46 protein-coding genes, 1 other RNA gene and 2 pseudogenes (2 of these 49 only partly in view) are annotated in these 57,671 nt (G+C 62.0%); 15 read left to right on the top strand and 34 right to left on the bottom strand.

Annotated elements, in window-relative coordinates:
- The 4 genes in view from IPP03_14130 to IPP03_14115 are tightly spaced (at most 50 nt apart) and all read right to left on the bottom strand, a layout consistent with a single transcriptional unit that may run on beyond the window.
- Nucleotides 1-474 carry the beginning of a multifunctional CCA addition/repair protein gene (locus IPP03_14130; GenBank protein ID MBL0353727.1) on the bottom strand. 765 nt of this gene lie to the left of the window's left edge, so only the first 474 of its 1,239 coding nucleotides appear in the window; its start codon is at nt 472-474; its stop codon lies off the left edge, out of view.
- A gap of 15 nt (nt 475-489) precedes the next feature.
- Nucleotides 490-1,452 carry a complex I NDUFA9 subunit family protein gene (locus IPP03_14125; protein ID MBL0353726.1) on the bottom strand — a complete coding sequence of 321 codons (963 nt, stop codon included), beginning with the start codon at nt 1,450-1,452 and terminating at the stop codon, nt 490-492.
- Between the two features lie 50 nt (nt 1,453-1,502).
- Nucleotides 1,503-3,593 carry a DUF1631 family protein gene (locus IPP03_14120; GenBank protein MBL0353725.1) on the bottom strand — a complete coding sequence of 697 codons (2,091 nt, stop codon included), beginning with the start codon at nt 3,591-3,593 and terminating at the stop codon, nt 1,503-1,505.
- Nucleotides 3,594-3,629: 36 nt separating this feature from the next.
- On the bottom strand, nt 3,630-5,564 hold the full coding sequence (locus IPP03_14115) for a lytic transglycosylase domain-containing protein (GenBank protein ID MBL0353724.1): 1,935 nt from the start codon (nt 5,562-5,564) through the stop codon (nt 3,630-3,632).
- Nucleotides 5,565-5,578: 14 nt separating this feature from the next.
- On the opposite strand from IPP03_14115, the gene IPP03_14110 reads away from it, so the two are divergent.
- Entirely contained in the window at nt 5,579-6,157 is a 579-nt protein-coding gene (locus tag IPP03_14110; GenBank protein MBL0353723.1) for a 5-formyltetrahydrofolate cyclo-ligase, read from the top strand.
- Here the strand turns inward: IPP03_14110 and IPP03_14105 are convergent.
- The 6 genes from IPP03_14105 to ilvA are packed head-to-tail and all read right to left on the bottom strand — an operon-like array spanning nt 6,141 to nt 13,327.
- Nucleotides 6,141-6,428: a hypothetical protein gene (locus tag IPP03_14105; GenBank protein ID MBL0353722.1), complete on the bottom strand. Its 288-nt coding sequence runs from the start codon at nt 6,426-6,428 to the stop codon at nt 6,141-6,143. The genes IPP03_14110 and IPP03_14105 overlap by 17 nt on opposite strands.
- Nucleotides 6,425-7,576, bottom strand: a complete 1,152-nt coding sequence (locus IPP03_14100) for a putative C-S lyase (protein ID MBL0353721.1) — start codon at nt 7,574-7,576, stop codon at nt 6,425-6,427. Before IPP03_14100 ends, IPP03_14105 begins: the two co-directional genes overlap by 4 nt.
- Nucleotides 7,573-8,505 (bottom strand): cysteine synthase A, encoded by a 933-nt coding sequence (gene cysK / locus IPP03_14095; protein ID MBL0353720.1) that lies wholly within the window; start codon nt 8,503-8,505, stop codon nt 7,573-7,575. Before cysK ends, IPP03_14100 begins: the two co-directional genes overlap by 4 nt.
- On the bottom strand, nt 8,502-8,855 hold the full coding sequence (locus tag IPP03_14090; GenBank protein ID MBL0353719.1) for a hypothetical protein: 354 nt from the start codon (nt 8,853-8,855) through the stop codon (nt 8,502-8,504). The genes cysK and IPP03_14090 overlap by 4 nt, the downstream gene beginning before the upstream one ends.
- A 17-nt stretch (nt 8,856-8,872) precedes the next feature.
- A complete protein-coding gene (locus tag IPP03_14085) occupies nt 8,873-11,788 on the bottom strand; it encodes a class I SAM-dependent DNA methyltransferase (protein ID MBL0353718.1) in 2,916 nt (971 codons plus the stop codon).
- Nucleotides 11,789-11,794: 6 nt separating this feature from the next.
- Nucleotides 11,795-13,327 carry a threonine ammonia-lyase, biosynthetic gene (gene ilvA, locus IPP03_14080; GenBank protein ID MBL0353717.1) on the bottom strand — a complete coding sequence of 511 codons (1,533 nt, stop codon included), beginning with the start codon at nt 13,325-13,327 and terminating at the stop codon, nt 11,795-11,797.
- 37 nt (nt 13,328-13,364) lie between these two features.
- Between ilvA and IPP03_14075 the strand changes: the two genes are divergently transcribed.
- The 4 genes from IPP03_14075 (at nt 13,365) to IPP03_14060 (ending at nt 19,909) form a co-directional block, all read left to right on the top strand.
- A complete protein-coding gene (locus tag IPP03_14075) occupies nt 13,365-13,790 on the top strand; it encodes a DedA family protein (protein MBL0353716.1) in 426 nt (141 codons plus the stop codon).
- A gap of 89 nt (nt 13,791-13,879) precedes the next feature.
- Complete coding sequence (locus tag IPP03_14070) at nt 13,880-17,755, top strand: DUF3683 domain-containing protein (protein MBL0353715.1); 3,876 nt, start codon at nt 13,880-13,882, stop codon at nt 17,753-17,755.
- A gap of 115 nt (nt 17,756-17,870) precedes the next feature.
- Nucleotides 17,871-18,305 (top strand): HIT family protein, encoded by a 435-nt coding sequence (locus tag IPP03_14065; protein MBL0353714.1) that lies wholly within the window; start codon nt 17,871-17,873, stop codon nt 18,303-18,305.
- Between the two features lie 5 nt (nt 18,306-18,310).
- Complete coding sequence (locus tag IPP03_14060) at nt 18,311-19,909, top strand: hypothetical protein (GenBank protein ID MBL0353713.1); 1,599 nt, start codon at nt 18,311-18,313, stop codon at nt 19,907-19,909.
- Between the two features lie 12 nt (nt 19,910-19,921).
- Here the strand turns inward: IPP03_14060 and IPP03_14055 are convergent, their stop codons facing one another.
- The 3 genes from IPP03_14055 to IPP03_14045 are packed head-to-tail and all read right to left on the bottom strand — an operon-like array spanning nt 19,922 to nt 25,044.
- Nucleotides 19,922-21,877 carry a DUF3459 domain-containing protein gene (locus IPP03_14055; GenBank protein ID MBL0353712.1) on the bottom strand — a complete coding sequence of 652 codons (1,956 nt, stop codon included), beginning with the start codon at nt 21,875-21,877 and terminating at the stop codon, nt 19,922-19,924.
- Complete coding sequence (locus IPP03_14050; protein MBL0353711.1) at nt 21,870-24,086, bottom strand: HAD-IIB family hydrolase; 2,217 nt, start codon at nt 24,084-24,086, stop codon at nt 21,870-21,872. Before IPP03_14050 ends, IPP03_14055 begins: the two co-directional genes overlap by 8 nt.
- Nucleotides 24,046-25,044, bottom strand: a complete 999-nt coding sequence (locus tag IPP03_14045) for a carbohydrate kinase (GenBank protein MBL0353710.1) — start codon at nt 25,042-25,044, stop codon at nt 24,046-24,048. Before IPP03_14045 ends, IPP03_14050 begins: the two co-directional genes overlap by 41 nt.
- Before the next feature lie 106 nt (nt 25,045-25,150).
- Between IPP03_14045 and IPP03_14040 the strand changes: the two genes are divergently transcribed.
- The 4 genes from IPP03_14040 to IPP03_14025 are packed head-to-tail and all read left to right on the top strand — an operon-like array spanning nt 25,151 to nt 27,058.
- Nucleotides 25,151-25,570 (top strand): DUF971 domain-containing protein, encoded by a 420-nt coding sequence (locus IPP03_14040; GenBank protein MBL0353709.1) that lies wholly within the window; start codon nt 25,151-25,153, stop codon nt 25,568-25,570.
- 4 nt (nt 25,571-25,574) lie between these two features.
- Nucleotides 25,575-26,312 (top strand): bifunctional demethylmenaquinone methyltransferase/2-methoxy-6-polyprenyl-1,4-benzoquinol methylase UbiE, encoded by a 738-nt coding sequence (ubiE, locus tag IPP03_14035; protein MBL0353708.1) that lies wholly within the window; start codon nt 25,575-25,577, stop codon nt 26,310-26,312.
- A 12-nt stretch (nt 26,313-26,324) separates the two neighbouring features.
- Nucleotides 26,325-26,483 (top strand): hypothetical protein, encoded by a 159-nt coding sequence (locus tag IPP03_14030; GenBank protein ID MBL0353707.1) that lies wholly within the window; start codon nt 26,325-26,327, stop codon nt 26,481-26,483.
- Entirely contained in the window at nt 26,483-27,058 is a 576-nt protein-coding gene (locus tag IPP03_14025; protein ID MBL0353706.1) for a hypothetical protein, read from the top strand. Before IPP03_14030 ends, IPP03_14025 begins: the two co-directional genes overlap by 1 nt.
- A 63-nt stretch (nt 27,059-27,121) precedes the next feature.
- Here the strand turns inward: IPP03_14025 and IPP03_14020 are convergent, their stop codons facing one another.
- The 13 genes from IPP03_14020 to mnmG form a co-directional block, all read right to left on the bottom strand.
- The gene (locus IPP03_14020) at nt 27,122-27,547 is read right to left on the bottom strand and encodes a F0F1 ATP synthase subunit epsilon (GenBank protein ID MBL0353705.1); all 426 of its coding nucleotides are present in this window, start codon (nt 27,545-27,547) and stop codon (nt 27,122-27,124) included.
- Between the two features lie 25 nt (nt 27,548-27,572).
- Complete coding sequence (atpD, locus tag IPP03_14015) at nt 27,573-28,976, bottom strand: F0F1 ATP synthase subunit beta (protein ID MBL0353704.1); 1,404 nt, start codon at nt 28,974-28,976, stop codon at nt 27,573-27,575.
- 37 nt (nt 28,977-29,013) lie between these two features.
- Complete coding sequence (gene atpG / locus IPP03_14010) at nt 29,014-29,877, bottom strand: F0F1 ATP synthase subunit gamma (protein ID MBL0353703.1); 864 nt, start codon at nt 29,875-29,877, stop codon at nt 29,014-29,016.
- A 14-nt stretch (nt 29,878-29,891) separates the two neighbouring features.
- Nucleotides 29,892-31,430 (bottom strand): F0F1 ATP synthase subunit alpha, encoded by a 1,539-nt coding sequence (locus tag IPP03_14005; GenBank protein ID MBL0353702.1) that lies wholly within the window; start codon nt 31,428-31,430, stop codon nt 29,892-29,894.
- 9 nt (nt 31,431-31,439) lie between these two features.
- A complete protein-coding gene (locus tag IPP03_14000) occupies nt 31,440-31,976 on the bottom strand; it encodes a F0F1 ATP synthase subunit delta (GenBank protein MBL0353701.1) in 537 nt (178 codons plus the stop codon).
- A gap of 4 nt (nt 31,977-31,980) precedes the next feature.
- On the bottom strand, nt 31,981-32,451 hold the full coding sequence (locus IPP03_13995; protein ID MBL0353700.1) for a F0F1 ATP synthase subunit B: 471 nt from the start codon (nt 32,449-32,451) through the stop codon (nt 31,981-31,983).
- Between the two features lie 40 nt (nt 32,452-32,491).
- Nucleotides 32,492-32,752, bottom strand: a complete 261-nt coding sequence (gene atpE / locus IPP03_13990; GenBank protein MBL0353699.1) for a F0F1 ATP synthase subunit C — start codon at nt 32,750-32,752, stop codon at nt 32,492-32,494.
- A gap of 67 nt (nt 32,753-32,819) precedes the next feature.
- Nucleotides 32,820-33,623 carry a F0F1 ATP synthase subunit A gene (atpB, locus tag IPP03_13985; protein ID MBL0353698.1) on the bottom strand — a complete coding sequence of 268 codons (804 nt, stop codon included), beginning with the start codon at nt 33,621-33,623 and terminating at the stop codon, nt 32,820-32,822.
- A gap of 16 nt (nt 33,624-33,639) precedes the next feature.
- The gene (locus IPP03_13980) at nt 33,640-33,996 is read right to left on the bottom strand and encodes an ATP synthase subunit I (protein MBL0353697.1); all 357 of its coding nucleotides are present in this window, start codon (nt 33,994-33,996) and stop codon (nt 33,640-33,642) included.
- Between the two features lie 119 nt (nt 33,997-34,115).
- Nucleotides 34,116-34,970, bottom strand: a complete 855-nt coding sequence (locus IPP03_13975) for a ParB/RepB/Spo0J family partition protein (protein MBL0353696.1) — start codon at nt 34,968-34,970, stop codon at nt 34,116-34,118.
- On the bottom strand, nt 34,967-35,728 hold the full coding sequence (locus IPP03_13970) for a ParA family protein (protein MBL0353695.1): 762 nt from the start codon (nt 35,726-35,728) through the stop codon (nt 34,967-34,969). The genes IPP03_13975 and IPP03_13970 overlap by 4 nt, the downstream gene beginning before the upstream one ends.
- Nucleotides 35,725-36,342, bottom strand: coding sequence for a 16S rRNA (guanine(527)-N(7))-methyltransferase RsmG (rsmG, locus tag IPP03_13965; GenBank protein ID MBL0353694.1), 618 nt, complete (start codon nt 36,340-36,342; stop codon nt 35,725-35,727). Before rsmG ends, IPP03_13970 begins: the two co-directional genes overlap by 4 nt.
- Nucleotides 36,339-38,237 carry a tRNA uridine-5-carboxymethylaminomethyl(34) synthesis enzyme MnmG gene (gene mnmG, locus IPP03_13960; protein ID MBL0353693.1) on the bottom strand — a complete coding sequence of 633 codons (1,899 nt, stop codon included), beginning with the start codon at nt 38,235-38,237 and terminating at the stop codon, nt 36,339-36,341. Before mnmG ends, rsmG begins: the two co-directional genes overlap by 4 nt.
- Nucleotides 38,238-38,464: 227 nt before the next feature.
- Between mnmG and IPP03_13955 the strand changes: the two genes are divergently transcribed.
- Nucleotides 38,465-40,432, top strand: a complete 1,968-nt coding sequence (locus IPP03_13955) for a hypothetical protein (GenBank protein ID MBL0353692.1) — start codon at nt 38,465-38,467, stop codon at nt 40,430-40,432.
- Between the two features lie 37 nt (nt 40,433-40,469).
- Here IPP03_13955 and IPP03_13950 read toward each other — a convergent pair whose 3' ends face one another.
- The 4 genes and pseudogenes from IPP03_13950 to IPP03_13935 form a co-directional block, all read right to left on the bottom strand.
- Complete coding sequence (locus tag IPP03_13950) at nt 40,470-41,234, bottom strand: ABC transporter ATP-binding protein (protein ID MBL0353691.1); 765 nt, start codon at nt 41,232-41,234, stop codon at nt 40,470-40,472.
- Nucleotides 41,234-44,083 (bottom strand): annotated as a pseudogene (locus tag IPP03_13945) (ATP-binding cassette domain-containing protein). The gene IPP03_13950 and the pseudogene IPP03_13945 overlap by 1 nt, the downstream one beginning before the upstream one ends.
- Nucleotides 44,084-44,210: 127 nt before the next feature.
- Nucleotides 44,211-45,350 carry an ABC transporter substrate-binding protein gene (locus tag IPP03_13940; GenBank protein MBL0353690.1) on the bottom strand — a complete coding sequence of 380 codons (1,140 nt, stop codon included), beginning with the start codon at nt 45,348-45,350 and terminating at the stop codon, nt 44,211-44,213.
- 84 nt (nt 45,351-45,434) lie between these two features.
- Nucleotides 45,435-46,385: pseudogene (locus IPP03_13935) on the bottom strand (ABC transporter substrate-binding protein).
- A 123-nt stretch (nt 46,386-46,508) separates the two neighbouring features.
- Between IPP03_13935 and IPP03_13930 the strand changes: the two are divergent.
- The gene (locus IPP03_13930; protein MBL0353689.1) at nt 46,509-47,105 is read left to right on the top strand and encodes a riboflavin synthase; all 597 of its coding nucleotides are present in this window, start codon (nt 46,509-46,511) and stop codon (nt 47,103-47,105) included.
- A 191-nt stretch (nt 47,106-47,296) separates the two neighbouring features.
- Here the strand turns inward: IPP03_13930 and IPP03_13925 are convergent, their stop codons facing one another.
- Nucleotides 47,297-49,285 carry an N-6 DNA methylase gene (locus IPP03_13925; protein ID MBL0353688.1) on the bottom strand — a complete coding sequence of 663 codons (1,989 nt, stop codon included), beginning with the start codon at nt 49,283-49,285 and terminating at the stop codon, nt 47,297-47,299.
- A gap of 15 nt (nt 49,286-49,300) precedes the next feature.
- Nucleotides 49,301-51,844: a DEAD/DEAH box helicase family protein gene (locus IPP03_13920; protein MBL0353687.1), complete on the bottom strand. Its 2,544-nt coding sequence runs from the start codon at nt 51,842-51,844 to the stop codon at nt 49,301-49,303.
- A gap of 119 nt (nt 51,845-51,963) precedes the next feature.
- Between IPP03_13920 and IPP03_13915 the strand changes: the two genes are divergently transcribed.
- The 4 genes from IPP03_13915 (at nt 51,964) to ssrA (ending at nt 54,833) form a co-directional block, all read left to right on the top strand.
- Entirely contained in the window at nt 51,964-53,049 is a 1,086-nt protein-coding gene (locus IPP03_13915; protein ID MBL0353686.1) for a DUF2157 domain-containing protein, read from the top strand.
- Nucleotides 53,046-53,945 carry a DUF4824 family protein gene (locus IPP03_13910; GenBank protein MBL0353685.1) on the top strand — a complete coding sequence of 300 codons (900 nt, stop codon included), beginning with the start codon at nt 53,046-53,048 and terminating at the stop codon, nt 53,943-53,945. Before IPP03_13915 ends, IPP03_13910 begins: the two co-directional genes overlap by 4 nt.
- Nucleotides 53,942-54,466: a hypothetical protein gene (locus IPP03_13905; protein MBL0353684.1), complete on the top strand. Its 525-nt coding sequence runs from the start codon at nt 53,942-53,944 to the stop codon at nt 54,464-54,466. Before IPP03_13910 ends, IPP03_13905 begins: the two co-directional genes overlap by 4 nt.
- 39 nt (nt 54,467-54,505) lie before the next feature.
- Nucleotides 54,506-54,833, top strand: a transfer-messenger RNA (tmRNA) gene (gene ssrA / locus IPP03_13900).
- Nucleotides 54,834-54,860: 27 nt separating this feature from the next.
- Here the strand turns inward: ssrA and IPP03_13895 are convergent.
- Both IPP03_13895 and IPP03_13890 read right to left on the bottom strand, forming a co-directional pair.
- Nucleotides 54,861-55,553 carry an energy transducer TonB gene (locus IPP03_13895; protein ID MBL0353683.1) on the bottom strand — a complete coding sequence of 231 codons (693 nt, stop codon included), beginning with the start codon at nt 55,551-55,553 and terminating at the stop codon, nt 54,861-54,863.
- A gap of 163 nt (nt 55,554-55,716) precedes the next feature.
- Nucleotides 55,717-57,671: the 3' portion of a TonB-dependent receptor gene (locus IPP03_13890; GenBank protein MBL0353682.1), read on the bottom strand. The gene runs 313 nt beyond the window's last position; only the last 1,955 of its 2,268 coding nucleotides appear in the window; its start codon lies off the right edge, out of view; the stop codon is at nt 55,717-55,719.

The following is a 57,671-nucleotide window of genomic DNA, read 5'->3' as shown; positions in this document are numbered from 1 at the left end:
CATCAGTTCGATGGTTTCCGGCGCGACCGAAAAATCGGTGAAGCGGGCGGCAAGGCGAGCGAGCCGCAGGATGCGCACCGGGTCTTCGGCGAAGGCCGGACCGACATGACGGAGGATTTTGGCCGAAATATCGCGTTGACCGTGGAAGGGGTCGACCAGCGTGCCGTCGGCCGCCCTGGCCATGGCGTTTATGGTCAGGTCGCGACGTGCGAGATCCTCTTCGAGCGTGACATCGGGCGCCGCATGAAAGCTGAAGCCATGGTAGCCGGGGCCGGTCTTACGCTCGGTGCGGGCAAGCGCATACTCCTCCTGCGTTTCGGGATGGAGAAAAACCGGAAAATCCTTGCCGACCGGACGAAAACCGTGGTTCAGCATGTCCTGCGGACTGGCGCCGACGACCACATAATCGCGGTCGGCATTGGCCCTGCCGAGCAGGTCATCGCGCACCGCGCCGCCAACGATGTAGATCTTCATCGGCGGCCGAGTGACCTACCGTCCGGCCCGGTAGCGGAAGCCGTCGAGCTTGCCCTTCGGCGTGTTGAGGGCAATGTAGGTCGGGGCTATGGATTCCAGTGCCGTCGGCTTCCAGTTCGCCGGCAAGTTGCAGTTGCTGTCGCAAACACTGTCAACCTGCATCGAACGCAGGTTGTCCGGAGACATCAGCGGTTTCGGCGCGAGCCACATCAGGCCGGCCTGCAGGTAGGCAAGGCCCTCGGGCAGAGCGATGATCCGCGCGCTGCTGCCGACCAGCTTCGCGGTGTATTCGACCAGTTCGCGCAGCGTGTAGACCGTCGGGCCGACGAGATCGTAGGCCTGACCGAAGGTTGCCGGATTGTCCAGGCTGGCGACAAAGACATCGGCGACATCGGCTGCCCAAACCGGCTGGAAGCGCGCCTGACCGAAACCGAGCGGGAAGACCGGCAGTTTGCGCAGCACCCCGGCAAACATGGTCAGGAAGGAATCGCCAAGGCCGAAGATGACCGAGGGACGGAAAACGGTCACGTCCAGATCGCCTTGGGCGGCCATCACGATTGCCTCGCCGTCGCCCTTGGAGGAGAGATACTCCGACGGCCCCTTGGGATTGGCGCCGAGCGCGCTCATATGCACCAGACGGCGGACACCAGTCTTCTTGCAGGCAGCGACGATCTTCTTCGGCAGTTCGACGTGTGCCGCGGCGAAATCCTTGCTGTAGGGCAGGACGACATCGCGGCTGTGCAGAATGCCAACCAGGTTGATCACCGTATCCTGGCCTTGCATCAGCTCGACCAACGCTTCTTCGGAGTTGATATTGACTTCCGGCATCAACACGTTCGGCTGGATGATCAGCGCCTTGGTCCGCTCGCGGCGGCGCGTCGGCACGGTCACCTCAATGCCACGTTGCGACAGCCGATTGACGATATAGGTACCGACGTAACCGCTACCCCCCAGCAGCAATACTTTCTTGATGTCCATTTCGAACCCCGGAAACTATTCTTTGAAGCATCGATTTTAAGCCAAATCGCTCAGCCTTGGGGCACTTCCGTGGAACCGGATCGCCGGCGCAGCGCCTGCTCAGCCGCGGTATTGAACAGCGAACTCCGCGAACTGATGCTGGCCCGTCCGTCCCTGAGCTGGCTCTCGGCAATCGCCGGATGCAGCACCACGCCGAAGCCCCAGTCCGGGTTGGCCAGCAACAGCTTGCCCGTGGCCATGCCGATATGACATACACGCCCGCACAGCGCCAGATCATCCGCCAGCCGGAACGTCAGCCAGTCCCCGGTGTGCACCGGTGACTGCCGGGAGCGGCCACGTCGGGCACCCCCGCCGAGATCGAAGATCCTGAGCACCTGGGCTCCCACCCGCAATTCGCTGGACACCGGCACAGCGCCCGCCGCCGGCCTTACCCCGACAGCCTGAGGCGAAGCGTCGCGGATTTCCCCGGCCGCCCTGACCGCCAAAGCGCCACCGCGCATCGCCGCCGTCTGCAGGGCGAAGCAGGTGTCAAGAAACTCGGCACGCGCCGTCTCCGGCACCGAAACCCGCTGCATCCCGCCGGTAAACACCTGCAACATCTGCGGAAGCTGGCGCGCCAGTTGCCTGCGTGCTTCGATATCCACTTTCGGCTGAATGCTCCACAACAGTTTGTCGAGCACCGCCGTGCATTCCTGCCACTCCGGGCCATCTTCTCCGGATTCGATCCAGACCTGGCGCAACACGCGCTGCCAGTGGTCACGGAGAAAATCGGCAATGCGCGGCGGCATGCCGGAAGTCATGCAGAACCGGTCAACCGCCTGATGGCTGCGCAGTTCCGCGAGATCGCTCTGCTCCATGCGCTGCAGCAAGGGGCGATATGCCGAAGCGGCCTGCGCGGCCAGAGTGTCGCGTTCGCTGATCAGCTTGTCGAGTTCGGCCACCTGCTGTGACAGGACCTGCGTGTCGCGGACGAATTCGCTGCGGACACGCGCCGCAACTTTCTGGACACCGGCGCACAGCGGATGCCGGGACGAGACATCGGCCGGCAACCCGACTGCCGCGCGCGCCATCTTGTCCAGTAACTGGCGCGCCGGATGGGCATCGGCAGTGAAGAATCCCGAATCGAGCATGGCGGCGCGCAGTGTCGGAATCTGCAGACTGCCGAGTGCCGACTTGACGGCATCGGGCAAGGTCGGCGAGTCGAAGATTGCCTCGAATATCATCGCCAGCGCATCGATTGCGGCTGCTTCGGGCACCCCGGTCGGCACGCCCAATTCGGTCGCACTCAGCGGGCGGGGCGCACCGGCCTTACCCTCGGAGGCAGGATGACCGGCAGGCTCGAGGTCATCCAGCCTGGCCAGCAAGCGGCCGAACATCGCCTGCGTGACGAGTGACGCCGCCGCTCCTGCCCACGCTGCCTGGCCAGACGGTTGCTGACCAACCGATTGCTGACCGAGCAGGCTCATCTGCAGCGCCACCGCCGGGTCGAGCGCCAGCGCGCCAGGAGGCAGCCCGGATCCACCGGGCGCCGCCGCGTGGTCGACAACATCCGGTGCGGTAACGAGTGTCGGTTGCGCTGCCGACACCTTGCGGCTGACCAGGAAATCATTGAGCGCCAGATAGACCGCCGGCAGGAACTCGGCGAAATGTTCTTCGAGGCGTGTAACCCGGTTCAGCGCTCGGTCACGATTGTCGTCAAGGGCTTTGCACAAGGCCACCAGCCCCGTAGCGACCGCCCTGGGGCCGACCGGATTGTCGCCTGGCGAGAGGTCGGGGCGGCCCAGCAGGGTCACGAAGCGGAGATAGACGCGCCACAGTTCCTTGGCGTTGGCTTCGAGCAACTGCGAAACGAAGCTGCCGAGGCGGATATCGAGCTCCAGATCATCCTCCCCGAGCAGCGATATCCGCGAGGCGGTCAGGCTTCCGAGCTGATCGAAACGGCTGCGCTTCTCTGTGGATACCATGTCGTCGAAATACGCGCCCGTTGCCCTGGCGAAGGCGCTCAGCCGTTCTTCGGGCAGCGGCTCCGCCTCCTGAAGCAGGCGAACCAACTGTTTCAGGAAGAATACCCGGCAGTCTCGCAGGATGTCCCAGGCATCATCGGGAACCCGCAGGATTTCGTTATTGACTGACGGGATCATCGCCGACCTTGTCGTTACGTCGTAATAACATGAATCTTAAGGCAAATCGGAGTCCTTGGGCGCATCGGCGGTGCGCGCCCCGACCACCCCGAGGCGGGCTTTCAGCGAATCCGGGCGGCCGGTAAACTGCATCGAGTAATAGACCGAATTGCTCATCACTTTCTTGACGTAGTCGCGTGTTTCGTTGAACGGGATGGTCTCGGCATAGATCGCACCCTCGAGCGGCCGGTCGGCGCGCCACTTCTTGGCGCGGCCAGGGCCGGCGTTGTAGGCGGCCGAGGTCAGCACCTGGTGGTTGTCGAGATTTTCCATGACCAGCCGCATGTAGCTGGTGCCGAGAAGGACATTCATTTCGGTGTCATTGACGCGACCGTGGTCGTAGTTCCGCAGGCCGATCTTCTTGGCAACCCACTTGGCCGTCGCCGGCATCAACTGCATCAGCCCAGAGGCGCCGACATTCGACTTGGCGCTGGTAATGAAGCGGCTTTCCTGGCGCATCAGACCATAAACCCAGGCATCGTCGAGCGCCTGATCCCGTGCCGCCGGACGCACCTGATCGCCGTAGGGCGCCAGGAAGCGCAGCGTGTAATCGTGCTCGCTTTTGGTGCGGTCGGCGGTATTGATGGCGCGGTCCCACATCTGGTTGCGCTTCGCCAGATCGGCTGCGGCGAGCAGTTCGCGGTCATCCATGTCGCGCAGCGACCAGTTCCATTCGCGGACCGCCTCGGTTCGCATGCCGAGCCGGAAGAAGGCCATGGCACGCCGGATTCCCGGGTTCTCGCGCGCCGCCTGCTGCTCGTCGGCGGACGGCGCCTTGGCTTTCGGCGGCGTCACGATCTGGCGTCCGAGTTCCTCGTCGGCCAGGTTGCCGTAGAAATTGGCCTGACCTGCGACTTTCTCGAACAGCGCATCGGCCTCGCTGGTCAGGCCCCCCGCCTTGTAGGCGCGACCCAGCCAGTAGATCCATTCCGGCTGTGCCGCCAGCGCCGGTGGCATTTCCTTGATCGTCCCCAGCACCGAGCTCCAGTCGTTCACGCGCAGCGCGGCGCGCACCTTCCACTGGTAGCCTTCGTCGGACAACTGGGCCTGGCCGGCCTGCGCAAACCACGCCACGGATTCGGTGGAATAATGCTTTCTGGCGGCTTGCAGGGCGATCTGGCTCCATGCCCAATCGCGTTCGGAAGCCTGCATGCGGTCCTGCAGTTTCTCCAGTTCGGCCGCCGCCGCGCGGGGATCGTTGGCGGCGATGCGCTGGATCGCCAGCGCGGCAAGTTCGCGACCGGTCTGGCTGGCGTTCCAGCTCGCCGGTTGCCGGACGAGAAAGCCCATCGGGCTGGCGATCACCATGTCAAGCGCCTTCGCGTCGGGTGCCTGGCCGGCCGGCAAGGCGGACAGCGTGATCTTGGCCGGACCCGTGCGGTTGGCCTCGAATTGGCGACGGACCCGCGCCCAGACGTCGTTGGTGGTGACCCGGTTGGCGCGAATCAGCGCATCGTGCACCGTGCGACAGGCTTCCACCGGCTCGAGCATGGTCAGCCAGAGTTGTTGTGCATCATCGAATGCCGTCTGGTCGCCACTGGCCAATCGCGCCTGCTGGTACCAGCAGGTGACATCGGGTTCGGGAGCGATCAGCTTCGGATATTCGACAACGATCTCTGCCCAGTTGCCGCGCTTGCCCAGCCAGCGAATCCAGTCGGCGCGCAGTTTCTCGGCGACATACGCACGGTCGAAACGCTCGAAAAAAGCCCGCGGCGCAAGTGTGTCGCCCTGGTCCATGGCCATGCGCAACTGATAGCTTTCGACATAGGGCGCCAGTTCGTGGTTGCCGATCTGCTCGGCGGCACGATCGAGCTTGACGCGGTTGCCGGCGCGGAAGGCGTCGCGGGCCATAAGAAAGGTGCTGTCGCCGCTGTCCTGAGCGAAGAGTGGCAATGAAACGAAGAACGCGAGGAGAAGGGCGGGAAACTTCATGCTAGATTTCACCTATGAATGGTCGTTACGAGGATAACACGGCCCGGCGCCGGGCATTGCGACAGGAAATGGCCGCCAGGCGGGCAGCCCTGAGCGATGGCGAACATGCCGCCCTGTCGGCCCGCATCGTCGCCCATGCGCTGGCAGTCTTGCCACCGCCCGAGGTCGCGGCATTCTGCTGGCCGATCAAAAACGAGCCGGATGTGCGGGCCCTGCTCGCCAGATGGGCGGAGGACGGAGTCCATGCCGCGTTGCCGGTCGTCGTTGCCGAGGACGCACCACTGCGCTTTCGCGAATGGACACCGGATACCCCGCTCACAGCGGATTGTTACGGCATCCCGACACCAACCGCCGGCGACTGGCTGACGCCCGACCTCATCCTGTTGCCGCTCAACGGCTTCGATGGCGCCGGCTATCGCCTCGGCTATGGCGGTGGCTATTTCGACCGCACGCTGGCGGCACTCGCGCCACGGCCGCTGGCGGTCGGCGTCGGCTTTGAGATCAACCGCGTCGCCAGCATCCGCCCTGAGCCGCATGACCAGCGCCTGGACTGGATCATCACCGAAAACGGCGCTTTCAGACCAGCCGCCTGAAGCCATAGACGGCTAGCGCGAGCAGCGCGGAAGCACCACCCGAGAGGACGGCCTGGCGCAAATCGTGGAGTCCGGTACTGGCCGCCAGTTCGAGTGCGAAGCCTTGTTGCAGGGCGAAGATCAACGTCGCGACGGCCAGCGCCAGCCACGAGCGGCGCGCCAGCGCGGGCTGCCCCTTACGCATGCAGCACTCGACCGCCACGGCGGAGGCCAGCGCCTGGGCCAGCAGCGCGATCAGCAAGGCTCCGATGGCCAGCGCGTAAGAACTCATGCCGCCTGACAGGCCCTGGCGAAGCGCTCCAGCGCTTCATCGAGCGTCGCCCGCGTACAGCCGAAATTGAGGCGCAGCCAACCTGGTGCGCCGAAGTCGGCGCCATCGGATAAACCGAGCCCGTGCGCCTCGAAATGCGCTGCCGGATTGCTCAGGCCGAGTTCGCGAACGTCGATCCAGCCCAGATAAGTCGCCTCGACGTGGCACATTTTTGCCCCTTTTTCGGCGTTGACCGCGACCGCAGGGAGTGCAAGACCAGCAGCCAGGCGGTCGCGATTGGCGCGCAGGTAGGCGATCAGTTCGTCGTGCCAGTCGCCGCAATCGCGATAGGCCGCTTCGCAGGCGGTGAGGCCGAGCACATTGACGTGTGGCACGATACCGTCCATGACGCGCAGGAAGCGCCGGCGCAAGGAACCATCGGGAATCACCGCAAAGGAGCAGCCGAGGCCGGGAATGTTGTAGGTTTTCGACGGCGCCAGCAGCGTGATGCTGCGCGCAGCGGCATCGGGCGACAGGCTGGCGAACGGGATGTGGCGTTTGTTCGGGTCGAGGATCAGGCCGCAGTGGATTTCGTCGGAACAGACGATCAGATCGTTTTCTTCGGCGAAGGCGGCGAGATCGCGCAGCTCCGCCTCACTCCAGCAGCGGCCGACCGGGTTGTGTGGGTGGCAGAGCAGGAAGAGTCCGGTCGTTGCGGTCGACGCCGAATTCAGCGCATTTTTGTCCCACTGCCAACGACCATCGACACAGGCCAGCTCGACGCGATTCAGCGTTTTCCCCGAATAGCGCGGCGCCGAAAGGAAAGGCGGATAGATCGGCGTCGCCGTCAGCACCTCGCCGTCGACCGCCCGGCAGGCGATGTTGAGGCCGCTGACCAGACCCGGCAGCCAGACGATCCATTCAGGCTCGATCGCCCAGCCATATTCGCCCTCAAGGTGAGCAAGCACCGACTCCGTGAGCGACGGCCAAGGGTGGCCGTAACCGAAGACGCCATGCGCGATGCGCGCCTGCAGCGCAGCCACCACCTGCGGAGGAGCGGCGAAATCCATGTCCGCCACCCACAGCGGCAGGATATCGCGGCCGGCGTACTTGCCCCACTTGATCGAATCCGAGCCGCGCCGGTCGACAGGCGCGTCGAAGATGCTCAAACCTCGAGGTGCTGATACAAGGCGGTGGACAGGTATCGTTCACCAAATGAAGGAATGATGACGACGATCAGCTTGCCGGCGTTCTCCGGACGCTTCGCCAGATCGAGCGCGGCCCAGGTCGCGGCGCCGGAGGAAATACCGACCAGCAGGCCCTCTTCAGTCGCCATGCGACGGGCGATGGCGAAGGCGTCGTCGTTGGTAACGCGGATCACCTCGTCGTAGATCGCCGTATTCAGGATGGCCGGCACGAAGCCGGCGCCGAGGCCCTGGATCAGGTGCGGCCCCTTGACGCCACCGGAGAGAACCGGTGAGGCATCGGGTTCGACGGCGACGATGTGGACGCCCGGCTTCCTAGTCTTCAGCACTTCGCCGACGCCGGTAATCGTGCCGCCGGTGCCGACGCCGGAAACGAAGATATCGACCTTGCCGTCGGTATCGCCCCAGATTTCCTCGGCCGTCGTGTTGCGGTGGGCCGCCGAATTGGCCGGATTTTCAAACTGCTGTGGGATGAAGTAGCGCGGGTCGGCCTCGGCCATTGCCCTGGCTTTGGCGATCGCACCACCGATGCCGTCCGGGCCCGGCGTCAGGATCAGCTCGGCGCCGTAGGCCTTGAGCAGCAGCTTGCGTTCACGGCTCATGGTTTCCGGCATCGTGAAGGCACACCTGATGCCGCGCGCGGCGCAGACCATGGCGAGGCCGATGCCAGTATTGCCGGAAGTCGGCTCCAGAACGACAGTATCCGGGCCGATCTTGCCGGCTGCCTGCGCGGCGTCGAGCATCGAAACGGCGATGCGATCCTTGACGCTGTGACCGGGGTTAAAGTACTCCAGCTTGGCGACAATGGTCGCGCCGCAGCCGGCGGTGATGCGGTTGAGCTTGACCAGCGGCGTATTGCCGACCAGCTCGGTGACGTTGTTGGCGATTTTCATGTGCGGACTCCAATAGGGGATGAGGAATTGTAGGCGACTCTTTGAGTGCCGTGGGCAGGTCGACAATTGGCCGCGCCGCCCTGCGCGGCGCTGACTTGCTGTCGGCGCTCGATCGCCACGCTGTGGATATCTCTCTTCAGGGCTCTGATCCTCGCCGGCAACGCCACGGTCAACCTGGAGTCGCACACCTGCGCCGGGAGGCTCTTGAACAGCAGCGTCGTGGCGTCACGTTCCAACGTCACACTGGCAAAGCCGGGACGGGTATGGCCGCATTTGCAGATTGGACAGATCATGGCCTTTTCCTTGCAAAGCCCGGTTCCCACAGCGCTGAAAAATTCGCTGTAGCGCATGTTCCCTGAAAATCAGCTTATTCGACATGGTCGGCATGGCTCCGTTCCAGATTCAGCGCCAGCAGACGGCGGAGGATTTCTTCGTCGAGCATCTCCGGGGTGTAGTCGGGCCAGCCGTAGGCGGCGGCGACGGCTTTATCAAGGGCCTGGTGGGCGAGGTCCAGCCAGGCCGGGCGGGCGTTGTAGAGGTTGGTCAGGGTGCGCCTTTTGAGGTCGGCTTCATGGCCGGGTTTGGCCACTGGACGTTGGGGGAAGCCGGCTTTTTCCTCTTCCGGGGTGATCACCCAGTCGACCCACTCCGGCGGGTTGAGCCAGGCCTCGCGCAGTTCGTTGAGGCGGCGGGCGGCGGCAGCGATGTTCCCGGCGGCGACTTCCCCGGCCATGCACGGTGGCGAGGCGTGACCAGGCTTCGGGGCAGTGTCGCGCGGCGTCAGGCCGGGCGGGAAGGGGAAGGTTTCGAAGGTGGTGGTCGGGGTGTAGCGCGGATCGTTGCCGACGCCGAGCCAAGTGCCGAGGCGCAGCGACCAGAGTTCGTGGAAGCGGGAATGCAGGATGCCGAAGGTGGTGTCGTCGGCGCGGGCGATGACGATAACGACGTTTTCCGGGACCACATGCCGATGTTGCCAAACGAAAAAGCGATGCTTGGCAACGAGACAAGTTGCGATATAGCGGGCTTGGTTACCAAAGGCTGCAAACATTTCGGGGCGCGCACGCTCGAAAAGCCACCATTGCTCGTGGTTTTTCGGGGTTCGACTTTCCTGGCGAGTTGGCTTGATGTGTCGGACAGTGTATTCGAAGGGGGCTTCGTAAAGCGCCGCCTCACCTTCGCTCAGCTTGCCGAAATTGATGATCCAATCACCAGATGGGCGCTTGGCGAGATCGGCGCCGTTGATGGAGGGTAAGACCACATCGGAATTTGGTTTGCCGTGGGGTGTCGGTGAGGCCAACAGCCGACGCGCTACGCTGAATGAAATGTCGAATGGCCCGGATTTCGTGACTCCCATGAACGAAACGCCGCCGTTCTCTGTCAATCGTCTAGCCTTGGTAAGGTCCATGCCGACGGCAGCGGTCAAATCAGCGTGAATCCAGGCCACTTCGGCCCCATCCAGCCGACTGCTGCGGTCAACCCCGAAAAATGGCCCAAAACCAAGTAGCGATACGCGCACCGCCGCGCCTTCGTTAACCCATTCCTCGTCACTCCACGCCTCGAAAATACGCGTCGTGGCGACGATGCGTTCGAGCACCTTGCGGTTGGCGCCGCCGCGTATTGAGTTGGTCGAGACGAGGCCGGCGGCTTGCAGTTTTCCGGCGGCGATCTGGGCGCGGGCTTTTTCAAACCAGTAGGTGACGAGGTCGGCGCCGCCAGGGACGCGACCGTCGTAGGTCTGGCGCAGTATCTCGACGTATTCGGCGCCGAGTTCGCGGCGCATGACTTTGTCACCAAGGAAAGGCGGGTTGCCAACGATAACGTCGGCGGTCGGCCACACGGCTTCGCTGGCCCTCACCCCCGGCCCCTCTCCCGCAGGCGGGCGAGGGGAGAAGGTCAACAGGGCATCGCGGTGTTCGATACCGGCGAGCGACTGGAGAATCGGGTTGGTGGCGTGGCGGTAGCCGTTGCGCCGGCACCATTGAATATCGCCGATCCAGACGGTAACGCGGGCAAGTTCGGCGGCGAATTCGTTTATTTCCAGCCCGAGGATGTTGTGCGGGCCGGTCTGCATCGCCAGTTCGGCGCCGAGACCCAGTTCCTGCGCTTCGACGTGGGCGCGCTTCTCGATGTCGCGCAGGGCTTTGAGGGCCAGATAAAGGAAATTGCCGGAACCGCAGGCGGGGTCGAGAATGCGGAAGTGGTTGAGGCGGAGCAGGAAGGCCTGCCAGGCGGCCTTGGCCTTTTTGGGCCGGGCGAGAATTTCGGATTTGGTTCTGGCCCATTCAACGAGCAGCGGCTCGCTGATCAGCGGGTCGATCAGTTTGGTGATGGTGCCGGTGTCGGTGAAGTGGGCGCCGAGCGGGGCGCGCGCGGCGGGGTCGAGGCCGCGCTCGAAGAGGGTGCCGAAGATGGTGGGGTCGATGGCGCGCCAGTCCATGTCGGCGGCGGCGCGGTGCAGGGCTTGCAGGTCGGTTGCGGTCAACGCCGGAATATCGATGATTTTTATGCCTGCCTCGCAGGCGGTATCCCTTGCGGAGAAGAGACCGCCGTTGAACCAGGCGATGTCGTGGTCGCCGTATTCGCCGCCGGACTGCTGCATGGCGGCGAACAGTTTGGCGATGCGCCGGGCGGCCTTGTCGGGGTCGTCGACGGCATGACCGAGGAGGTCGGTGAAGATGTTGGCCGGTAGCAGGTGTTCGTCTTCGGCGAACATGCAGAACAGGCACTGGACGAGGAAATGGGCGATGCGCTGGCCGCCTTCGCCGCGCTTGCGCATTCCGGCGGCGAGTTCGGCGAAGTGCCCGGCGGCTTGGGCGGTGATGGCGGCGGTGGATTTTTCCGGGCGCAGCTTTTCGGGGTCGGTGAACACCCATCTGAGGATTTGCCGCTGCTCGGGGTCGACCAGTTGTTCGATGCGGATTTCGCGCGGCTCGTCCGGGTAGCCGGTGAAGGCGGTGTGGATGACGATGTGCTCGTGGTCGCTGACGACGAGCAGCGGCGGGTTGTCGAGTTGCAGGGTGTAGTCGGTGAGCTGCTTGAGGGCGGCATCAAGGTCGCGGCCGGGTTTCTTGTTTTCCCAGCCGAAACGGCTGCGCATCCAGACATCGGCCCAGCCGTCGCCGCCGCTGGCCTTCCGGGCGCCGCGCTCGAAGCAGTAATTTTCCGGGTCACGCGGCTTGGCGACGCCGAGCAGATCGCAGAGATCGTCGAAATACGCCTGGGCGCCGGCACGTTCAGTCAGCGGGTTGTCTTTCCAGCGGGCGATGAACGCTTCGGGTGTCATCCCGCGCTAGCCGAGGAAGAGCTTGTAAACCGGATTCTTGCTCTCGTCCCAGTGGGCGTAGCCGAGATTCTTGAGGAATTCGCGGAACAGCCCCATTTCACCCGACGGCACCTGCATGCCGACCAGCACCTTGCCGTAGTCGGCGCCGTGATTGCGGTAGTGGAACAGGCTGATGTTCCAGCCGGCGCTCATCTGGGTCAGGAAATTCATCAGCGCGCCCGGCCGCTCGGGAAACTCGAAACGGTAGAGCAGTTCGCTCATGCCATTGTTACAGACCTGCGGCGCGTGGCCGCCGACCATGTGGCGAACGTGGTTCTTGGCCATCTCGTCGTCGGTCAGGTCGAGCGTCGGGTAGCCGTGCTTCTGCAGGCTCTTGACCAGTTTGACCGATTCCTTGCGGTCGACGGTCTGGATACCGACAAAGACGTGTGCCTCTTTCTCGGTGTGGTAGCGATAGTTGAACTCGGTGACGTTGCGCTGCCCGATCAGGCCGAGGAATTTCTTGTAGGCGCCGGGCTTCTCGGGCAGCGTCACGGCGAGCACGGCCTCGCGCCGCTCACCGACCTCGGCGCGTTCGGCGACGAAGCGCAGGCGGTCGAAATTCATGTTGGCGCCCGAGGCAATCGCCACCAGATTCTTGTCCTTCAGCTTGTGCTGGCGGGCGTATTCCTTGGCCCCGGCGACGGCCAGCGCGCCGGCCGGTTCGAGAATCGAGCGGGTGTCCTCGAAGACATCCTTGATCGCCGCGCAGATGGCATCGGTATCGACCTGTATCATTTCATCGACATATTCGCGGCACAGGCGGAAGGTTTCCTCGCCGACGATCTTGACTGCGGCGCCGTCGGCGAACAGCCCGACCTGGTTGAGCCGCACCCGGTGCCCCTTGGCCAGCGACTGGCTCATCGCATCGGCATCCCTGGCTTCGACGCCGATGATCTTGATTTCGGGGCGCAGGCGTTTGACGTAGGCGGCAATGCCGGAGATCAGCCCGCCGCCGCCGACGCAGCAGAAGATGGCGTGGATCGGCCCGTTGTGGCGCGAGTGCTGGCTCAGGATTTCCATGGCGATGGTGCCCTGCCCGGCGATCACATCCGGGTCGTCGAAGGGATGGACGAAGGTCAGCTTCTCAGATTTTTCCAGCACCAGCGCGTGGGCGTAGGAGTCGTCGTAGGAGTCGCCGAACAGCACGACCTGACCGCCGCGCCGCTTGACGGCCTCGACCTTGATGTCCGGTGTCGACACCGGCATGACGATGACCGCCCGGCAGCCAACCTTGGCCGCCGCCAGCGCGACGCCCTGCGCGTGGTTGCCGGCCGAGGCGCAGATGACGCCGCGCTTGAGTTTCTCGGGCGACAGGCTGGCGATCTTGTTGTAGGCGCCGCGCAGCTTGAACGAGAACACTGGCTGCAGATCCTCGCGCTTGAGCAGAATCTTGTTGCCGACCCGCGCCGAAAGGTTGCTGGCCAGATCGAGCGGCGTTTCGCTGGCGACATCGTAGACCTGCGCGTTGAGAATTTTTTCGAGATAATCCGGGTGCATGGCGCGGCTCAATTGGGCAAAAAGGGGGATTCTACGGGTGGAGTGGTTAAACGTCACGGCTGAAGCGGGGCTCGGTGGTCTGTTTCTCGCCAGTTTTCTGGCGTCGACCGTGCTGCCTGTCAGTTCCGAGCCCCTGCTCTGGGGCTTCCTGCAACTGCATCCCGGCGAACTGTGGCCGGCCCTGGCGTTGGCGACGGTCGGCAACACGGCCGGCGGCATGACCTCGTGGTGGTGCGGCCGCTTCCTGCCGCGCTGGCAGCGCCTGGCCACCCTCCCCCACCAGGAAAGCCTGAAACGCTGGGGCAGCCCTGCCCTGCTCCTCTCCTGGCTGCCGCTGATCGGCGACGCGCTGTGCCTCGGTGCCGGCTGGCTCCGTCTGCACTGGCTGCCGTGCTGCCTGTTCATGGCGGCGGGCAAGTTCGCGCGCTACTGGCTGGTCAGCCAGGCAGCGCTGACCAACTGAACCTTGCACGGCCTTTGCTGGTCTACCCGGACAGCGTGCTGCGCTGCAATACGCTAAAATTTACCCCTTGATGGATCCCGGCTACACCGATGACTGCCCGCCTGCGCGAAATCCCCTACAACTACACGTCGTTCTCCGACCGCGAGATCGTCATCCGCCTGCTCGGCGCCGAGAACTGGGCGGTGCTCGACGAACTGCGCAGCGAGCGCGTAACCGGGCGCTCGGCGCGCATGCTTTACGAAGTGCTCGGCGACATCTGGGTGGTGCAGCGCAATCCCTATCTGGAAGATGACCTGCTCGACAACCGCGAGCGGCGTGAAGCGCTGGTCGGTGCGATGCGTCACCGTCTTGGCGAAGTCGAAAAGCGCCGTCAGGCCACCGAGAACGAGGGTCGCGAGCGCTCGGCCAAGGTCAAGCGCCTGGTCGACGCGGCGCAGGCGGCGGTCAACCGCTTTTCCGAGCACTTCGGCAAGACCATCGACCTGCGGCGCAAGGTGCTGAAAATCCTCGGCAAACACACGCGCCGGGACAACATCGCCTTCGACGGACTGGCCCGCGTCTCGCATGTCACCGACGCAACCGACTGGCGCGTCGAATACCCCTTCGTCGTCCTCCACCCGGACACCGAGGAGGAAATCGGCCATCTCGTGCGTGGCTGCATCAAAGCCGGCCTGACCATCATCCCGCGTGGCGGCGGCACCGGCTATACCGGCGGCGCCGTGCCGCTGACGGCCTACTCGGCGGTCATCAACACCGAAAAGCTGATCGATATCGGCCCGGTCGAGGATCTGGTGCTGGCCGGCCATGACACGCCGTATGCGACCATTCGCACCAGCGCCGGCGTCGTCACCGAGAGCGTCTCGCAAGCCGCCTCGGCTGCCGGGCGCGTCTTCGCGGTCGACCCGACCTCGGCCAGTGCCTCGTGCATTGGCGGCAACATCGCCATGAACGCCGGTGGCAAGAAGGCGGTGCTGTGGGGCACCGCTCTCGACAACCTGGCCTGGTGGAAGATGGTCGACCCAGACGGTAACTGGCTGGAAGTCGAGCGCGTCAATCACAACTACGGCAAGATCCACGAGCAGGAAAACGTCGAATTCCGCGTCAAGCGCTTCAACTCGAGCGGCCGCAAGCTGCTCAAGGAAGAAGTGCTGACCATGCCTGGCGCCGCCTGCCGCAAGACCGGGCTGGGCAAGGACGTCACCGACAAATTCCTCGGCGGCATTCCCGGCGTCCAGAAGGAAGGCACCGACGGCATCATCGTCGCCGCGCGCTGGGTGCTGCACAAGATGCCGCCGGTGGCGCGCACCGTCTGCCTCGAATTCTTCGGTCAGGTGCGCGAGGCGGTGCCGGCCATCGTCGAGATCACCGATTACTTCAAGCCGGGCGGTGCCGGGCATGCCGCCGGCGTGCAATTGGCCGGCCTCGAGCATCTCGACGAGCGCTACGTCAAGGCCGTCGGTTACGCGACCAAGGCCAGGCGCCACGGCCGGCCGAAGATGGTGCTGATCGGCGATATCGTCGGCCACGACGAAAGGGCCGTGATGACCGCTGCTTCCGAGGTCGTCCGCATGTGCAACCTGCGCGCCGCCGAGGGATTCATTGCGGTCGACGCCGAAACACGCAGGAAATTCTGGCTCGACCGTTCGCGCACCGCCGCGATCTCGCGCCATACCAACGCTTTCAAGGTCAACGAGGACGTTGTCATCCCGCTGCCGCGCATGGGCGAATATTGCGACGGCATCGAGCGCATCAACATCGAGTTGTCGACGCAAAACAAACTGGCGCTGTGCGACGCGCTGGCCGAATTCCTCCAGGGCGACCTGCCACTGCATTCCGGCGACGCCAACCTCGACAAGGACTTGCTGATCGGCAACCGCCGGCAGGCAGCGCTCGATTACATTGAGGCCGTGCGCCTGCGCTGGAAATGGCTGCTGGAAAACCTCGACCTGCCGCTGGCAGAGGCCGAGTTGCGCTTCGCGTCCCACGGCGTGCAGGCCGGCGAGCTGACCAACAAGGCCGCCAACCCGACGCTGTTCCACCGCCTGCAGGATTACTCGGTGCGCACGTCGTGGAAGCAGGAACTGCACGCCCGCCTGAGCGAGATTTTCGACGGTGGCGTCCATCGCCCTATCGTCGAGCGCATCGCGGCCATCCACAAGGAAGTGCTGCGCGGCCGCGTTTTCGTCGCGCTGCACATGCACGCCGGCGACGGCAACGTGCATACCAACATCCCGGTCAACTCCGACAACTACGAAATGCTGCAGACCGCGCACCATGCGGTCGAGCGCATCATGAAGCTCGCCCGATCGCTCGACGGCGTCATTTCCGGCGAGCACGGCATCGGCATCACCAAGCTGGAATTCCTGACCGAGGAGGAAATCGGCCCCTTCCGCGCCTACAAGCAAAGGGTCGATCCGGAAGGCCGTTTCAACAAAGGCAAGCTGATGCCCGGCGGCGACATGGGCAACGCCTACACGCCGTCGTTCAGCCTGCTCGGCGCCGAGTCGCTGATCATGGAACAGTCCGAGATCGGCAAGATTTCCGACATGATCAAGGACTGCCTGCGCTGCGGCAAGTGCAAGCCAGTGTGCTCGACACATGTTCCGCGCGCCAACCTGCTTTACAGCCCGCGCAACAAGATTCTCGCCACCTCACTGCTGATCGAGGCCTTCCTGTATGAGGAACAGACCCGGCGCGGCATTTCGCTTCAGCATTTTGACGAATTCAACGACGTTGCCGACCACTGTACGATCTGCCACCGCTGCCTCAAGCCGTGCCCGGTCGACATCGATTTCGGCGACGTTTCGGTCGCCATGCGCAACTTCCTGCGCAAGCAGGGCAAGAAGCGCTTCAGTCCGGGCACGCTGACGGCGATGACCTTCCTGAACCTGAAAGACCCGGCGACGATCAAGCTGATGCGCTTGGCCATGATGGATTTCGGTTTCAAGGCGCAACGCCTGGCGCACAAGGCGGCCAAGGCGATCGGCTTGGTCCAGAAGTCACGCGCCCATCCGCCGGCGACGGTCGGCGCGCCAACGATCAAGACGCAGGTCATCCACTTCCTCAACCGGCCGATGCCGGGTAACCTGCCGAAACGCACCTCACGGGCACTGCTCGACATCGAGGACGACAAGGTCATTCCGGTCATCCGCAACCCGAAGAAGACGACCGAGGAATCGGACGCCGTCTTCTATTTCCCTGGCTGCGGCTCGGAGCGCCTGTTCTCGCAGGTGGGCCTGGCGACCCAGGCGATGCTCTACGAGATCGGCGCGACTACCGTGCTGCCGCCGGGCTACCTGTGCTGCGGTTATCCGCAAACCGCCTCCGGGGACGACGACAAGGGCCAGAAGATCACGACCGACAACCGCGTGCTCTTTCATCGCGTCGCCAATACGCTCAATTACCTCGACATCAGAACAGTGATCGTCTCCTGTGGCACCTGCATGGACCAGCTGCAGAAGTACCAGTTCGACAAGATCTTCCCGGGCTGCCGGCTGCTCGACATCCATGAATACCTGATGGAAAAGGGCCTCAAGCTGGAAGGCATCGAAGGTACGCGCTACATGTACCACGACCCCTGCCACACGCCGATGAAAGCCTATGCGCCGCTCGCCGTGACCAAGGCGCTGATGGGCCAGGAGGTGCTGCTGACCGACCGTTGCTGCGGTGACGCCGGTTCCTTCGCCTATGCGCGCCCGGATGTCGCGACCCAGGTGAAATTCCGCAAACAGGAAGACATCACGCAAACGGCGAACAAGCTGCGCGCCGACGGCTTCACCGGCGAGGTCAAGATTCTCACGTCGTGTCCGGCCTGCCTGCAGGGTCTTTCGCGCTACGACGATGACGCCGGGACCCAGGCAGATTACATTGTGGTCGAGATGGCAAAACACCTGCTCGGTGAAAACTGGGCGGCGCAATACGTCGACCGCGCCAACAATGGCGGCATCGAGCGCGTTTTGCTCTGATTTTCGGCTGATTTTGCCGGTCGACCGCAACAATGCGGTCCGGGACGCAGGAAGCACTTGCAGTATTTTTATGCCGGTGCAATCCTTGCAACATTGCGGAAATCGGGGTACGGGAATGGACGGGGATATCTGCGAGTTTTGCGCTGGAACGGGTGGGACGATCCTCTGGGAGTCTTCGGCCTGTCGCGTCGTGCTGGTCGAGGATCCCGATTACCCGGGGTTTTGCCGGGTCGTGTGGACCGGTCACGTTCGCGAGATGACCGATCTCGATCCTGGCGAGCGTGTTTCATTCATGAACGTGGTTTTCAGCGTCGAGAAGGTCGTGCGCTCGCTTTTCGCTCCCGACAAGATGAATCTCGCCAGTCTCGGTAACATGACACCGCATCTGCACTGGCACGTCATCCCGCGCTGGCATGACGATCGCCATTTCCCCGGTCCGATCTGGGGGAGCCCCCAACGCGATTCCCTTTCGCCGCGCCCTGTCGTCAGCGCCGGTACCATGCGCGGGGCGCTGCGCAAACTACTTCATCCTGACGAACATCAAGGCTGACAATCATGAACATGCCATCGCTCGCGCTGAATATCCCCGACCTGCAGGCGGGGTCACACTACCTTTCACAGTTGTCGCTCGCCAACCCGTCGCTCGCCGAGCAGCAAGTCATCGCATTTCTCGATGCGCTGATCGCCAACCCGCCCGATGCCGGGGTTATGCTGTCTCTCCTCGAACAGACCCGGGTTCCGCTCTGCTTCATTGAGGAGGAAATCGCCCGGCGTTACCACAACAAGGCACTGGTTCTCAGCGACGAGCAGGAAGAAAGCTTCCGGCGCGTGGTTTCGGCGTGGCGCCACATGACCACGGCCTATGCGCTGTGCGCGCGCATGCAGCAGCAGGAGCCCGACGATCCCCATTTTTCGAATCTTCTCGCAACCATCCAGCATCGTTGTCTCTATTACACCGGACAGATCATCATCGAGCACTTTCGCGCGCGGCGCGAATTGCCCGCCGGTATCTGGCATGAACTTCACGGCTATTACGAAGCCGCCGAGCGGAGCGGCGTTAGCTGCACCCCGGTCAATGATTCCCTGGAAAACGATCTGCAGGCGACGCACTGCGCGGCTGCCTACGTCACCCTGCTGCTGATCGAGATCGCCAATCCTTACGGCAACGGTGTCCGCGACCTCGCTCTCATCCGCCACTGGGCCAGCATGTGGGCGCCGCTGGTTGCGCTGCATCCGGTCGATGACGAGTACGAAGTCCCACCCTATTTCATCGAGTTCACGAAGGACCAGCCTCTTCACTCGGCCGGCTTGGCCGACAGCATCGGCAGCGATGCGCGCTGGCTCGATACCTCCCGTCTCGGTCTTCAGATCAGCCACATGCTGTCGCAGCTTCAGCAGCGCCTCACGCCCTCACAACTCGGCCTTGGCGAGGAAACACCGGGACATGTTGGAAGGCTGCTCGAGCGTCTCTCACGGCCCTGGACCCAGACGGCATCCCCACGCCGCTTCCGCCGCTTCGTTTCGCATGGCACGGCGCAGGTTGCCGTGGGTTTCGAAGCAATACACTACTTCGTCGGCGGCAAGGAATTCACCCAGGCGGATTCGGGAAGCACCTATGGAAGAGGGCAATTCGACGAGGTTTTCACTTTTCGTGACCGCGTCGCTCCTGGGCAGGCACTGAACATAAGGCCACACATCACTTATTCAACCGATGACTGGGTAGTGATCAATCATTCCGCCAACGGCTTTCGCTTGGGACGCGGCAATGCCGGCGAGCGGATCGCCCACAGCCAGTTGCTGGCGGTCTGTCCGCATGACGGCGAACGCTTTCTTCTCGGGCAGGTGACCTGGCTCATGCAGGAGCACGAAGGGGGCGTCCTCGCCGGCGTGGCGATTCTGCCCGGAATGCCGGAGGCGGTTACCGTGCGTCGCGCCTCGGCCCATTCCGGTCAGGCGGACCGCTTTGTTCGGGCCTTCCTGCTTCCACCCGTGGAGGCAATCCGCCAGGAAAGTTCGCTCGTGCTGCCGACCGGCATTTACCAGACCAGTGGATCGCTCGAACTCGTCGGCGAAGGCAAGTCCTGGACGGTGCGCATGATGCACGCCAGGCAACGGGGCGCCGATTTCGATCGGGTTTCTTACGAGATGCCTTGACCCGGTGGCGAATCAGGCATCACGCAGCCAGACGAAATTGCGAGGCGCCAGCGTCAATTCCTCGCCTTCGCAGTGCAAGGTTTCCTGGGTACTGATGTCCCATGCCGAGCCACGCACGAAGAAGCCTTGCCGCCGCAGCGGTTCCAGTGGCAGCGCCTGCGCGGTGCTGGAAAAATTTGCCGCAACCAGCACGCGCGGGCTGCTGCGCATCGGATCGAAACGCGAATATACGAACATATGCGGGTTGTCGATGGCGTGCAATTCACGATTATTGAGGTCGGCAAAAGCCGGAATCTCCTTGCGCAAGGCGATCAGGTGCCGTAGCGCAGAAAAAATCCGCTGCTCGACCGTCCCCGCAACCCGGCGTTGCTCAGCCTGCTTCCAGTCGAGTCGCGGGCGGTGCATCCAGCGGTTGTCCATGCTCTTGTCGCTTTCCTCGAGATAGGAACAGTCGTTGATCGTCCCTAGCGCATCACCGTAATAGAGCAGAGGGATGCCGCCGAAAGACAGGATCATCGCGTGTAGCTGAATGATGGTGCGGATCGAAAGGTCGATGGCCTCGGCATCGTTGGCCTCAAGCGCCACCTCGAGGCCGGCCAGCGATGCCAGCGCACCGGAAATACGGGCGTCACCGGTGCGCTTGTTGAAGGCAAAGGGCTGGCCTCGCGCCTTCGAGCCGGGAAATTTTCCGGTGTAGTACTCGACCAGAAACTTGCGATGGTCGCGCGGTTCGTAGCCGGCCAGGCGGATATCCTCGTCGGCGAAACCCCAGCCAATATCGTCGTGACAGCGCACATAGTTGAGCCAGGTCGCCCGCTCCAGCTTGTCGGGAATGCTGCGGATGCCGGCATTGAGCAGCACGGCTTTCTCGGTAGCCACCGCATCCCAGAGCAGGGCCATGAAGGTCGCGTTGTAGGCGATCTCGCACTCCTTGGCATTGATCGCATCTTCACCAAAATACTTGACGACTTCGGTCGGCGCAACGATGGCCTCGGCGATGAACAACACCCCGGGCGCCACAACCTGACAGCAATCCTTGAACAACTGGAGGATCAGGTGTGCCTCACGCTCGTTCTGGCAGACACTGCCCAGCCGTTTCCACAGGAAGGCAACCGCATCGAGTCGCAGCACGTCGGCACCCCGGTTGGCCCAATAGAAGATGATGTCCAGCATCTCGATGAACACTGCCGGGTTGCGGTAATTGAGGTCCCACTGGTAATTGTTGAAGACCGTCATGACCCACTTGCCCATCGCCTCGTCCCAGGTGAAGTTTCCGGGGGCCGTTTCGGGGAACACGTCGGGCATTGAAGCCTCGTACATGTCCGGCGTTTCGCGGTCGGGAAAAACGTAGTAATAGTTCTGGTAGGTCTCCTCACCGGTTTGGGCGCGGCGTGCCCATTCATGTTGATCCGAGGTGTGGTTGACCACCACGTCGAGCACCAGCAAAAGTTCGTGCTTGCGCATCCGCTCGCTGAGCCGGGTGAGATCGTCCAGTGTGCCGAGGCGCGGGTCGATCTCGCGAAAATCGCTCACCGCATAGCCGCCATCGCTGACGCCAACCGGGCATTTCATCAACGGCATGATGTGCACGAGGTTGACGCCCAGTTCTAGCAGATAATCGAGACGACTATTGACGCCCGGCAAGTTGCGGGCATAACCATTTGCATACAGCGCCATGCCTACCCAGCGCTGGTCGAGAAACCAGGTGTGTTGGCGCTCACGTTCCAGATCGATGGCCTTGAGGGCATCGGAGCGCCGGATGTAGGCATGCGCCATGGTCTCGACCAAGCGACTCATCTGCTGCCGGAAATCCGCACGCTCGCCGTAAAGCTGGCGGAACAGCGCATGAATGGCGTAGAAATTGGCGCCCAGACGCGTGTAAAAGCGCTGCAACGGCCGATTGCCGATCTCGTCCTTGAGATCGGTCAGGATCGCGTTGAGAAGTGAATGGGCCACCTGCTCATACATGTTCGCGACCCTTTCCGGCCTTGGCCTCGATTGCACTGCCAAATCCGTAATGGCCAATTCCTTCGAGGATTCCGCCGGCGCAACGGGCCGCCGCGAAATAAATCTGATGGCGACCGCGCAACGGCTCCAACTCCGGGCTGTGGTTGCTGACCACGATGCCGAGGGTGTCGCCAGTCAGCATCTCGGCATCGTTACCCGAATCGCCGGCTACCAGAATATGTTCGAGCGGCAGATCCCAGCGGTAGGCGAGGTGGCGCAGGGCATGCCCCTTGGAAGCCCGTGTCGGCAGTACGTCGATGAATTCGCCGTGCGAATAGATAACCTGTGCATGCAGACCCTGGCGCGCAATGCTCCGCCGAATCTCGGCAATGTCCGGCATGGACTGCGGGTTGGCGTAATAGCTCACCTTGAATTCGCGCTGGTTCTCGTCAGGTTGCGGCCAGACCCCAGGAAATACAGCCATGACGATGCGCAATTCCTCGCGCCGCCAGTGATGGCGGATGTGGGCCGCCCAGCGGGTATCGGGCACGGCTGCTGCACCGTAGTAAATTTCGCTGCCGACCGCTGTGATCAGGACATCGGGTACCGGCACCTTCCACTTTTTCAGAACGGCAAGAGCGCTCTCCAGCGAACGGCCGGTCGCAATGCCGAAGCCGATGCCGGGATGGTGGGACTTGAGCCAGGCGATCAGCGAACGCAGACCCTCGGTATCGCCGAGCAGGGTGTTGTCGATGTCGCTGACCAGCAGGTTTTTCATCAATGGCAGGTTGCTCCCACCGCCTGCCCTGAGGATCATCTGCTGTCGTCGGTTGGGCTTGCGATTACGATGCAGTACCCGCTGTACTTCTTTCAGATAGCGCCCGACATGACCCGACCAGCTGAAATGACGCTGGACGCCGGCCAGGCCGTTTGACGCCCACTTGGCCCAGCGTTTGCGATCGTCCAATGCGCCATGCAGTGCTACGGCAATGGCCTCCGACGACAATGTATCGACGATCAGGCCGTTGCGGCAATTGGCGACGATATCGCAAGGCCCGCCATCGTCGGGGGCGATGATCGGCAGGCCGCTGGCTGCCGCCTCGATCAGCGTCAGCCCGAACGGCTCGGTCAGCGCCGGATTGACGAACACGCCACGGCGCCGTGCCGCCAGCCGGAAGAGATCGGGAATTTCATCCTGCGGAATTTCCTTCGGTAACGCTATGCGGCCCCACAGGTCATAGAGATCGGTATCGAGCAACAGATCCTGCAGCACCTTGCGCTGCGCTTCGTCCATGCTGCGCATGTTGTCGCGGGCGCCGGCGACGATCGCCAGATTTGCCTTTTCCTGCAAGGCCTTGTCGCGGCCATAGGCAGCAAGCAAGCCGTTCAGGTTCTTGCGCAAATCGGGACGGGCGATGGCCAGGATCAGCGGCTTGAGCGGATCACTCAGAAAGCGGTCAATTTTCTGTACCAGCTGAACCGACAGGCGCCGGCGTCCCGGCGCGGAAAACCGCTTGGTATCGGTACCTGGCGGAATCACGACGAAATGCTGCCGTTCACAGTTGCGATAGAGTCCGTACTGCTCGTCAATTTCCTGCTGCGTGCTGGTGATGATGCAGGCCGCATGCGCCAGAACATCTTCCTCGGCATCGATGCGCGGTCCGAAATGGAAGCTGCGATCGATCGCCTCCGCGCGCCGGCCACTTGCCAGCAAGCGCGCCCGCTTGGGCCGGCCGAGGGAGTGCCCGGTATGGAATTGCGGGATTCCCAGCAGCAGAGACAACTGGCGCCCCACATAACCGGCATCGGCATAGTGGGAATGGATCAAATCCGGGAGTCGACCGCGCCGGCGAAGCAAATGCAGGCAACGATCAACCATCTGGTCGAGGTACGGCCACATCTGCTCCTTGCGCAGGTAGCGCGCCGGCCCGAACGGCAGGCGAACGATCGATACCTTGTCGGCAAGTAGCTCCTCCGGGCGCGCATAATCGGCAGCCACCTTCGGATCCTCAATCAGGCGCGTCAGCAGATCAACCCGCTCGACGCGCAAATCCTGTCCCAGCGCCCTCGTCAGTTCGAGCGCATAAGTGATCTGGCCGCCGGTATCGGCATCGCGACCGAGTTCAAGATCGTGGCCGCGGATCAATCCATGCACGCTGATCATCAGAATACTGAGTCCAGAGCTTTGGTTAGTTGTGTTCAAGTCGCCATCTCTCTCGGAATCGGCCATAAAACTGCAAACTTTCCGGCACCGGGCCGCGAATGCCGCAAATGGCGGCTGCAAAAGCCGCTGCCCGGTTCAGGGTCGACGGCATATCCCAGTGCAACAGATGTCCGAGAATGCAGATTGCGGAAAACGCATCACCCGCGCCCACGGCATCACCCTCAATGGTGTTGGCTGGAACCGCTGCCACACGCTGCACAAGCTCGCCGCAAAGGCACCAGGCCCCGCGTGCGCCGCATGTCACCACGATCATGTCTATGGCGAAACGTTGTGCCAGTTGCCGGGCAATCGCTTCTCCTTCCATCGCCGCGGGAAGACCAAGCAACGAACCAACGTAGCACAACTCTTCTTCGGAAAGCTTGACGATATTGGCCGCCGTCAGCGACTTTTCCACCACGTCAGCACTGATCCAGGGGGGGCGCAGGTTGAGATCGACGAAGCGGGTGGCCTCGCAGACTGCCAGCAGCGAATCCAACGCTGCCCGCGAAGCGCTGTTGCGCTGGGCGAGCGTACCGAAATAGATCAGCCGTGGTTGGACTTGCCCGCGCGACAGGTCATTGTGCAAAGTCGTGCCGTCAATGAAATCAAAAGCCTGATCCGGCACGATTTCGAAGCGATGCCCGTCTACCGTGGCAATCACATCGACATGACCGCTAGCGTGTTCCGGGTCACGTTGTACAAAGCCTGGATCGATCCCCGAGCGCGCCAGCGCCATCTGCAGAAAGTCACCTAGGCTATCGACACCAAGCCGTGAGACAAGCGCCACCGGAATGCCACAAGCCGCAAGATGACATCCGACACTGAATGGTGCTCCACCCGGCATCCGGCGATCCGGATAAACATCGGCCAGAACTTCGCCGAACAGTAGAATTTCTAATGCACGGCTCCTGGAACTTGGGGCACCAACCTCATGATTGTCTATCTGAGGGGTATACATGGAGTCATTATAGACCTGTTGCTTCAAACCCTCTCAAACCCGGAGGCAAGCAACAGACCCCGACACTTTGACGCAAGGTGTCTGCCGCGGGCGGCGAGTGCGCTAAACTAGCACCTTATCTTTGGAGACTGTTATGGCAGGCATCAAGTCCGACACCCCGATTCCAACCGACATCAGATTGCACAAGAATTCGCGCATCCTCGAGCTCTGCTACGAGGGCGGCGAGCGGTTCGAACTGGGCTGTGAGTTCCTGCGGGTATTCACTCCGTCGGCCGAGGCACGTGGCCATGGCCCCGGCCAGGAAGTTTTGCAGACCGGCAAGAGGCAAGTCGAAATCGAACGCATTGAGCCTGTCGGAACATACGCGGTGCGCCTTGTCTTTTCCGACGGCCACGACAGCGGCCTTTACTCCTGGGATCTCCTGCACAATCTCGGCCGACATCACGATGAACTTTGGCGGGAATACCTGAAGCAAATCGACGCCCAGGGTCTGTCGCGGGATATCGACACCAGTTCACGCCCTATTGGCGGTAGTTGCGGTCAACATCACTGAAACCATGAAAAGCGAAACCACCCACTTCGGCTACGAGACGGTCGAGGAACGCGAAAAGGCGCGGCGAGTCGCCGATGTCTTCGACTCGGTCGCGAGCCGCTACGACCTCATGAACGACCTGATGTCGGGCGGTATGCACCGGCTGTGGAAGGCCTTCACTATCCAGCGCAGCGGAGTTCGCGAAGGCTCGCGGGTGCTTGACGTCGCCGGCGGCACCGGTGACCTGGCGCTTGCCTTTGCCAAAAGCGCCGGCCAGAGCGGCCAGGTGTGGCTGACCGACATCAACAATGCCATGCTGGCCCGCGGTCGGGACCGACTGGCCGACAGAGGCTATATGCTTCCGACTGCGCAATGCGATGCGGAGAAGCTGCCTTTTCCCGACGTCTGGTTCGACTGCGTTGCAGTGGCCTTCGGACTGCGCAACATGACGCACAAGGATACCGCGCTGCGCGAGATGTACCGTGTCCTGAGACCAGGGGGCCGGCTTCTGGTGCTCGAATTTTCGCGCATGTGGAAGCCGCTGGCGCCGGCCTACGACTTCTATTCCTTTCATGTGATCCCGCGCGTCGGCAAGCTGGTCACCAACGACGCCGAAAGCTACCGCTACCTTTCCGAGTCGATCCGGGTCCATCCGGACCAGGGGGAACTCAAGCAGATGATGGAACAGGCAGGATTCGAAAAGGTCGAATATTTCAACATGGCGTTGGGTGTTGTCGCCCTGCACCGTGGCTTCAAGTTCTAGTCCGGAGTGCCGATGCGAAAGTTCTTGTTGATCGCCTGCGCGGGGGTTCTGGCCCTCGGCCTGTCAGGACAGGATGCCGAGGCGAAGCGTCTTGGCTACGGCGCAAGCGACCCGGCGCACCTGGATGGCTGCCACGGCTGGTTGGTCGCCGGCATCGGGCAATTGAACTGATGGCGGCTCTGGTCGATCTGCTGGTTCCTGTCCTGAACCATCTCCTCGCACGCGAGGACTGGGCGCGCCTGCGCCTTGGACCTTACGCCGGGCAGACGTTTCGTATCGAGGGTGGCCCCGCTCCGCTGCCGATGACGGTGACCGAGAGCGGATATCTGCGCCCGGCCAGCGCCGGGGAGTTGCCTTCGGTGACCATCGCCTTCCCTTCCGATGCGATTGTCGGTCTGCTATTCGATGCAGCGAGCATTCCGGCATCGGCAAGACTCAGCGGGGTGGCAAGTTTTGCCGAAACGCTTGCCTTTGTTTTCCGCAATCTGCGTTGGGACTATGAGGCCGACCTCGCCGGGCTATTCGGCGATATTCCCGCCCACAGGATCGCACGGTTGCTTGGCCAGGGGCTGGCCTGGCAGCGCTCGACGCTGCGGAGGCTGGGGAGTAACCTGGCCGAATTCGCAACTGAAGAATCTGCGCTGGTGACACGAGCGCCTGACCTGGCTCAGTTCTGCGGCGAGGTGGATCGCCTGCGCGACGATTTGGCCCGGCTTGAAAAAAGAATTTCCCGGCTGTCGTCCTGACAGAAGCTGGGCGAAAAAATAGAAAAGGCAGCCGAAGCTGCCCTTTTTCGTTGCTGCAATCGTTTAGTGAATCGACTTCCGCAGATGTTGGATTGCCCGCAACTGGGCAATAGCTTGAGCCAGTTCGGCTTCAGCGGAAGCGTAGTTCGTCTCGGACTGGCGATTGGCGAGAGCTTCTTCGGCATGCTTCTTGGCTTCAAGCGCCTTGGCTTCGTCGAGATCGCGCGCGCGGATAGCGGTGTCGGCCAATATGGTTACCATACCAGGCTGAACCTCCAGCATGCCACCGGACACGTAAACCAGCTCGAAATCGCTCTGCCCTTGCACCTTAAGACGAATGGTGCCCGGCTTGATGCGGGTGATCAACGGCGTGTGGTGTGGCAAGATACCCAGTTCGCCGGCTTCGCCGGGAAAAACTCCCAATTCGATCTCGCCGGAAAAGATCGACTCTTCGGCGCTGACGACGTCGCAATGTACGGAAATTGCCATGAATGACTCCTATGCTGGGGACGGCTTACTGTAGCGTCTTGGCCTTTTCGATGACTTCCTCGATACCGCCGACCATGTAGAACGCCTGCTCCGGTAGATGATCGTAGTCGCCAGCACAAATACCCTTGAAACCCTTGATCGTGTCCTTGAGCGGGACGTACTTGCCCGGGGAACCGGTGAAGACTTCAGCGACGTGGAAGGGCTGCGACAGGAAACGCTGAATCTTGCGCGCGCGGGACACCGAGAGCTTGTCTTCCGGAGACAGCTCGTCCATACCCAGAATGGCGATGATGTCGCGCAGTTCCTTGTATTTCTGAAGCGTCATCTGCACGGCACGGGCGACCTCGTAATGCTCTTCACCGACGACCAGCGGATCAAGCTGGCGGGAAGTCGAGTCGAGCGGGTCGACGGCCGGGTAGATGCCCAGTGAAGCGATATCACGCGACAGCACGACCGTCGAGTCGAGGTGACCGAAGGTGGTAGCCGGGGATGGATCGGTCAGGTCATCGGCAGGCACGTAGACGGCCTGGATGGAGGTGATCGAGCCAACCTTGGTCGAGGTAATGCGCTCCTGCAGACGGCCCATTTCCTCGGCCAGCGTCGGCTGATAGCCGACGGCGGAAGGCATGCGACCCAGCAGCGCAGACACTTCGGTACCAGCCAGCGTGAAGCGGTAGATGTTGTCGATGAACAGCAGGATGTCACGGCCATCGTCGCGGAAACGCTCGGCCATCGTCAGACCGGTCAGCGCGACACGCAGACGGTTGCCCGGGGGCTCGTTCATCTGACCGAACACCATCGCCACCTTGTCGAGCACGTTGGAGTCCTTCATCTCGTGGTAGAAGTCGTTGCCCTCGCGGGTACGCTCACCGACGCCGGCAAACACGGACAAGCCGGCGTGCTGTTTGGCGATGTTGTTGATCAGCTCCATCATGTTGACCGTCTTGCCGACGCCGGCGCCACCGAACAGTCCAACCTTGCCGCCCTTGGCGAATGGGCAGATCAGGTCGATAACCTTGATGCCGGTTTCGAGCAGGTCAATCGAGGAGGTCAATTCGTCAAACTTCGGCGCCAATGCATGAATCGGGCGCAATTCGTTGCCTTCGATCGGACCGGCTTCGTCGATCGGGCGACCAAGCACATCCATGATGCGGCCGAGCGTACCCGGACCAACTGGGACCGAAATCGCGGCGCCGGAGTTGTTGACCTTCATGCCGCGACGCAGGCCGTCGGAAGAACCCATGGCGATGGTGCGGACAACGCCATCACCCAGTTGCTGCTGAACCTCGAAGGTCAGGCCAACTTCGGCCATGTCATTGGCTTCGGCGGCATCCAGCCTGAGCGCGTCGTAAATCCTGGGCATCGCGTCGCGCGGGAAGTGGATGTCCACAACGGCGCCGATGCACTGAACGATGGAACCTTGACTCATATTCAAATCCCCAATAGTTAATAGCTTTGCGTTTGCGTCAGACGGCGGCGGCGCCGCCCACGATTTCCGACAGTTCCTTGGTAATCGCGGCCTGACGGGTCTTGTTATAGACCATCTTCAATTCACCGATAACCGTCTTGGCGTTGTCTGAAGCGGACTTCATGGCAACCATCCGGGCGGACTGCTCGGAGGCCATGTTTTCAGCTACTGCCTGATAAATCAGGGCTTCAACATAACGGATCAGCAGATCGTCGATGACGGCTTTGGAGTCCGGTTCGTACACATAATCCCACTTGAACTTGCCCGAGCCGACAGCCTCGCCAGACAGTGGGAGCAACTGCTCGAATACCGGCTCCTGCTTCATCGTGTTGATGAAGCGCGTATAGCCGATATACAGCGCGTCGATCTCGCCCTTCAGGTAGGCATCGAGTTGCACCTTGACCGGTCCGATCAGCTTCTCGAGGTGTGGCGTATCGCCGATACCCGTAATGTGAGAAACGACCTTGCCACCCATGCGCTGCATGAACCCCAAACCCCTGTTGCCGATACAGGTCACCTGATACTTCTTGCCCTGAGCATCGAAGTCCTTCATATGGCCTATGACCAGACGCAGGAGGTTGGAGTTGAGACCGCCGCACAGACCCTTGTCGGAAGTGACCATGATCAGGCCGGCGGTGCGCACCGGGTCGCGCTTGATCAGGAACGGGTGCTTGTACTCGCTGAGGGCATGGGACAGGTTTGCTGCAATGCGCCGGATCTTCTCGCCGTAGGGCCGGGCAGCCCGCATCCGGTCCTGCGCCTTGCGCATTTTGGATGCGGCCACCATTTCCATGGCCTTGGTGATCTTGCACGTGTTTTCGACGCTCTTGATCTTGGTGCGTATTTCCTTGCCGCTAGCCATGGCTTTCTCCTAAATCAGGCCCAGCTGCTCTTGAAAGCGGCGATGCCGGCGGCAAGCTGCTTCTCGGATTCACCATCGAGATCAGCGGTGGACTCCATCTTCTTCATGAGGTCCGCGCAGTGAGTCTTCAGGTACCCGATCATTCCCTTCTCGCACTCCAAGGCCCGCTTGACTTCAACATCGTCGAAGTAACCCTTGTCCGCAGCATAAAGCGTGACGGCCATTTCGGAGATGCTCATCGGCGAATACTGGTACTGTTTCATCAGTTCGGTCACCAGACGACCGCGCTCCAACTGCTTGCGGGTCGCTTCGTCGAGGTCGGAAGCAAACTGCGCAAAGGCAGCCAGTTCCCGGAACTGCGCCAGCGCGAGACGGACGCCGCCACCGAGCTTCTTGATCAGCTTGGTCTGGGCAGCCCCACCAACGCGCGACACCGAAATTCCGGCGTTGATCGCGGGACGGATACCGGCGTTGAAGAGGTCGGTTTCAAGGAAGATCTGGCCGTCAGTGATCGAGATCACGTTGGTCGGGACGAAGGCGGACACGTCACCAGCCTGCGTTTCGATCACCGGCAGAGCGGTCAGCGAGCCAGTCTTGCCCTTGATTTCGCCATTGCTGAGCTTCTCGACCCAGGCTTCGGAAACGCGGGCAGCGCGCTCCAGCAGGCGGGAGTGGAGATAGAACACATCACCCGGGTAGGCTTCGCGGCCCGGCGGACGGCGTAGCAGCAGGGAAACCTGACGGTAACCCCAAGCCTGCTTGGTCAGATCGTCATAGATGATCAGCGCATCCTGACCACGGTCGCGGAAATACTCGCCCATCGTGCACCCGGAGTATGGCGCGATGTATTGCAGCGCAGCAGATTCGGAAGCCGAGGCGGCGACAACGATGGTGTATCCCATCGCGCCATGCTCTTCGAGTTTGCGCACGACGTTGGCGATCGTCGAAGCCTTCTGCCCGATGGCGACATAAACGCAGAACAGGTCCTTGCCCTTCTGGTTGATGATCGTATCGACGGCAACGGCGGTCTTACCGGTCTGGCGGTCACCGATGATCAACTCGCGCTGGCCGCGGCCGATGGGCACCATGGCGTCTACGCACTTAAGCCCGGTCTGCACCGGCTGCGAAACCGACTTGCGCCAGATCACGCCCGGCGCGACCTTCTCGATCTTGTCGGTCAGCTTGGCGTTGATCGGGCCCTTACCATCGATCGGCTGGCCCAGGGAGTTGACCACACGGCCAAGCAGTTCGGGGCCGACGGGGACTTCCAGAATGCGACCCGTCGTCTTGACGATATCGCCTTCGGAGATGTGCTCGTACTCACCAAGAACCACGGAACCGACGGAATCACGCTCGAGGTTGAGCGCCATGCCGAAGGTGTTGCCGGGAAACTCCAGCATTTCACCCTGCATGGCATCCTGCAGGCCGTGAATGCGGCAGATACCGTCGGTGACGGAAACTACCGTGCCCTGCGTGCGCACTTCCGATGCGCCTTGCAGATTCTGGATCTTGCTCTTGATCAGTTCAGAAATTTCGGAAGGATTCAACTGCATGAATTTCTCCTAGTTGTTCAGTGCCGTAGCCATGGCGTCGAGCTTGCCGCGGACAGACGCATCCAGCATCTGGTCGCCGACGATTACCTTGATGCCACCAATCAGTTCGGGATCAACTGAAACCGAAGTCTCGAGTCTCGACTTGAATACTGCCTCGAGTTGGGGAACAAGAGCCTTGACCTGGGAAGCGTCGATCGGGAAGGCCGAGACGATCTCGGCCTGCTTTGTACCTTCTTCAGCCCGCTTGTAGCTTTCGAACAACGTTCCGATCTCGGGCAGCAGGCCAAGCCGGTCATTGTCGGAAAGCAACTGGATAAAATTGGAAAGCTCCGCGTCTACCGCCTTGCCGCAGGCAGCCCGGAACAGGTCGACCAGTTGCTGGGCCGCCACATTGGGATCGCCGATGGCCGTGCGGACCTCGGGATTGGCAGCTACCTCGCCGAGCAGCGAAACTTGCCCGGACCACTTGGCCAGATTGCCGCTTTCCTTGGCCGCTCGAAACAGGGCTTCGGCGTAGGGGCGGGCGATAGTGACGGATTCGGCCATCTGCTTACAGGTCCTGTTTCAGGGCGGCCAGCATGCCGGCATGCACGGACGCGTTGACTTCCTTACGCAGGATCTTTTCGGCACCGGCAACCGCCAGTTCGGCGACGCGCTCACGCAACTGCTGCTTGGCACGTTCGACTTCCTGGTCGATCTCCGCCTTGGCACCGGCAACGACCTTGTCGGCTTCAACCTTGGCATGGCCCTTGGCTTCGTCGACGATCTGCTGCGCACGCTTTTCGGCTTGCACCACGATTTCCGCGGATTTCTCCTTGGCTTGGCGCAGCACATCGGAGGAACGCTTGGCGGCAAGGTCTTGCTCGTGCTTGCCACGTTCGGCCGCTGCCAAGCCTTCGGCGATCTGTGCTTGACGATTTGCCATCGCCTTTTGCAACGGTGGCCAGACGTACTTCATCGTGATCCAGATGAAGACCGCAAACCAGATTGCCTGGCCAATCAGTGTCGCGTTGATATTCACGCTAACCTCCTGGTATTAATGGTTAAAGGCGCGCGGATGATTACTTGACCAGAGCGATGAACGGATTGGCGAAGAGCATGAACAGGGCAATACCGACACCGATCATGGGCACCGCATCAAGCAAACCGGCAACGATGAACATCTTGACCTGCAGCGTCGGGATCATTTCCGGCTGACGGGCAGCACCTTCCAGGAAACGGCCGCCGAGGATACCAAAGCCAATGGCGGTGCCCAGAGCACCGCCGGCGATCAGAATGGCCACGGCAATGGCGGTGTTGGAGAGAACGGTTGCGAGTTCCATGTTTGCTCCTCAGTAAGGTTGAATGTTGCGATTGAAGTCAAAAACTACGGGAAACTGCCAAAAAAACTTAGTGCGATTCCGCAGCCATGGACATGTACACGATGGTCAGCATCATGAACACGAAGGCTTGCAGGGTGATGATCAGGATATGGAACAGAGCCCAGGGCAAGGCCAGGGGAAGCTGCCAGATGCCGAGCAGGGCTATCAGGATGAAGACCATTTCGCCGGCATACATGTTGCCGAAAAGTCGCAGGGCCAGCGAAATCGGCTTGGCGATGTCTTCGACGACCCGGAATATTAAATTGATCGGTGCCAGTTTTAAGCCGAACGGTGCCGAAAATACTTCGTGCAGGAAGCCGCCGATGCCCTTCACCTTCAGATTCATCCAGATCATGATGCAGAAGACCGTGATCGACATCGCGAAGGTTAGGTTGGGGTCGGTGGTCGGCACGAACTTAAAGTAATGGATACCAAAAGCGCTGGCCAGCACCGGCAGGAAGTCGACCGGAATCAGGTCCATGGCGTTCATGACGAACACCCAGATGAAAATGGTAATGGCGAGAGGGGTAACCAGCGCGCTCTTGCCGTGGAAGGTGTCCTTGACCTGCTGATCGACCATACCGACGACCATCTCGATGAAATTCTGCAGACCGCCGGGCACGCCGGAAGTGGCCTTGCTCGCGACCTTGGCCATCATGCCGAAGATGAGCAAGCCGAGAAAACCTGAGACAAGAAGGGTGTCGAGATGGAAGGACCAGAACCCGTGGCAGTGACCCGAGGCATCCCTGGCGGCGTCGGAACAGACGACCAGGTTGGTCAGGTGGTGTTGAATGTATTCTGTTGTGGTCAGTGTGCCGCCATCAGCGCTCATGATTTCTCCAGTCAGCCTAGCGTTGCTTCAAGAGTGCCACCCAGAAGATGACAAAGGTTGATGCATAGCCAAGGAAGAGCGGCAAGGCCGAGACTCCCTTGTACCCCCAAAAAACCAGCGCAAATCCGGCGAAGGTCAGTGCGAACTTCAAGCCCTCCCCGGCCGACTGCGCCCGATACGCCCTGAGCGGGTCATCCCCTGTCGACACCCGCATCGACCGCAGGACATAGCCTGCGTTGGCGATGATGCCGATTGATCCCCCGATCAGAATCGAGACTGCCGCATTGCTACCGACCGATGCCCAGGTGATAACACCCAAGATTACCGTCAGCGCCGCTTGTCGGCTGAGTATCCAGCTCACATGCGAGTGCACGACAGGCCCCGACTGAAAACTCGCTCATTGTAATCAAGCGTTATAGATGAGTCAAATGCTGCGTCGCACAAAAGCATTATTTCTCGGCATTGGCGACGCCTTCCGGATTTCGCCATCGCTCACCCGCGCAGACGCGAAATCAGGCCGTCCAACTGGTCGAGACTGCCGAACTCAATGGTGACCTTGCCCGCGCCTTTCCTGTTGGAATGGATCGCGACACTTGCCCCCAAGCCGTCGGATAGTTCCTCCTGCAAACGCAGAAGATCGCGGTCGACAGCTTTTTCTGGTGCTTTCCGCGGCGGGTTCAGGAGGTGCTGCACCAGCCGCTCGGCCTCGCGCACCGAAAGCCCCTTGTGCACGATGCGCTGGGCCAGCGCGACCTGCTGCGCCCCGGCCAGCGGCAGGAGTGCCCGGGCGTGGCCCATGTCCAGCTTGCTCGACATCAGCATATCCTGGACCGCTGCGGTCAACTGCAACAGGCGGAGTAAATTGGTCGCGGCGGGGCGTGAACGGCCGACTGCATCGGCAGCTTGCTGGTGAGTCAGGCCGAATTCGTCGATCAACCGTTGCAGCCCTTGCGCTTCCTCGAGCGGGTTGAGGTTTTCGCGCTGGATGTTCTCGATCAACGCCATCGCCAGCGCCTGCTCATCCGGAATGTTGCGGATCAGTGCCGGGACCTCTCCCAGACCGGCGAGTTGCGCGGCACGCCAGCGCCGCTCGCCGGCGACGATCTCGTAGCGCTCGGCGCCCGGCGTGCTGTCGACGGCACGCACGAGAATCGGCTGCATGATGCCCTGGGCCTTGATCGACGCCGCCAGTTCTCCCAGCGAAGCTTCATCCATCTGCGTCCGCGGCTGATACTTGCCGGGGCGCAGGCGGTCGACCGGCAGGTTCCGCTGTTCGTCTCCATGCGGCCTGTCGCTGCCCGAGAGCAACGCATCGAGACCGCGGCCGAGTCCTTTCATCTTCATCATGAGGCGACCCTTTCGAGAATTTCCCTGGCGAGCGCGCTGTACGCCTGCGCGCCCTTCGAGCTTTTGTCAAAGGCGATGACCGGCTTGCCGTAGGAGGGCGCCTCGGCGAGCCGGACATTGCGCGGCACGATGGTGCGGTAGACCTTGTTGCCGAAATGGCGCTCCAGTTCGCCGGAAACCTGCCGGGTCAAGGTGCTCTGCGCGTTGTACATGGTACGCAGCAGGCCCTCGATTTCGAGCCGAGAATTGAGATGGGTCCGTACCTTGCGCAGGGTCTCGACGAGATCGGAGAGCCCTTCCAGCGCGTAATACTCGCACTGCATCGGGATTAGAACGCAGTCGGAAGCAACCAGGCCGTTGACCGTCAGCATGTTGAGCGCCGGCGGACAATCGATCAGGATAAAGTCATAACTGGCGTGGCCGGCAAGGAGCGCATTCTTCAGGCGGTATTCGCGCTCCTTGAGACCGATCAGCTCGACTTCGGCTCCGGCAAGTTCGCGATTGGCGGGAATGATGTCGAATGCAAAGTCGGTCCTGATGCTGACCTCGCTCAGCTTGGCGGTGCCGAGCAGCATCTGATAGACGGTGGACAGGGCTTTCTGCTTGGTGATTCCGGCGCCGGTCGTGGCATTGCCCTGCGGATCGAGATCGATCAGCAGGACGCGCTTACCTTCGACGGCTAGCGATGCGGCCAGATTGACCGCCGTCGTCGTCTTGCCGACACCGCCCTTCTGATTGGTAATGGCGACTATTTTCATGACCCGGCTTTCAAAATGATCAAATGTCGTTCAGCATCCAGCCCCGGTACGGAAAGCGGGATGATCGCTTCAACCTCGCTGTCGGCCGGCAGCGCCTTGAGTTCGTCATCGGGCCGTGCCCCCTTCATCGCCAGCCAGCGCCCTCCCGGCGCCATAAGGTGGCAGGTTACGCCAACAAAGCGCGCCAGTTCAGCAAAGGCGCGCGAACTGATCTGGGCGTATTGTCCCCGCATTTCCTCGACCCGGGCATGGTGAACCGCAACATTCTTCAATTCAAGCTCGATCGCGGCCTGCCGCAGGAAGGCGGTTTTCTTTTGCACCGTATCGACCAGCGTGACCGACAGATCGGGACGGGCAATCGCCAGTGGAATACCGGGGAGACCGCCACCACTGCCGACATCGAGCAGGGGGCCGGCGCCGACGTGTGGCAGGATCGCCAGCGCATCGAGCAGGTGATGCGAAATGGCCTGTCGCGGGTCGCGCAGGGCGGTCAGGTTGTAGGTCTTGTTCCACTTGAGCAGCAGGTCGCGGAAGGCGAGCAGTTGCTGCTGCACGGTGTCGGGCAGGGCGAGTCCAAGGGTGGTCAGGCCGGCCGCCAGCGTCATCGTGCTCATGCCGCCCGCGCAAGGCTCAAGCGCTTCAGGTGAATCAGCAGCAACGAGATGGCGGCCGGGGTAATGCCCTGGATTCGCGAGGCCTGGCCGATGGTCTGCGGCCGATGCTGGGCAAGCTTCTGCCTTACCTCGTTGGAGATGCCGGCGACGGCCCCATAATCGAGGCCGGTCGGCAGCGCCATGGTCTCGTAGGCGCCGGAACGAGCGACTTCCTCGGCCTGGCGGTCAATGTAGCCCTGATACTTGGCGGAAATTTCCAGTTGCTCGACGACGGTCTCGTCGATTTCCGGCAACTCCTGCGGTCGACCGTCGATTTCGAGCGAAATCACGTTGCAGTAGGAAATTTCCGGCCGGCGCAGCAACTCGAACAAACTGTATTCATGCTCGATGGCCTTGCCCAGCACGCGCACTGCTTCTTCGGCCGACAGGATTTTCGGATTGACCCAGGTCGATTTCAGGCGCTCCTGCTCGGCAGCGATGGCGTCGCGCTTGCGGCTGAAAGCGGTCCAACGCACATCGTCGACCAGACCAAGTTCGCGGCCCTGTTCGGTCAGGCGCAGGTCGGCATTGTCTTCGCGCAGGCTCAGGCGATACTCGGCGCGGCTGGTGAACATCCGGTAAGGGTCGGAAACGCCGCGCGTGATCAGGTCGTCGACCAGCACCCCGAGGTAGGCCTCGTTGCGTCTCGGGCACCAGCCAGGCTCGCCCTTGAAGTAACGCACCGCATTGATGCCGGCCAGCAGGCCTTGGGCGGCGGCTTCCTCGTAACCGGTCGTACCGTTGATCTGGCCAGCGAAAAAGAGGCCGGCGATGGACTTGGTTTCCAGCGTGTCTTTGAGGGCGCGCGGATCGTAGAAATCGTATTCAATGGCGTAGCCGGGGCGCAGGATGTGGCAATTTTCGAGGCCGCGGATCGAGCGGATCAAGGCTAGTTGGATATCGAAAGGCAGGCTGGTGGACACGCCGTTCGGGTAGATCTCGTGCGTCGTCAGGCCTTCCGGTTCGAGGAAGAGGTTGTGCTGGTTCTTGTCGGCGAAGCGGTGGATCTTGTCTTCGATCGACGGGCAGTAGCGCGGGCCGACGCCTTCGATGACCCCGGTGTACATCGGCGAGCGATCAAGCCCGCTGCGGATGATGTCGTGCGTTTTCTCGTTGGTTTCGGTAATCCAGCACGGCAACTGGCGCGGATGCTGGGCGGCGTTGCCGAGGAACGAGAAGATCGGTAGCGGATCGTCTGAATGCTGCTCTTCCATCACCGAGAAATCGATAGTCTTGCCGTCCAGGCGCGGCGGCGTGCCGGTCTTCAGGCGGCCCTGCGGCAGATTAAGTTCCCTGAGCCGGGCAGCCAGCGACACCGAAGGCGGATCACCCATGCGCCCGCCGGTGTAGTTTTCCAGCCCGACGTGGATTTTGCCGTTGAGGAAGGTGCCGGCGGTCAGCACCACCGCTTCGGCCATGAAACGGATGCCGAGTTGGGTCACGGCGCCACAGACCTTGTCGCCTTCAACGATCAGGTCATCGCAGGCTTCGGCAAAAATGGTTAAATTGGGCTGATTTTCCAGTCGACCGCGGATCGCCTGTTTGTACAGCACGCGGTCGGCTTGGGCGCGCGTGGCGCGCACTGCCGGGCCTTTCGAGGCATTCAGGATGCGGAACTGGATGCCCGCCTCGTCGGTCGCCGCCGCCATCGCCCCGCCCAGCGCGTCAACCTCGCGTACCAGATGCCCCTTGCCGATGCCGCCAATCGACGGATTGCAGCTCATCGCCCCCAGCGTATCGAGGTTGTGCGTCAGCAGCAGCGTATTCGCTCCGGCCCGCGCTGCGGCAAGCGCGGCTTCGGTGCCGGCGTGGCCGCCGCCGACGACGATGACATCGAAACGGGTGGGATAGAGCATGGATACAGGAGGATTGCGGCACAGTAACGGGTGGCGGATTTTACGTCAGAGTGCTGAAAAATAACAGGTTTTCACCTGCCTTCTGCGACCTGTTCCAGGAAAGGCCGAGGCGCCCCGCAACAATCGGTAACAACTTGCCCGGTACCGCCATTCATCCGATCCGGCGCACGCACGTTATTTTAAAGAGCGGCAATCTCTGCCTGCAACCGCTATCGACGGAGTTGATGATGCTTTCCATTATTCGCCATGTCTTCGCACTGATCACCATGATCGCCCTCCTGGCACCCGCGCACGCAGCGATCGACCCCCCGGCCCGTGTCGGTCGCCTGTCCGAGGTCGAGGGCAACGTGACATTCCGCACCAATCAACAGGACGCTGGCGGCCCGGCCCTGGTCAACTGGCCGGTCAGCAGCGGCGCCATCGTTGACACCGAGCAAGGCGCCAGGGCGGAGATCTGGATCGGCTCGACCGCCTTCCGGCTCAGCGACGACAGCGAAGCGGAATTCGCCGCCGTCGACGACCGCGGCGTAAGCCTCCTGCTGCATGGTGGCACGCTGGCCGTCACAATTCACGATCGCGATCAAGCCGACGATCTCGCGGTCACGACGCCTGCGGGGCAGGTTCGGTTTTCCGGGATGGGGCGCTATCGCTTCGAGGTAGCACCTGACCGAACCATCATTGCTGCCCAGTCGGGCTCGGCCGAGATTTACGCCAACGAGCGCCCGGTCACCCTGCGTGCTGGCGAGATGGTCACCATCGACGATCGTGGCGTACTCACCATCGAAGCTGCCCGCTACGGCGACGATTTCGATGCCTGGGTTTCGGCCCGCGACAACCGCGAGAAATCCACACTGGCACGGCGCAACGTGTCGCCCTACATGACCGGCTATGAGGATCTCGACAACCACGGTGACTGGAGCACGGCAGCCGATTACGGCTCGATTTGGTATCCCAGGGCCGTCGCCGCCGACTGGGCACCCTACCGCGATGGCCGCTGGGCCTGGGTCGCACCATGGGGGTGGACCTGGGTCGACGCCGCCCCCTGGGGGTTTGCACCCTTCCACTACGGGCGCTGGGTTCAGGTTCGCGGGCGCTGGGGCTGGGCTCCGGGCACCTATGTCGCGCGCCCGGTCTACGCGCCGGCGCTGGTTGGCTGGGTCGGCAACCCGGGCTGGAGCGCCGGCTTCAGGTCCGGCTCGGCACCGGCGGTCGGCTGGTTCCCGCTGGCTCCGCGTGAAGTCTATGTGCCGGCCTACCGCACTAGTCCGAACTACATCCGCCAGCTCAATGTCACGCACGTCAAGAATGCCGCCGACGTCGATCGCGCGCTGCGGCCCGACTACCGGCCGGACTACGCGTACCACCGACAGCCGCATGCCGTCACCGTCGTGCCGACGAGCACATTCCGCGACGGCAGGCCGATCGACCGGGCTGCCATTCGACCACGTGACCGCCAGGAACTCGGGCAGGCTCCGACGGCCGCGCATGCGCCCGACAGCGGGTGGCTCACACCCGGCCCCGGGGCGTCGCGCACTGCCCGCCAGTCGGAGCGGACGCCGCAACCGGCTGTGCTGGCGCCTCAGGCTGCCCCGGACACGCGGCGAGAGGTAGTACGGCAGCCGTTCCGCATGGGCCCGGACGATAGCCGCAACCTGGAGAACCGCAGCCGCTTTCCTGTTCCGGAGGAGCGTCAGCCGGGCAGGGCGGTGCCGAGCCCGTCAGTGATTCCGGAAGCGCCCCGGGTGGAACAGCGCACCCGCCAGACGCCAGCGATACCCTCTTTGTCACCCGCTCCGGAGCCGTCGCGTCTGGCACCACCATCAATGCGCGATATGCCACACCCCGGCGTCACTGCCCAGGAACCACGGCGTGACAGACTTCGTGAGCAACAGTTACAAGAGCGCCCGGCAGTGCCAATGCCACGCGAGCCTGTCCAGTCGATGCGCATGCCGCCAACTTCCGCTCCGATGCGCGAGATGCCGCGTTCGGCTCCCGCGCCACGCGAACCTCGGCGCGAACCGCCGCCACACGAACGGCCGCCGGCACCGATGGTGCGCGAGGCGCCAAGGCCCATGCCTGCACAGCCAGCCACGATGCGCGAAATGTCGCGACCAGAGGCACGACCGGCGGGACATGGCGATCGGGGAGGCAATCCCGGCCACAACAACCGCCGGGAGGAAAGGGGCATGCAGTAGCCCGACCGCACCGCGCCTCCGCTCCCCGACTGGGGATTCAGCCCTTCTTGTGCCCGAGGCCGAGGTAACTCTCGATGACGCGCGGGTCGGCCGCCAGCTCGCCGCTCGGACCGGCCAGCGATACCTCGCCGGTTTCCAGGACATAGCCGTAATCGGCTATGTGCAAGGCGGCGCGGGCGTTCTGTTCGATCAACAGGATGGCGACACCCGTCTGCCTGAGTTCGGCGATGATGCGGAAAATTTCCTTGATGATCAGCGGGGCCAGCCCGAGGCTCGGTTCATCGAGCATCAGCAGCCGGGGCTTGGCCATCAGCGCACGGCCCATCGCCAGCATCTGGCGCTCGCCTCCGGAAAGCGTGCCGGCAAGCTGGACACGGCGTTCCTCGAGGCGCGGGAAGAGTTCGAACACCTCGTCCATGGTTTCCATGTGGTCGCGGTGACCAGTTCGGTAGCGGTCGAAGGCGCCGAGAACCAGGTTGTCCTCGACGCTCATCTCGGCAAACAGCTCGCGCTTTTCCGGAACCAGCGTCATCCCGTGGCGCACCAGGTCTTCGACCTCCCGCTCGCGACCTTGCGCATGGCCCATATAGACGATGCTGCCGACGGCCGGCAGCAGCCCCATCAATGCCAGCAGCAGCGTCGTCTTGCCGGCACCGTTGGGGCCGATGACGGTAACGATCTCGCCGCGGCCGATGGTCAGGCTGATATCGTGCACGGCCTCGATCTTGCTGTACGAGACCGACAGGTTCTTCTCTTCGAGGATGATTTCGTGCTCGTGCAGGTGGGGATGCCTGGTGACCATCAGTCCACTCCCCCGAGGTAGGCTTCGAGAACTTTCGGGTCGCGCTGGATTTCTTCCGGCCGGCCCTCGGCGATCTTCTCGCCGAACTCCATGACAACGACGCGATCGGCAAGCCCCATGACGAAATCCATGTCGTGCTCGACGAGCAGAATGCCCATGCCTTCGGCGCGCAGTTTGCGCAGCAGTTCGGCGAGCGCCTTTTTTTCCATGTAGCGCAGACCGGCTGCCGGCTCGTCGAGGAGCAGCAGGCAGGGGTCGGAAGCCAGCGCCCGTGCTATTTCAACGATACGCTGCTGACCAAACGACAGGCTGCCGGCGGGATCGAACATGCGCTCGCCAAGGCCGACCCGCTCGATCTGGCGAACCGCCTCGGCGATCAGCCGATGCTCTTCGCCACGATCAAGGCGCAGCGCCGCGGCGATGAAGCCATTGCGGCCACGCAGGTGAGCGCCGATGGCAACATTTTCCAATACCGACATCTGGCCGAGCAGGCGGACGTGTTGAAAGGTGCGGCTCATGCCGCGGCGGGCGATCTCGCGCGCCGCCAGCGCCTCCGTCGACTCGCCGAGGAAGGCGATCTTGCCCGCGGTTGCCGGATTGGCTGCGGAAATGCAGTTGAACATCGCGCTCTTGCCGGCACCATTCGGACCGATCAGCGCCATGACCTCGCCAGCCTTCACAGTCAGCGCCATGTTGTTATTGGCGACCAGGCCGCCAAAACGCTTGGTCACCTCGCTCGCATCGAGAAGCAGGACGCCCGGTGCGGTCGACTCGCGTTTGGGGAGCATTTCCGCCTGCACAATTTCACGGCGCAGGGTACGCACCGGCAGCAGGCGCATGATCAGCGGCCACATCCCGGCGCGCGCTTTTTGCAGGATCAGGATTATGGCGATGCCAAAAACGATGATCTCGAAATTACCGCTCTGGCCAAAAATCTGCGGCAGCCAGTCCTGCAGCCACTGCTTGAGGATGGTGATCAGGCCCGCCCCGAGAACGGCTCCCCAGACGTGGCCGATGCCGCCGACGACTGCCATGAACAGGTATTCGATACCCTGCGTCAGCGAGAACGGGGTCGGATTCACGAAGCGTTGCAGATGGGCGTAGAGCCAGCCTGAACCGCTCGCCAGCAGCGCGGCCAGCAGAAAGATCTTGATCTTGGTGCGCTGGGTATCGACACCCATCGCCTCGGCCATCACGATGCCTCCCGGGAGCGCCCTGATCGCCCGACCTTCGCGCGAATCGAGCAGGTTCCGGATGGCGACGATGGCAAACAGCAGGACGATCCAGATCAGGTAGTAGAACTCGCGCCCCGACTTCAGCTCCCATCCGAACAGCGCCACTGGCGGAATGCCGGTGATCCCCGTGTGGCCGCCGAGGAAATCGACGTTGCCAAACAGAAAGTACAGGCTGATGCCCCAGGCGATGGTGCCCAACGGCAGGTAATGGCCGCCCGTGCGCAGCGTGATAAAGCCGAGGAAAAACGCCACGGCACCGGTGATGGCAAATCCGATGAACAGGGTGATCCACGGCGAAAAGCAGTGCGTCGTCGTCAGCCATGCCGTCGTGTAGGCGCCGAGACCGACGAAAGCCGCCTGCCCGAAGGAGGTGAGGCCGCCGACGCCGGTCAGCAACACCAATCCAACCGCGACGATGGCATAGAGTCCGATGTAGTTGAGCAGGGTGACCGAGAATTCGGGCAGGACTTGGGGAGCAAGCAGCAACAGGCCAGCGAAGGCGGCAAACGGCAGATAGCGGCGCCAGCGGCTGGCAATCCGCGCGTGCCCGGGATCGGCGCTGACAATGTCGGTGTGCTCATCATCGTCCTCGGCGTGGTGCGCGGTCAGCGAGCGCCACAGCAGCACCGGGATGATCAGCGTGAACACGATCACTTCCTTGAAGGCGCTGGCGTAGAACGAAGAATAGGATTCGAGCAGGCCGACCAGCAAGGCACCGAGAGCGGCGACCGGATACGAGGCGAGGCCGCCGATAATGGCGCCGACGAAACCCTTGAGGCCGATCAGGAAACCGGAATCGTAGTAGATGGTCGTGATCGGTGCGATCAGGATGCCCGAGAAGGCGCCGATCGCTGCCGCGAAGGTGAAGCACAGCTTGCCGGCCAGTGCCGCTGGAATCCCCATCAGGCGGGCCCCCGTGCGGTTCATCGCGGTGGCGCGCAGCGCCTTGCCGTAGATGGTGCGCTCGAAGAAGAAATAAAGTCCGATGATCAGAAGGGCCGAGGCGACGACAACCAGAATGGTCTGCCCCTGCAAGGGCGCGTCAGCCAGTTCGAAGTTGATGTCGGTAAATGCCGGCGTCCGCGAGCCCTCGGCACCGAAGAAAAGCAGCCCGAGGCCGATCAGCGTCAGGTGCACGGCCACCGAGACGATCAGCAGGACAAGCACCGAAGCGCTCGCCACCGGCTGGTAGGCCAGGCGATAGATCATCGGACCCAGCGGCACGACCAGCAGCATCGCCATCACGACCTGCGCCGACAGCGGCAGCTGCGTCGCCGGCACGACGAACAGGCCACCGGCAAAGACCAGCGGAATTCCGATGTTGTAGATCAGCAGCGGTGGCAACTTGCGGAAGCGCCCCTCGCGCAGGAGACGGATGCCATCTAAGACAGCTATCGCCGTCCCGAGCACCAGCAACAGCCAGATCGTGCCCGGCACCTTGCCCGCCAGCAGCGAAGCAAGGGTCAGCGCGCCGTAGGCGACGAACTCCCCCTGCGGAATAAAGATGGCGCGGGTGACCGCGAACACCAGCACCAGCACCAGCGCCAGCAGGGCATAGATGGCGCCGTTGGTGATGCCATCCTAGCCAAGGAGAAGGAAGATCTGCAGATCCATGGATCAGCGAATCCGGCTGCGCCGGCGATTCCCGGGGTGCCCCGCCAATCCGGACCGCAAAGAGGTAAAACGCGATGGGGCAATTGGCACGACATTTATTTCCGTCATGCCCAGCGCAAGCGGGCGCTTACTTGAGCAGTTTCCAGGTATTGTTTTCAATGGTCACCATGACCCGCGCGCGCTGGTCGAATCCCTGATGGTCGTTTGCCGTCATGTTGAAGACCCCGAGCGCCGCCGGCAGATCCTGGGTATTTTCCAGCGCATCGCGCAGCGCCTTGCGGAATTCCCTGGTTCCCGGCTCCGCTTTCTTCAGCGCGACCGGAATGGCGTTCTGCAACAGCACGCCGGCATCCCAGGCGTGGCCCCCGAAGGAACTGACGCTGCCCTTGCCGTACACGGCTTCGTACTTCGTCACATACTCCAGCGCCGATTTCCTGAGCGGGTTGTCGTTCGGCAACTGGGCGGCGACAAGCATCGGACCCACCGGCAGGAATGCACCCTCGACATCCTTGCCGCCGATACGCAGGAAATCGCTGTTGGCAACGCCGTGGGTCTGGTAGATCAGACCCTTGTAGCCTTTTTCCTTGAGCGCCTTCTGCGGCAACGCGGCCGGGGTACCGGCGCCGCCGATCAGGACGGCATCGGGCTTGGCGGCGATAACCTTGAGTACCTGACCGGTCACCGAGGTATCGGTGCGCTGAAAGCGCTCGCTGGCGACGATCTTCAACTTGCGCGCTTCGGCGATTCTGGCGAACTGCTGGTACCAGCCTTCCCCATAGGCGTCGGCAAAGCCGATGAAGGCGACGGTTTTGATGTTCTTGTCGGTCATGTGCTGGACGATGGCGGTGACCATGTGGGCATCGTTCTGGGCAGTTTTGAAAACCCAACGACGCTTGGCGTCCATCGGTTCGACGACCATCGCCGAACCGGCCATGGAAATCAACGGTGTTTCATTGTCGACCGCGACATCGATCATCGCCAGCGAATTCGGCGTCGTCGTCGAACCGATAACCACATCGACCCTGTTCTCGCTGATCAGCTTCTTGATGTTCTTCGTCGCCGCCGTCGGGTCGGTGGCATCGTCGAGGACGATGTAATTGACTTTCTGGCCGCCAATGGTCGTCGGCAAGAGAGCGATCGTGTTCCTTTCCGGGATGCCGAGGGAGGCCGCCGGGCCGGTTGCCGAAACTGAGACGCCGACGTTGATGTCGGCGAGGGCAACCGCCGACAGTGTAGCCAGCGCAATCAGGGTCAGTTTCTTCAACACGTCATGTCTCCGGGGAAAGCCAAAACTGCCAGTCTACCACGCGGCACAACTCGCGCCGGGCTGCACCGCGGGTATCGCGACCATCTATTTCAGCAGCTTCCAGTTGCCGTTTTCCACCATGACCATGACCCGGGCGCGCTGGTCAAAGCCGAGATGGTCGGTCGGGCTCATGTTGAAGACGCCATGGGCAGCCGGCAGATTCTTGGTGCCCTCCAGCGCATCGCGCAACGCGGCACGGAACTCCTTGCTGCCCGGCTGCGCCTTCTTCAACGCCACTGGCGCGGCAGTAGCCAGTAGTAGGCCGGCATCCCAGGCATGGGCACCGAAGGTGGGCACCGTGCCCTTGCCCTGGGCGGCTTCGTATTTCGTCACATATTCCATCGCCGATTTCTTGACCGGATGATCGGCCGGCAACTGGGCGGCGAGGATCTTGAGGATCTGGCCGGTGACCGAGGTGTCGGTGCGGTTGAAACGCTCATTGGCGACCAGTTTGATCTTGCGCGCCTCGGCAATCTTCGAGAACTCGTTCCACCAGCCCTCGCCGTAAGCGTCGGAAAAGCCGATATAGGCGACAGTCTTGACGTTGTTGTTGGTCATGTTCTTGACGATGGCGGTCGACATCTGCGCATCGTTCTGCGGTGTCTTGAAGACCCATTTCGTCTTGTCGTCCATCGGTTCGACGATGCGTGCCGAAGCGGCCATCGCGATCACCGGCGTTTCGGTCTCGGCGGCGACGTCGATCATCGCCAGCGAATTGGGCGTCGTCGTCGAGCCGATCAAGACATCGACCTTGTTCTAGCTGATCAGCTTCCGCGCATTCTTGACCGCGGTCGTCGTGTCGGACGCATCGTCAAGGACGATGTAATTGACCTTCTGCCCGCCGATCGTCTTCGGCAACAGGTCGATGGTGTTCTTCTCGGGAATGCCGAGCGAGGCCGCCGGGCCCGTCGCCGAGAGCGTCACGCCGACATTGATGTCGGCCATGACGGTTGCGGCGAGCGCCGAAAGCAGCGTGGCAACGATTGTCTTTTTCATTTGTCTCTCCCTATGGTGAATCGATTACGCAAAAATCAAAACCCTATTACCATCCAGGCTTGAGTGCAAGCAGCACGAACGGGCAGGCGTGTTAGAGTCGCGCTTTTGCCAATGGTGTCTCCCATGTTCTCCGGAATCATTGCCGCGGTCGGCCGCATCACCCACCTGACCGCGCGCGAGGCGGGATTCCGTCTGCACATCGAAGGCGGCAAGCTCGGCCTCGACGACGTCGGCCTCGGTGATTCCATCGCCTGCAACGGGGTCTGCCTGACCGTCGTCGGGAAGGAGGCCAATCACTTCATGGTCGATGTCTCCCCGGAGACGCTATCCTGTACGGTCGGCCTTGATGCGCCGGGAGAGATCAACCTCGAAAAGGCGCTACGCCTGATGGACCGTCTCGGCGGTCATTTGGTATCGGGGCACGTCGACGGCGTCGGCGTGGTGCTGCGCTTCGACCCGGTCGGCGACAACCGCCTGCTGGAAATCCAGGCCCCGGAGGAACTGGCCAGATTTATCGCGCGCAAGGGCTCGATCACCATCAATGGCACAAGCCTGACCACCAACGAGGTCGCCGGCGAAATCTTCACCATCAACCTGATCCCGCACACGCTGGAAAACACGACGCTGCGCGATCTGAAGGTGGGCAGCCGGGTCAATCTGGAAGTCGATCTGATCGCGCGCTATTGCGAAAGACTCCTGGGCAGTCACGATAGCGACTGATATTGGGCGGGCACGGTAAAGCCGCGCATACCCGCTCGTTGTCCCTTCCACCCCAGAGCCATCCTGAATCCATATGCAAAGTGGCGCGATATCCGAATGCGCGCGACTTCAATTTGGCATTTTCGAGGCTTTCAGAGTGTCGACCGCAACAACCCGACAGAGGTCACGGCATCAGCCTGGGGTCGCTGAACTCATCTATGCGCTGTTTCATCAACCACAGGTTTGGTCGCTTTACCCCAGACGCGGTTGATGGCGGTTTTGATCTTGGCTTCGTTCTCGGCAATTTCCTGCTTCAGCTCATCAATACGCTTCTCATGGCTTTCGATTTCCGCGACGATTTCTTGCTGGATGGCGAGGGGCGGGAGCGGGATTGAAAAATCTCTTAGCGATTTCAGCGCCACGGTTTTTTGTGCCATTCCGGTTGCCATTCTTTCGGCCTGCTGCATTACTCCTGATGATTTCAGAAGTTGGAACAGGAATTCGGGTGAGATTTTTTCCGATGATGGCCGGAGCAATGCGATGTGCCGCTGGAAGCAGAATTCCGTTGAGTTTGCAACCAGTACGGGAATTCCGAATGAACCGGTGACCGTGAAGAGAACATCACCAGTTTTGGGTTTTCGTGTCTCTTTGATGGCGTCAAAATACTCTCGTGAAACGCGGAAGGTGTTTTCGAACGAAATCTGATTATCTGTCACGTTGGAGATGGTGATAAACGGCACACCTTCGGAAGATTTTGGCGGAGGTTGATGATCGCCGTCTGAAATTGATTCGCAAACATCGCCAAGTTTGACCATCAAGTGAGGCTGATAGGTAGCTGGATCACCAATACGATATCGGTCGCCGCTGATGTTCCACTCCCCTTTCTCTCCAATCTTCGCCCGCACCACCTTGTGCGTCGTCGCGCCGTTCTCAAATTTCTCCGGCGTGGCAAAAAACGCGTCGAGCAGGCGCTTCGCTTCCGGCAGATCGCTACCGGTCACCGCGCGGCGTTGTGCACCGAGGCCGAAACCGTCATTTGCCACCTTGACGAACAGCACCGAATCGCATGTTTTCGCCAGTCGCTTGTCGAGGATCAGGATCGAAGTCTTGACACCCGAATACGGGTTGAAGACGCCGGCCGGCAGCGAGACGACGGCGACCAGCGAATTCTTGACCAGCATCTCGCGCAGTTTTTTGTAGGCGGTGCCGCTCTGGAAAATGATGCCTTCGGGCACGACGATGGCGGCGCGGCCTTGCGGGCTGAGGTGTTCGGCCATGTAGTCGACGAACAGCACTTCGGAGCGCGTCGCCTGCACCGAGAAGCGCTTGTGCGGCTTAATGCCGCCCTTCGGCGACATGAAGGGCGGGTTGGCGAGGATGACGTCGGCGGTTTCATTCCAGCGTTCCTCGTTGGTCAGGGTGTCATATTCGACAATGTGCGGGTCGCTGAAGCCGTGCAGGTACATATTGACCAGGCTCAGGCGCACCATGTCGGGCGAGATGTCGTAGCCGTGGATGTTGGCGGCGAGGTTGGCGCGCTCTTCGGGCGTGAGCATGTCGCCCACCCTCACCCCCGGCCACACTCCCTGAGGGCGAGGGGTGGTGTTGTGCTTGAGGATGTGCTTCCACGCCGAAATCAGGAAGCCGGCCGTACCGCAGGCGGGGTCGAGAATGCTTTCATTTTTCTTGGGGTCGATTACCTCGACCATGAAGTCGATGATGTGGCGCGGCGTGCGGAACTGGCCGGCGTCGCCCTGGCTGCCGAGCACCGAGAGCAGGTATTCGAAGGCATCGCCGAGGCGTTCGGAATGGTCGTAGGTGAAGCCGTCGATTTCCTTGAGGAAGGCGCGCAGGGTTTCCGGGTCGCGGTAGGGCAGGTAGGCGTTCTTGAAGATGTCGCGGAACAGCGGCGGAATACCGGGGTTCTGGTTCATCCTGCCGATCGCTTCGGAATACAGCGCCAGCACCTCGAAGCCGCCCATGCCGGGCGCCATCAGCCTGGCCCAGCCGAATCTGGCGTGGTCGCCGGTGAAGAAGCTGCGTGCGCCGCCGAGTTCTTCGGCCTCGGCGTCCATGTCGTCCATGAACTTGTAAATCAGCGCGATGGTGATCTGTTCGACCTGCGATTTCGGGTCGGGCACTTTGCCGACGAGAATGTCGCGGCAGGAGTCGATGCGGCGCTTGGTGTCGCTGTCGAGCATGGGGCGTGCGGCTTCCTATTGCATGAACTGGTTTAGGGGCACGTAATCCTTCACGTACTCCGGGATGCGCTCGCGCCATTCCTTGGGCACGGCCTTGAAGTCGGCCATGCTGAACGCGGGATTGACGTTGAGGTCGGTGAGGCGTTTCTTCTCGATGATGTCGCGCAGGCGCCCATCGGTCGCGTAGGCCTTGAAGAAATACTTCATGGCGACGACGGCGTTGGCATGCTTGTTCAGCGCATCGGGCGACTGGTCGAGCAGGAACTTCTGAAATTCGTCTTCGAGCATTTCGTCCTTGCCTTTGAAGTAGGGGATGAGGCCGAAGATTTTTTCCAGAATCTCGCGCAGGGTCAGGCGACGATTGACGCCGGCGGCGCGGCGCAGCTTGTCGAGGGTGTAAAACTCGGCAGGCTTGTCGAACAGATGGGTAGTGACATGGTCAACGGCCTGATCCCATTGCTCGTTGTCGACCTGCCGCTGCAAGACTGGATCGGCCTTGACCGTGTTTTCAAAACCCTCGAAGAACATGCGGTCAATCATCATGCCCTGCGCGCCGACGGCCTGTTCCGCCAACAGCTTCAGGGCGTCATCGCCTCTGTGCTCGTATTGACCCGAAGGCGGCGGGGGCGGCGACTCCGGCCCCTCTCCTCCGGCGCCACGCCGTGGCAGCTTCAAGACTTCGTCGTAGTTGAATTTCTCCTCGAAGTATTCGCAGTTGGCGAAGAAATCGAACAGCTTGTACTTGGCCTTTTCCTGTTTGCCGATCTGCGCCTTCAACTGCTTGTCGAAAAGCTGGTCGAGGAAGTCGTGCTTGCGCGTACCGCGCCCCTTGATCTGCACGAAGTCGGACGGCGAGAAGATCGGCCGCATCAAGCCGAGGTTGAGGATGTCCGGGCAGTCGTAACCGGTGGTCATCATGCCGACTGTGACGCAGACCCGCGCCTTGCTGGTCTTGTAGGCGTCGAGGAAATTGGCCGAGCCGAGCAGATTGTTGTTGGTGAAATTGATCGTGTATTGCTGCGCATCGGAAATCAGCGAAGTGACCTGCACCGCGAAATCGGACTGGTATTTGCCGGGCCAGAGCGTGTCGGCCAACTCGTTGAAGACTTGCGTCAGCTTGGCGGCGTGGCTCTGACTGACGGCGAAGACGATGGCCTTGCCGAGTTCGTGGCTGATCGGATCGCGCAGGGCGTTTTCAAGGAAGGTCTGGCAGAAGAGGCGGTTGGTGGCCTCGGAGAAAAATTTCTTCTCGAAATCTTTCTGGAAAAAGCTTTCCTGCTCGGCGCCATCTTCCGTGACGGTGGCAGCGACGGCATAACCTTTGTCGGAGAGCAGTTGCGTGGTGATGGCGGTGCGGGCATCGACGACCACCGGGTTGATGAGGTAGCCCTCGCGCACGCCGTCGAGCAGCGAATAGCGGTAGGTCGGTTGCCCGGACTCGCAGCCGAAGGTGCGATAGGTGTCGAGCAACAGGCGGCGCTCGGCTTCGCGCGGGTCGCGCGTGCCGGGTTTGCTGGCGTCGAATTTCTTGAGGTAGTCGCGCGGCGTCGCCGTCAGGCCGAGTTTGTAGCCGACGAAATATTCGAACACGGCGCGAGCGTTGCCGCCGATGGAGCGGTGGGCTTCGTCGGAAATCACCAGATCGAAATCGGTCGGCGAAAACAGGCGTCTGTATTTATCGTTGAACAGCAGCGACTGCACGGTGGTGACGACAATCTCGGCCTTGCGCCACTCGTCGCGCCGTTCCTTGTGGATGACCGAGGTGTAATCGTTCCTAAGTTGGGCGATGAAGGCCTTGTTGGCCTGATCTTCAAGTTCCAGCCGATCGACGAGAAAGAGCACCCGGCGGGCGTTGCCGGTACGCAGAAAGAGCTTGATGACGGCGGCGGCGGTCAGGGTCTTGCCGGTGCCGGTGGCCATTTCTAACAGGAAACGGCTGTGGCCTTCGGCGACGGCATCCTGAATCGCGTGGATGGCCCGCTTCTGGTAATCGCGCAGGAAGCGCAGGCGGTTTTTCTGGATGAAGGCTTCGCGCTCGGCGGCATTGTTCCAGCCGGCTTCGGCTGCGTAGCCTGGCATTTGCGTTAGGGCGATGTAGTCCTTGCCGACCTGTTCGCTGATCAGGCGCTGCGGGTTGGGCTGGTAGCGTTGATAACTCTTGATCGAATCGGGCGACGGAAAGCGCGTGATGATGTGTGGGTTGCCCTGCTCCAGATCCCAGAAGTAATGCAGGTTGCCGTTGGAAAGGATGACGAAGCGGCAGTTTTGCGACTTGGCGTATTTGCGCGCCTGCTCCTTGCCAACCAGCGGATTCTTGTCTTCCGATTTGGCTTCGAGCACGACCAGCGGGAAACCTGCCTCGTCGAGCAGCAGGAAGTCGATGAAGCCGTTTGTCGTGTCCTCGAAGTTGTCGCCGAACGCATCAATCAAGGCTTTGGTCAGCTTGACCCTGGGTTCCAGGATGATGTTGGCCTTACCCGTGGCATCATCGAAAAAACGCCAGCCGGAATCTTCCAGCATCTTGTTGATCTTGATTCGCGCTTTGGCTTCCTTGGCCATGTTCGTTGTCTCTTTGGACGCTCACTGGAGGCATCGGAAAAGCTCCGAGCTGCGCCCGGATGGTACTATGTCCCTGGTCTTGCCAGCAGAGGAATCCATGGCTTGTTGCAGCTTGCGCGATGAATAGTCACTCCCCCACACGTGCGGAAGCGCAGGGGCGGGTCGATGACATCCATACCTTCCGGAATGAACTCGCGCGTCTGGCCGACGAAGGTGTTCTGCGGCTGGATGTGGGGCAACAGGCGGCAGTAAGCAAACACCACGAACGCCTGCTCGGCGAATTTGCGACGCTTTTCGACGTTGACCGTGACAGCCGCGCCAAGCAGCTTTCTCTCGGCATGCGCGTCGCCTCCTTCCTTGGCGCGCTGGCGCTGGCGGCCAGCGTGTTCTTTCTCTTCTACCAGTTCTGGGGCCATTTCGGCGAAACGGCACAGGTCGCCATCCTGATCGGCAGTTCGCTCGCCAGCTTTGGCCTGACGATGTGGCTGCAGGGGCGCGATGCCACCGGCTACTTCACCAAGCTTGCCGCATTGGTGGCCTTCGCGTGTTTCGTGCTCAACATCATGATGCTCGGCCAGATCTTCAACATCACACCCTCGGACAAGGCGCTGATTCCCTGGGCGGCGCTGGCCTTCCTGCTCGCCTACACCTGCGATCTTCGCCTGCTGCTGGCGGCCGGCATCTGCTGCGTCATCGCCTGGTTCCAGGCGCGCGTCGGCACCTGGAGCGGCGTCTACTGGCTGCATGCCGGCGAGCGCCCGGAGAATTTCTTCCCCCTTGCCGCGCTGCTCTTCACCTTCCCGCTCATGGTCAGGCACCGGCGCTTTCCCGGCTTCGCCGCCATCTACCGGGTGTTCGGGCTGCTCAGCGTCTTCATCCCGATGCTGATCCTCAGCCATTGGGGGCGGGCGAGCCATCTCGACCTCGACCCCGGCCTGATCGAGGGCGCCTACCAGGTCGCCGGCTTCATCGCCGCCGCACTCGCCATCTGGCTCGGCGCGCACCGCGGCTGGCCGGAAACGGTCAACACCGGCATCGTCTTCTTCGTCATCTTCCTGTACACCAAGTTCTACCAATGGTGGTGGGAGATCATGCCGAAGTATCTGTTCTTCCTGGTGATCGGCCTGGCCGCCGTGCTGATCCTGCTCATCCTCAAGCGACTGCGCCACACGTTCCGGCCACCCGCAGGGAAGGGCGCGCCATGAGGAAATGGACACGCCGCCGCACCCTGGGCCTTGGCATCGGGCTGATCATGCTGACCAACGCCGTGGCGCTGGGCGGCGTCTGGTGGAACCGTTCCGGCACCCCGGAGAGCGCGCTGACCCTGAGCGAGCGGGAACTCGGATTGCCCTGGCGCAGCCTGCGTTTCGCCGAGGACAGCGGTCTCTCGCTCAATTTGAACTGGCGTGTCGTAGACCGCAAGGCGGGAGACCCCTTCAGCGGCGATACGTTCAATGGCGGCACGCCCGAATGGCTCGATGCGGCACACATGGCGGCGCTGGGGTTCGCGTCCGGCGACCTCGATTCCGATAGCGGGCGCCGGCGCTACACCCGGCAGTTGCCGCGCGAGGTGATTCTCGTTCTGGAACTTGCTGGCCAGGCGTGGCAGCAGACGCTCGCAAGCGCCCGCGAAAATGCCGGTCGCCACGCCGCCGCTGCCGCCGCCAACGTCGGCAGCAAGCAGTTCGCCGACCGCGCCAAGCAGGCCAGAGATCAGCTTGCACGCGAGGAGGACTCAAACAGCCGGTTGTTCGTCATCGACGCCGGACTGGACGCCCGGGAATTGCGCGGGAAGTATCCCGACCGCAGCCGTTTCCTGCTGATTCACGGAACCGTGCGGCCAACCCTGCGCGGGCGCGGTGGGAGCGCTGAGGCGGCTGCCGGCTTCGTCTCCCACATCAGCACGGGCCAGATTCATGTGCCCCACGCCCTGCGCCGGCCGCTCGCATCGACGCGCGGCGTTGGCGAACCCGGTGGCGGGGACCGTTTCGAAGCGGAATTTCTGGTCGGTCAGCGCCTCGAACCGTGGATTGCCGATTTGAAACCGGTTCCCAAGGCGGGCGGGAGCCTACCAGCAAACGATCCAGGAGACTCCCGATGAAAGAAGTCATCATCGCCCTGATCTGCGCGCTGCTGATCGCCGGGTGCGCGTCATACGACGGACGCGGACTTATGCCCGGCGTCAGCAACACCAGCGAAGTCATCCAGTTGATGGGGGAACCCGCCATGCGCTGGCAGGAGCCGGATGGCAGCCAAGTGCTGGCCTATCCGCGCGGTCCGGCCGGTGTCCAGACCTACATGGTGCGGATCGACCCCAAGGGCTTCTTCGCGAGCCGGGAGAACGTCCTCGAGTCGAAGCATTTTGCCCGCCTCCGTGAAGGCATGACCCAGGAGGAAGTGTTGCGCGTCATCGGTCCCCCGTTCCCGGGATGGACCCTCTATTTCGCCGCACGCGACGAACTGGTCTGGGAGTGGCGCTGGTGCGACGATTTCAACGAACCGGCGCGCTTCAACGTGTTCTTTGACGGAACGAGCGGCAGGGTCCGCACCACCGCGAGCCTAACCGAGCGCCAGTCGATGCCTTTCGGCCGGGGCGACCGCCGGGATTGGTGCGCCCGCTGAATGAAAGCGGTCGGACAGTTACAAATTGACCACAATTCGACGCGCCAAGTGGATTGAAAGGCGCGATTTAACGCTGTACCATATTGCTCATAGTTGTAATTCCGGCAATCTCGAGGCGTTCTGGACAGGGGTTCGACTCCCCTCATCTCCACCTAAGCGTATCCGGATGCGTTTAGGTGGGGATGTACCGGTTTCGACAGGGCGGGCAAAGGTGCGCAGGCAACTCGTCAGGCGATCGACGTTAATGAAGCAAATCCATAAATGCCAATGATGAGCATTTCGCTATCGCCGCCTAAAAACGGCTAGCCGGGGCTGCTGAAGCCTTGTTACCAAAGACAGCCGGTGGGGACTTCGGTCCCCACCGTCAATTCCGGACCGGCTTTTTCAAGCCCGCTCAACCATCAAACCGGAACACGATCGGCACGATCACCGTCGCCTCGATGGCTTCGTCGCCCCGTCGGGCCGGCACGAAACGCCAGTGCGTGACGACCCGACGGGCGGCCTCGTCCAGCCGCTCAAAATTGCTGCCTTTTTCGAGGTCGACCGTGAGCGGCTGCCCTTGGGCGCTGACGCGAACCCTGAGCAATACCTTGCCTTCCTCGCCCAGACGACGCGACAAGGGCGGATAGGAAGGGCGCGGATTTTGCAGGTAGGCAGCGTCGAAGCGGGCGGCAGTGACGGCTGCCGGAGCCGGCGCGACATCGGCGGTTGGCCGGGCTACCGGCTCGGCGACCACCGGAACGGAGAAATCCGGGGGCGGCGCGGCCGGCGCCGCTGGCATCGCCAGAATGGGGCGCGAAATCTTGGCCCGCGGCTTGGAGACCGCTTTCGGCACCGGTCGCGCTTGCGGGACGGGTTCAGGTTTGGGTACGGCCTGCACCGGCAGTGGTAGCGGCGCGGGTGGCACTACCGTATCGACCAGTCGCACGATGACCACAGCCGGCGGCGGGTTGACGACCTGGCTGCTCGACAAGGTCAGCGGGTAAAGCAGAACCGCCCCATGCAGGCCGAGCGCAATGGCAATGAATTTGCTTATCCGCGACCATTCGGGGCTTTTCGGAGGAAGATCCAGCAATACGCCATTCATCCGTGGATTTTAACTTTTCGGGACAGGCAGCGTCACGCCATCACCGCCCGCAAGCGCGCTGCGGTCGACAGCGAAAAGCCGCCGAATTCATGAATGCTGCGCACGAAACAAAACGCCCCGGCGGCTGCCGGGGCGGTCTTGCCAACAAAAGCGAGTGCCGTGCTCAGAACTTGTAATTGACTCCGGCGTAAATCGAACGACCCATGCCGGGCACCGCGATGCCCCAGGGAATACCATTGATCGACATGGTCGTCCCCTGACCGGTGTAGGCGCCGCCGAGGGGCATGTAGTAGAACTTGTCGAAGAGATTTTCGACGCCGAAATCGATCCGTGCCTGTTTCCAGGAATAGCTGGCGCGCAGGTTGGTCAGGCCGTAACCGGCCGTGGTGATTTCGTTGCGCACCTCGGAAACATCATTCTTGCCCTTCACCAGCACCAGTTCGACGGCATTATCCCAGCCGCCGAACTGCTGCGTCAGCGCCAGCTTGCCGTTGAGCGGCATGATGTTGTAGAGGCCGTCACCGGTATCGCGGTTCTCGCCGTGGGTGTAACTGAGCAGGCCGTTGAATCCGAAATCGCCAACGCCGGTCTTGGCCAGCGGCATACGACCGGAAAGGTCGAGACCATAGAGTTCCGCCTCCTGGTTCGCGTATTGGAGAACGACAAACTGGTTGGTCGTCGTCCGGTTGGCTGCGGTGCAGGAAGCGCCGGCCGGGCAGCGAATGGCATCGATGTAGTCGTTGACGCGCGTGAAATAAGGCGTCGCCTTGATCTCCCAACTGCGGTCGGCGGCATGCCAGTCAAAGGTGGCCGCCAGCGTGTACGCCGTTTCCGGCTTCAGATCGATATTGCCGATGTAACCGTTGCCGTCCCCAACCATGTTGTTCATGACCGCCGCCATTGACCAGGTGGACCACGTGTAGCGCTGGTAGAGATTCGGTGAGCGTACCTTGCGCGCGAAGCCGAACTCGATGTCGCCGTTGACGTTCGGCGTGTAACGGGCCAGCGCCGTCAAATCCCAGTTGTTGTCGGTACGTTGGCGATCTGCCGCGTTGAAGGCGGCGGCATCTGAAAACTGATTGCCCATGGCATTGGGCGCAGTGTTGTAACCCCGCACATCACCGGCATCCGTTTTCACCCGCTCATAGCGCGCCCCGAGCACGGTCTTCCACTCTTGGTTTAGGCGCGACTCCCATTCGCCGAACAGTCCCGCACGGTCGCGTTTGCCGTCGTTGATGTTCTCGAAGGTCCCCGGCCACATCCCGCCACCGGACGGCGGCCACCAGTCGTCGAGCTTGTAGGTCTGGTAGAGGCCGCCGACGCGCAGCAGATCCTTGTCGCTAAGATCGATATCCGCCTTGGCCGTGAAGCCCGTATTCGTACTCTTTGAGTACATCGGCATGCCCGCGGCGCAGGCCATGCTGATCGGCGAGCAGGGCGTGCCGTTGGCCGCCATCGGACCGCCTGATGCCGTCCCGTACCAGTAGCGCTTGTCGGGGCCGAAGTCCATGGAATGGTCGACCTTCTCGTAATAAGCGCGCGCCTCGAACAAGCCCCAGCCGTATTGGCCGAGATAGCGCAGGTTGAAGGTCTGCTGATCGTTGTCGAGCATGTCCATCCGCTGGTTCGGATAGAGTTGTTCGGGGACGTTCTGGAAGCCAAGGCTACCCTCGACGAGATGATCGCCGCTCTTGAAAGCGAAGCCAAGCTTCTGGTTAATGGTCTCGTAGGCCGTCGACCCGACCTCGTCCAGTGGCAGCGTGTGGCCAAGCCGGCCGGTGGCCGTCGTCGTCTTGAAGTTGCCGGCCGCCTTGTAATTGTCTGCCTTCGCATAGGCGCCGGCGTAGGTGATGTTGAAGTTCTCGGTCGCCAGGGTGGCCGCGACATTGCCACCAAAGGAATTGCCGTTGCTGCGGTAGAAGGCGCCGATCTCGCCCTTGGTGAGCAGTTCCTTGCCGGGCGCCGCGAATTCGGGTGCGTACGACTGCGCGATGATCGTCCCGCCGATGCTATCGCCGCCCAGACTGACCGGTGCAATGCCGGAATAAACCTTGAGGCTGCCGACATTGCTCGGATCAATATAGGACAACGCCGGATTCATGTGGTTGGGACAGGAAG

This window comes from Candidatus Dechloromonas phosphoritropha (assembly GCA_016722705.1).
Lineage (GTDB): Bacteria > Pseudomonadota > Gammaproteobacteria > Burkholderiales > Rhodocyclaceae > Azonexus > Azonexus phosphoritrophus.
Note: the sequence above shows the minus strand (reverse complement) of the source record. Positions and strands in the feature narration are given on the sequence as shown.

Bases quoted from the DNA above. Each gene is read 5' to 3' on its own strand.
- IPP03_13970 (MBL0353695.1), bottom strand. From the start codon at position 35,728: ATGAAAATAGTCGCCATTACCAATCAGAAGGGCGGTGTCGGCAAGACG.
- IPP03_13920 (MBL0353687.1), bottom strand. From the start codon at position 51,844: ATGGCCAAGGAAGCCAAAGCGCGAATCAAGATCAACAAGATGCTGGAA.
- IPP03_13930 (MBL0353689.1), top strand. From the start codon at position 46,509: ATGTTCTCCGGAATCATTGCCGCGGTCGGCCGCATCACCCACCTGACC.
- IPP03_14090 (MBL0353719.1), bottom strand. From the start codon at position 8,855: ATGCGCTACAGCGAATTTTTCAGCGCTGTGGGAACCGGGCTTTGCAAG.
- IPP03_13910 (MBL0353685.1), top strand. From the start codon at position 53,046: ATGAGGAAATGGACACGCCGCCGCACCCTGGGCCTTGGCATCGGGCTG.
- atpG (MBL0353703.1), bottom strand. From the start codon at position 29,877: ATGGCTAGCGGCAAGGAAATACGCACCAAGATCAAGAGCGTCGAAAAC.
- IPP03_14025 (MBL0353706.1), top strand. From the start codon at position 26,483: ATGGCGGCTCTGGTCGATCTGCTGGTTCCTGTCCTGAACCATCTCCTC.
- IPP03_13915 (MBL0353686.1), top strand. From the start codon at position 51,964: ATGAATAGTCACTCCCCCACACGTGCGGAAGCGCAGGGGCGGGTCGAT.
- IPP03_14110 (MBL0353723.1), top strand. From the start codon at position 5,579: ATGAATGGTCGTTACGAGGATAACACGGCCCGGCGCCGGGCATTGCGA.
- atpB (MBL0353698.1), bottom strand. From the start codon at position 33,623: ATGAGCGCTGATGGCGGCACACTGACCACAACAGAATACATTCAACAC.
- IPP03_14020 (MBL0353705.1), bottom strand. From the start codon at position 27,547: ATGGCAATTTCCGTACATTGCGACGTCGTCAGCGCCGAAGAGTCGATC.
- IPP03_13925 (MBL0353688.1), bottom strand. From the start codon at position 49,285: ATGCTCGACAGCGACACCAAGCGCCGCATCGACTCCTGCCGCGACATT.
- IPP03_14040 (MBL0353709.1), top strand. From the start codon at position 25,151: ATGGCAGGCATCAAGTCCGACACCCCGATTCCAACCGACATCAGATTG.
- mnmG (MBL0353693.1), bottom strand. From the start codon at position 38,237: ATGCTCTATCCCACCCGTTTCGATGTCATCGTCGTCGGCGGCGGCCAC.
- IPP03_14115 (MBL0353724.1), bottom strand. From the start codon at position 5,564: ATGAAGTTTCCCGCCCTTCTCCTCGCGTTCTTCGTTTCATTGCCACTC.
- ubiE (MBL0353708.1), top strand. From the start codon at position 25,575: ATGAAAAGCGAAACCACCCACTTCGGCTACGAGACGGTCGAGGAACGC.
- IPP03_14055 (MBL0353712.1), bottom strand. From the start codon at position 21,877: ATGTATGAGCAGGTGGCCCATTCACTTCTCAACGCGATCCTGACCGAT.
- IPP03_14125 (MBL0353726.1), bottom strand. From the start codon at position 1,452: ATGGACATCAAGAAAGTATTGCTGCTGGGGGGTAGCGGTTACGTCGGT.
- IPP03_14060 (MBL0353713.1), top strand. From the start codon at position 18,311: ATGAACATGCCATCGCTCGCGCTGAATATCCCCGACCTGCAGGCGGGG.
- IPP03_13895 (MBL0353683.1), bottom strand. From the start codon at position 55,553: ATGAATGGCGTATTGCTGGATCTTCCTCCGAAAAGCCCCGAATGGTCG.
- atpE (MBL0353699.1), bottom strand. From the start codon at position 32,752: ATGGAACTCGCAACCGTTCTCTCCAACACCGCCATTGCCGTGGCCATT.
- IPP03_13905 (MBL0353684.1), top strand. From the start codon at position 53,942: ATGAAAGAAGTCATCATCGCCCTGATCTGCGCGCTGCTGATCGCCGGG.
- IPP03_14005 (MBL0353702.1), bottom strand. From the start codon at position 31,430: ATGCAGTTGAATCCTTCCGAAATTTCTGAACTGATCAAGAGCAAGATC.
- IPP03_14030 (MBL0353707.1), top strand. From the start codon at position 26,325: ATGCGAAAGTTCTTGTTGATCGCCTGCGCGGGGGTTCTGGCCCTCGGC.
- rsmG (MBL0353694.1), bottom strand. From the start codon at position 36,342: ATGAGCACGATGACGCTGGCGGCCGGCCTGACCACCCTTGGACTCGCC.
- IPP03_14085 (MBL0353718.1), bottom strand. From the start codon at position 11,788: ATGACACCCGAAGCGTTCATCGCCCGCTGGAAAGACAACCCGCTGACT.
- IPP03_14105 (MBL0353722.1), bottom strand. From the start codon at position 6,428: ATGAGTTCTTACGCGCTGGCCATCGGAGCCTTGCTGATCGCGCTGCTG.
- IPP03_14120 (MBL0353725.1), bottom strand. From the start codon at position 3,593: ATGATCCCGTCAGTCAATAACGAAATCCTGCGGGTTCCCGATGATGCC.
- ilvA (MBL0353717.1), bottom strand. From the start codon at position 13,327: ATGCACCCGGATTATCTCGAAAAAATTCTCAACGCGCAGGTCTACGAT.
- IPP03_14070 (MBL0353715.1), top strand. From the start codon at position 13,880: ATGACTGCCCGCCTGCGCGAAATCCCCTACAACTACACGTCGTTCTCC.
- IPP03_14050 (MBL0353711.1), bottom strand. From the start codon at position 24,086: ATGGCCGATTCCGAGAGAGATGGCGACTTGAACACAACTAACCAAAGC.
- IPP03_13955 (MBL0353692.1), top strand. From the start codon at position 38,465: ATGCTTTCCATTATTCGCCATGTCTTCGCACTGATCACCATGATCGCC.
- IPP03_13950 (MBL0353691.1), bottom strand. From the start codon at position 41,234: ATGGTCACCAGGCATCCCCACCTGCACGAGCACGAAATCATCCTCGAA.
- atpD (MBL0353704.1), bottom strand. From the start codon at position 28,976: ATGAGTCAAGGTTCCATCGTTCAGTGCATCGGCGCCGTTGTGGACATC.
- IPP03_14000 (MBL0353701.1), bottom strand. From the start codon at position 31,976: ATGGCCGAATCCGTCACTATCGCCCGCCCCTACGCCGAAGCCCTGTTT.
- IPP03_13975 (MBL0353696.1), bottom strand. From the start codon at position 34,970: ATGATGAAGATGAAAGGACTCGGCCGCGGTCTCGATGCGTTGCTCTCG.
- IPP03_14065 (MBL0353714.1), top strand. From the start codon at position 17,871: ATGGACGGGGATATCTGCGAGTTTTGCGCTGGAACGGGTGGGACGATC.
- cysK (MBL0353720.1), bottom strand. From the start codon at position 8,505: ATGAAAATCGCCAACAACGTCACCGAGCTGGTCGGCAATACGCCGCTG.